General features: G+C 73.5%; 49 protein-coding genes, 1 pseudogene and 1 riboswitch. Of the genes and pseudogenes, 29 read left to right on the plus strand and 21 right to left on the minus strand.

Annotated elements, in window-relative coordinates; all coding sequences use genetic code 11:
• Positions 1–8 precede the first annotated feature (8 nt).
• Entirely contained in the window at positions 9–290 is a 282-nt protein-coding gene (locus V9U70_RS02335; protein WP_003969641.1) for an Lrp/AsnC family transcriptional regulator, read from the minus strand.
• Positions 287–1,077, minus strand: a pseudogene (locus tag V9U70_RS02340) (rhomboid family intramembrane serine protease). Before V9U70_RS02340 ends, V9U70_RS02335 begins: the two are co-directional and overlap by 4 nt.
• Positions 1,078–1,270: 193 nt before the next feature.
• Between V9U70_RS02340 and V9U70_RS02345 the strand changes: the two are divergent.
• From V9U70_RS02345 to V9U70_RS02365, 5 genes are all read left to right on the plus strand, one after another.
• Complete coding sequence (locus V9U70_RS02345) at positions 1,271–1,513, plus strand: hypothetical protein (RefSeq protein ID WP_336672724.1); 243 nt, start codon at positions 1,271–1,273, stop codon at positions 1,511–1,513.
• A 39-nt stretch (positions 1,514–1,552) separates the two neighbouring features.
• Positions 1,553–2,914, plus strand: coding sequence for an NYN domain-containing protein (locus tag V9U70_RS02350; protein ID WP_336672725.1), 1,362 nt, complete (start codon positions 1,553–1,555; stop codon positions 2,912–2,914).
• Positions 2,915–3,193: 279 nt separating this feature from the next.
• Entirely contained in the window at positions 3,194–4,222 is a 1,029-nt protein-coding gene (locus tag V9U70_RS02355) for a C40 family peptidase (protein WP_336672726.1), read from the plus strand.
• Between the two features lie 247 nt (positions 4,223–4,469).
• Positions 4,470–5,495 (plus strand): C40 family peptidase, encoded by a 1,026-nt coding sequence (locus tag V9U70_RS02360; protein ID WP_336672727.1) that lies wholly within the window; start codon positions 4,470–4,472, stop codon positions 5,493–5,495.
• Between the two features lie 58 nt (positions 5,496–5,553).
• Complete coding sequence (locus V9U70_RS02365) at positions 5,554–6,768, plus strand: hypothetical protein (protein ID WP_336672728.1); 1,215 nt, start codon at positions 5,554–5,556, stop codon at positions 6,766–6,768.
• Here the strand turns inward: V9U70_RS02365 and V9U70_RS02370 are convergent.
• Complete coding sequence (locus V9U70_RS02370; protein WP_336672729.1) at positions 6,744–8,009, minus strand: glycosyltransferase 87 family protein; 1,266 nt, start codon at positions 8,007–8,009, stop codon at positions 6,744–6,746. The genes V9U70_RS02365 and V9U70_RS02370 overlap by 25 nt on opposite strands.
• 104 nt (positions 8,010–8,113) lie before the next feature.
• Between V9U70_RS02370 and V9U70_RS02375 the strand changes: the two genes are divergently transcribed.
• Positions 8,114–9,256 carry a glycosyltransferase family 4 protein gene (locus V9U70_RS02375; RefSeq protein ID WP_336672730.1) on the plus strand — a complete coding sequence of 381 codons (1,143 nt, stop codon included), beginning with the start codon at positions 8,114–8,116 and terminating at the stop codon, positions 9,254–9,256.
• Positions 9,257–9,323: 67 nt separating this feature from the next.
• Here V9U70_RS02375 and V9U70_RS02380 read toward each other — a convergent pair whose 3' ends face one another.
• Positions 9,324–11,120 (minus strand): AMP-dependent synthetase/ligase, encoded by a 1,797-nt coding sequence (locus tag V9U70_RS02380; RefSeq protein ID WP_336672731.1) that lies wholly within the window; start codon positions 11,118–11,120, stop codon positions 9,324–9,326.
• Positions 11,121–11,398: 278 nt separating this feature from the next.
• Between V9U70_RS02380 and V9U70_RS02385 the strand changes: the two genes are divergently transcribed.
• From V9U70_RS02385 to V9U70_RS02410, 6 genes are all read left to right on the plus strand, one after another.
• Complete coding sequence (locus V9U70_RS02385; protein ID WP_336672732.1) at positions 11,399–12,208, plus strand: metallophosphoesterase family protein; 810 nt, start codon at positions 11,399–11,401, stop codon at positions 12,206–12,208.
• A gap of 87 nt (positions 12,209–12,295) precedes the next feature.
• Complete coding sequence (locus V9U70_RS02390; RefSeq protein ID WP_336672733.1) at positions 12,296–12,745, plus strand: SRPBCC family protein; 450 nt, start codon at positions 12,296–12,298, stop codon at positions 12,743–12,745.
• A 5-nt stretch (positions 12,746–12,750) separates the two neighbouring features.
• Positions 12,751–13,950, plus strand: a complete 1,200-nt coding sequence (locus V9U70_RS02395) for an ArsA family ATPase (RefSeq protein WP_336672734.1) — start codon at positions 12,751–12,753, stop codon at positions 13,948–13,950.
• Positions 13,951–14,036: 86 nt separating this feature from the next.
• Positions 14,037–14,510 (plus strand): DUF5304 domain-containing protein, encoded by a 474-nt coding sequence (locus V9U70_RS02400; RefSeq protein ID WP_336672735.1) that lies wholly within the window; start codon positions 14,037–14,039, stop codon positions 14,508–14,510.
• Between the two features lie 75 nt (positions 14,511–14,585).
• The gene (locus V9U70_RS02405) at positions 14,586–15,527 is read left to right on the plus strand and encodes an ROK family glucokinase (RefSeq protein WP_336672736.1); all 942 of its coding nucleotides are present in this window, start codon (positions 14,586–14,588) and stop codon (positions 15,525–15,527) included.
• Positions 15,528–15,608: 81 nt separating this feature from the next.
• Positions 15,609–16,367, plus strand: a complete 759-nt coding sequence (locus tag V9U70_RS02410; RefSeq protein ID WP_336672737.1) for an endonuclease/exonuclease/phosphatase family protein — start codon at positions 15,609–15,611, stop codon at positions 16,365–16,367.
• 9 nt (positions 16,368–16,376) lie between these two features.
• Here the strand turns inward: V9U70_RS02410 and V9U70_RS02415 are convergent, their stop codons facing one another.
• Both V9U70_RS02415 and V9U70_RS02420 read right to left on the minus strand, forming a co-directional pair.
• Positions 16,377–17,096 (minus strand): hypothetical protein, encoded by a 720-nt coding sequence (locus V9U70_RS02415; protein WP_336672738.1) that lies wholly within the window; start codon positions 17,094–17,096, stop codon positions 16,377–16,379.
• Positions 17,089–17,868, minus strand: a complete 780-nt coding sequence (locus V9U70_RS02420; RefSeq protein WP_336672739.1) for an alpha/beta hydrolase — start codon at positions 17,866–17,868, stop codon at positions 17,089–17,091. Before V9U70_RS02420 ends, V9U70_RS02415 begins: the two co-directional genes overlap by 8 nt.
• A 234-nt stretch (positions 17,869–18,102) precedes the next feature.
• Between V9U70_RS02420 and V9U70_RS02425 the strand changes: the two genes are divergently transcribed.
• From V9U70_RS02425 to V9U70_RS02440, 4 genes are all read left to right on the plus strand, one after another.
• The gene (locus tag V9U70_RS02425) at positions 18,103–18,870 is read left to right on the plus strand and encodes a lysophospholipid acyltransferase family protein (RefSeq protein ID WP_336672740.1); all 768 of its coding nucleotides are present in this window, start codon (positions 18,103–18,105) and stop codon (positions 18,868–18,870) included.
• A gap of 34 nt (positions 18,871–18,904) precedes the next feature.
• On the plus strand, positions 18,905–20,143 hold the full coding sequence (gene macS, locus V9U70_RS02430; RefSeq protein WP_336672741.1) for a MacS family sensor histidine kinase: 1,239 nt from the start codon (positions 18,905–18,907) through the stop codon (positions 20,141–20,143).
• Positions 20,140–20,877 carry a response regulator gene (locus V9U70_RS02435; protein WP_419723920.1) on the plus strand — a complete coding sequence of 246 codons (738 nt, stop codon included), beginning with the start codon at positions 20,140–20,142 and terminating at the stop codon, positions 20,875–20,877. The genes macS and V9U70_RS02435 overlap by 4 nt, the downstream gene beginning before the upstream one ends.
• A gap of 130 nt (positions 20,878–21,007) precedes the next feature.
• Positions 21,008–22,012, plus strand: coding sequence for a 2-hydroxyacid dehydrogenase (locus V9U70_RS02440; protein WP_336672742.1), 1,005 nt, complete (start codon positions 21,008–21,010; stop codon positions 22,010–22,012).
• Between the two features lie 48 nt (positions 22,013–22,060).
• Here the strand turns inward: V9U70_RS02440 and V9U70_RS02445 are convergent, their stop codons facing one another.
• Positions 22,061–23,998, minus strand: coding sequence for an anthranilate synthase family protein (locus tag V9U70_RS02445; protein ID WP_336672743.1), 1,938 nt, complete (start codon positions 23,996–23,998; stop codon positions 22,061–22,063).
• Between the two features lie 267 nt (positions 23,999–24,265).
• Between V9U70_RS02445 and V9U70_RS02450 the strand changes: the two genes are divergently transcribed.
• Both V9U70_RS02450 and V9U70_RS02455 read left to right on the plus strand, forming a co-directional pair.
• Complete coding sequence (locus V9U70_RS02450; RefSeq protein WP_336672901.1) at positions 24,266–25,612, plus strand: class II 3-deoxy-7-phosphoheptulonate synthase; 1,347 nt, start codon at positions 24,266–24,268, stop codon at positions 25,610–25,612.
• Between the two features lie 163 nt (positions 25,613–25,775).
• Entirely contained in the window at positions 25,776–26,081 is a 306-nt protein-coding gene (locus tag V9U70_RS02455) for a (2Fe-2S)-binding protein (protein ID WP_336672744.1), read from the plus strand.
• A gap of 62 nt (positions 26,082–26,143) precedes the next feature.
• Here the strand turns inward: V9U70_RS02455 and bfr are convergent, their stop codons facing one another.
• Positions 26,144–26,623, minus strand: coding sequence for a bacterioferritin (gene bfr / locus V9U70_RS02460; protein ID WP_336672745.1), 480 nt, complete (start codon positions 26,621–26,623; stop codon positions 26,144–26,146).
• 150 nt (positions 26,624–26,773) lie between these two features.
• Between bfr and V9U70_RS02465 the strand changes: the two genes are divergently transcribed.
• Complete coding sequence (locus V9U70_RS02465; RefSeq protein ID WP_336672746.1) at positions 26,774–27,406, plus strand: sulfite oxidase-like oxidoreductase; 633 nt, start codon at positions 26,774–26,776, stop codon at positions 27,404–27,406.
• A gap of 33 nt (positions 27,407–27,439) precedes the next feature.
• On the opposite strand, the gene V9U70_RS02470 is transcribed toward V9U70_RS02465, so the two are convergent.
• The 5 genes from V9U70_RS02470 to thiO form a co-directional block, all read right to left on the minus strand.
• On the minus strand, positions 27,440–28,303 hold the full coding sequence (locus V9U70_RS02470; RefSeq protein WP_336672747.1) for a deoxyribonuclease IV: 864 nt from the start codon (positions 28,301–28,303) through the stop codon (positions 27,440–27,442).
• Between the two features lie 4 nt (positions 28,304–28,307).
• Positions 28,308–30,236, minus strand: a complete 1,929-nt coding sequence (gene pknB / locus V9U70_RS02475) for a Stk1 family PASTA domain-containing Ser/Thr kinase (RefSeq protein WP_336672748.1) — start codon at positions 30,234–30,236, stop codon at positions 28,308–28,310.
• A gap of 119 nt (positions 30,237–30,355) precedes the next feature.
• Positions 30,356–31,150: a thiazole synthase gene (locus V9U70_RS02480; RefSeq protein ID WP_336672749.1), complete on the minus strand. Its 795-nt coding sequence runs from the start codon at positions 31,148–31,150 to the stop codon at positions 30,356–30,358.
• A 3-nt stretch (positions 31,151–31,153) separates the two neighbouring features.
• Positions 31,154–31,414 (minus strand): sulfur carrier protein ThiS, encoded by a 261-nt coding sequence (gene thiS / locus V9U70_RS02485; protein ID WP_336672750.1) that lies wholly within the window; start codon positions 31,412–31,414, stop codon positions 31,154–31,156.
• Positions 31,411–32,598, minus strand: a complete 1,188-nt coding sequence (gene thiO / locus V9U70_RS02490; RefSeq protein ID WP_336672751.1) for a glycine oxidase ThiO — start codon at positions 32,596–32,598, stop codon at positions 31,411–31,413. Before thiO ends, thiS begins: the two co-directional genes overlap by 4 nt.
• A riboswitch (TPP riboswitch) is annotated at positions 32,596–32,708 on the minus strand. It overlaps the preceding gene by 3 nt.
• A 52-nt stretch (positions 32,709–32,760) precedes the next feature.
• On the opposite strand from thiO, the gene V9U70_RS02495 reads away from it, so the two are divergent.
• From V9U70_RS02495 to V9U70_RS02520, 6 genes are all read left to right on the plus strand, one after another.
• Complete coding sequence (locus tag V9U70_RS02495; RefSeq protein ID WP_336672752.1) at positions 32,761–33,102, plus strand: avidin-fold protein; 342 nt, start codon at positions 32,761–32,763, stop codon at positions 33,100–33,102.
• 28 nt (positions 33,103–33,130) lie between these two features.
• Positions 33,131–34,360, plus strand: a complete 1,230-nt coding sequence (locus tag V9U70_RS02500) for an NAD(P)/FAD-dependent oxidoreductase (protein ID WP_336672753.1) — start codon at positions 33,131–33,133, stop codon at positions 34,358–34,360.
• A gap of 70 nt (positions 34,361–34,430) precedes the next feature.
• Positions 34,431–34,796: an Rv2175c family DNA-binding protein gene (locus V9U70_RS02505; protein ID WP_336672754.1), complete on the plus strand. Its 366-nt coding sequence runs from the start codon at positions 34,431–34,433 to the stop codon at positions 34,794–34,796.
• Positions 34,797–34,873: 77 nt separating this feature from the next.
• Complete coding sequence (gene thiE, locus V9U70_RS02510; RefSeq protein ID WP_336672755.1) at positions 34,874–35,524, plus strand: thiamine phosphate synthase; 651 nt, start codon at positions 34,874–34,876, stop codon at positions 35,522–35,524.
• A gap of 122 nt (positions 35,525–35,646) precedes the next feature.
• Positions 35,647–36,564, plus strand: coding sequence for a methylenetetrahydrofolate reductase [NAD(P)H] (metF, locus tag V9U70_RS02515; protein WP_336672756.1), 918 nt, complete (start codon positions 35,647–35,649; stop codon positions 36,562–36,564).
• A gap of 49 nt (positions 36,565–36,613) precedes the next feature.
• Positions 36,614–37,492: a hypothetical protein gene (locus tag V9U70_RS02520; protein WP_336672757.1), complete on the plus strand. Its 879-nt coding sequence runs from the start codon at positions 36,614–36,616 to the stop codon at positions 37,490–37,492.
• Positions 37,493–37,614: 122 nt separating this feature from the next.
• Here V9U70_RS02520 and V9U70_RS02525 read toward each other — a convergent pair whose 3' ends face one another.
• The 5 genes from V9U70_RS02525 to V9U70_RS02545 all read right to left on the minus strand — a co-directional run bounded on the left by V9U70_RS02525 (position 37,615) and on the right by V9U70_RS02545 (position 43,567).
• A complete protein-coding gene (locus tag V9U70_RS02525; protein WP_336672758.1) occupies positions 37,615–39,105 on the minus strand; it encodes a phytoene desaturase family protein in 1,491 nt (496 codons plus the stop codon).
• 10 nt (positions 39,106–39,115) lie between these two features.
• Positions 39,116–39,754 (minus strand): DUF4126 domain-containing protein, encoded by a 639-nt coding sequence (locus V9U70_RS02530; protein ID WP_336672759.1) that lies wholly within the window; start codon positions 39,752–39,754, stop codon positions 39,116–39,118.
• A gap of 369 nt (positions 39,755–40,123) precedes the next feature.
• Positions 40,124–40,735 carry a TetR/AcrR family transcriptional regulator gene (locus V9U70_RS02535; protein WP_336672760.1) on the minus strand — a complete coding sequence of 204 codons (612 nt, stop codon included), beginning with the start codon at positions 40,733–40,735 and terminating at the stop codon, positions 40,124–40,126.
• 29 nt (positions 40,736–40,764) lie between these two features.
• On the minus strand, positions 40,765–42,852 hold the full coding sequence (locus V9U70_RS02540) for a YhgE/Pip domain-containing protein (RefSeq protein ID WP_336672761.1): 2,088 nt from the start codon (positions 42,850–42,852) through the stop codon (positions 40,765–40,767).
• Positions 42,839–43,567: an ATP-binding cassette domain-containing protein gene (locus V9U70_RS02545; RefSeq protein ID WP_336672762.1), complete on the minus strand. Its 729-nt coding sequence runs from the start codon at positions 43,565–43,567 to the stop codon at positions 42,839–42,841. Before V9U70_RS02545 ends, V9U70_RS02540 begins: the two co-directional genes overlap by 14 nt.
• 206 nt (positions 43,568–43,773) lie before the next feature.
• Here V9U70_RS02545 and V9U70_RS02550 point away from each other — a divergent pair, with 206 nt between their 5' ends.
• The 4 genes from V9U70_RS02550 (at position 43,774) to V9U70_RS02565 (ending at position 46,404) form a co-directional block, all read left to right on the plus strand.
• Positions 43,774–44,322, plus strand: coding sequence for an SAV_6107 family HEPN domain-containing protein (locus V9U70_RS02550; protein ID WP_336672763.1), 549 nt, complete (start codon positions 43,774–43,776; stop codon positions 44,320–44,322).
• Between the two features lie 105 nt (positions 44,323–44,427).
• Positions 44,428–45,186, plus strand: coding sequence for a class I SAM-dependent methyltransferase (locus V9U70_RS02555; RefSeq protein WP_336672764.1), 759 nt, complete (start codon positions 44,428–44,430; stop codon positions 45,184–45,186).
• Between the two features lie 303 nt (positions 45,187–45,489).
• Entirely contained in the window at positions 45,490–45,894 is a 405-nt protein-coding gene (locus tag V9U70_RS02560) for a DUF3040 domain-containing protein (RefSeq protein WP_336672765.1), read from the plus strand.
• A gap of 285 nt (positions 45,895–46,179) precedes the next feature.
• A complete protein-coding gene (locus V9U70_RS02565) occupies positions 46,180–46,404 on the plus strand; it encodes a DUF6480 family protein (RefSeq protein ID WP_336672766.1) in 225 nt (74 codons plus the stop codon).
• Positions 46,405–46,951: 547 nt separating this feature from the next.
• Here the strand turns inward: V9U70_RS02565 and V9U70_RS02570 are convergent.
• Genes V9U70_RS02570 through V9U70_RS02580 form a run of 3 tightly spaced genes read right to left on the minus strand, consistent with a single transcriptional unit; the run spans position 46,952 to position 51,782 of the window.
• The gene (locus V9U70_RS02570; RefSeq protein ID WP_336672767.1) at positions 46,952–49,369 is read right to left on the minus strand and encodes a transglutaminase TgpA family protein; all 2,418 of its coding nucleotides are present in this window, start codon (positions 49,367–49,369) and stop codon (positions 46,952–46,954) included.
• A complete protein-coding gene (locus V9U70_RS02575; protein ID WP_336672768.1) occupies positions 49,366–50,733 on the minus strand; it encodes a DUF58 domain-containing protein in 1,368 nt (455 codons plus the stop codon). The genes V9U70_RS02570 and V9U70_RS02575 overlap by 4 nt, the downstream gene beginning before the upstream one ends.
• The gene (locus V9U70_RS02580; protein ID WP_336672769.1) at positions 50,733–51,782 is read right to left on the minus strand and encodes an AAA family ATPase; all 1,050 of its coding nucleotides are present in this window, start codon (positions 51,780–51,782) and stop codon (positions 50,733–50,735) included. The genes V9U70_RS02575 and V9U70_RS02580 overlap by 1 nt, the downstream gene beginning before the upstream one ends.
• Positions 51,783–51,965: the final 183 nt, after the last annotated feature.

Genomic DNA, 51,965 nt, shown 5'->3' on the forward strand with positions numbered 1-51,965 from the left:
CCGACCCGCTAGGCGTCGAGGCCGATGGCGAAGGCGGCTTCCAGGTCGTGCTGGGAGTACGTACGGAACGCCACGTGGGTGTCAGTGCCCTCCACGCCCGGGATCTTGCTGATCCGGCCGGGGATGACATCGGCGAGGTCGTCGTGGCGGGCGACCCGGACCATGGCGATCAGGTCGTAGGTGCCGGTGACGGAGAAGACCTCGCTGACGCTGTCCAGCGCGGCGATGGCCTCAGCGATCTCCGGAATCCGGTCCACGCTGGTCTTGATGAGCACGATCGCGGTGATCACGGCTGGCTTTCTCCCTCGGTGGCCGTGGCTGGAACCCTCACTCTAGAGCCTTCCCTTCGGGGTGCGCCGGGCGAAGGCCCCTGCCCCCGCGCCCGTACCGCGCCCAGGCGCAGAGGAACCCGGCGGCGAATCCGGCGACATGCGCCAGGTAGGCCACCCCCGGACCGCTGCCCGCCCCCTGCGCTGCCGCCCACTGGAGGGCGAACCAGAAGACCAGCACCATCCAGGCGGGGAAGCGCAGCGGCAGGAAGAACAGGAACGGGAACAGGCTGGTCACCCGGGCCTTGGGGAAGAGGTACAGGAACGCCCCGAGCACCGCGGAGATCGCCCCGGAAGCGCCGACCAGCGTCTGCTCGGAGTCCGCGTGCGCCGCCGCGTAGCAGACGAGGGCGACGTACCCGCAGCCCACGTAGAGGCAGAGGAACCGCACCCGGCCCATGCGCTCCTCCGCCATCGCGCCGAAGACGTGGAGGAAGAGCAGGTTCCCCAGCAGGTGCAGCCAGCTGCCGTGCACGAACAGCGCGGTGAACGGCGTGATCAGCGCGTGCGTGGAGCCGTCCCACAGCTCGGCCGGGACGACCCCCCACCGCTCGAAGTACCGGGCCTGCGCGGCGAGCAGCACGTCCTGGCTCCCGTGCGCGGCGCCGGCCCCGGAGAGCGGGCTGACGAGGAAGATCGCGCAGCACAGGGCGATCAGTCCGTACGTGACCGGGGCGCCGTTCGCCGCGGCCGTGCCCCTGATCCTTCCGGCCGTGGTCCGCCAGTCGATCTGCCGCCAGTCGATCATGTACAGAGCATGACGTACCGGTCGAGAACGGGACGGAGCGCCTCGCCGTGCCGGCGCCCGTATGCGAGGCCGTAGGGTTACGCCAGGAATTCCGCAGTTCGACGGCGCACCGCGAGATCCTTGACGTAGGACAGGAAGAGACGCGCCGGGGCGCCCGGCGTGCTCTTCCGCGACGACGAAAGAGGACGCAACGATGACGACGGTTCCCCTGCCGACGGACGGGACCCGCTGGCGCTGCACGCTGTGCGGCAACCTCACGCGCTTCGACGTGACCCGCTCCTCCAAGGTCGTGGAGTACGTCCATCTCGACCTGGCCGGTGAGCCGAGTGTCGAGGAGCGGGACGTGGTCAGTGAGACCATCGAGTCGGTCCGCTGTCGGTGGTGCAACGCGGTGGACCAGATCGAACTGGTGGACAGGCCGGGTGCCGCTTCCTGAGGGAGTGCGCCCACGGACAGATCTATGGGGTGACGGACGGTGGATCAGCCGACCAGCGGCGCCGGACCGGCCGAGGGGGCCGACGGCGCCGCGGAGGTGCTCGGCCGTCCGCTGCCCGAGGGGGTGCGACGACGGGTCGTCGCCCTGGTCTCGGACGCCTTCGGAGGGCTGACCGTCACCGAACTCCCCGCCCAGCTGCGGCAGTATGCCCGTTTCACCCCGTCCCGGCGGGCCAAGTTCGCCGGGAACGCGATGGCCGCCGCCCTGGAGAGCGACGCCCTCTTCCGGCGGCGGATCGGTGAACGGCTGGGCCAGTCCCAGCCGGAGCTGGCCGACGCGTTGAAGGCGGGCGCGCCGCCCGCCGCCGCCGACCCCGTCGATGTGGCAGCCGCCGCGTACGTGCTGCGCCCGGCCGGCTGGGTCAAGCTCGTCGAGGCGGCCGGCGAGGAGGTCCAGCGAGCCGACGCGGAACGGGCGGACGAGGAGAGCCGCCGCGAACTGGAGCGGCTGCGCGAGGAGCTGGAGCGGTCGCGCGCCCAGGCCCGCGGCGAGACCGAGCGGCTGCGCGCCGAGCTGGACGCGGCCCGCAAGGAGGCCGAGTCGCTCCACCGCAAGCTGCGCAGTGCCCTGAGCGAGGTCAAGCGAGGCGAGGCCGCCCTGCGGCGCGGCATCGCCGAAAGCGACGCCGTACGGGCGGAGGCGGCCGCCCGGGTCTCCGCCGCCGAGAGCGAGTCGCGTCGGCTCAAGGGGCGGCTGGGGGAGGCCGAAGCCGCGCTGGAGGCGAGCCGCCGGGCCGCCCGCGAGGGCCGCTCCGTGGAGGACATGCGGCTGCGGCTGCTGCTGGACACGGTGTTGGACGCCGCCTCCGGGCTGCGGCGCGAACTGGCCCTGCCGCCGCTGACCAGCCGCCCGGCCGACAGCGTGGACGCCGTGGAACCGGGTCGGATGTCCCCCAAGGACATCGCCGCCAGGGCTCTTTCCGAGACCGACCCGGCGCTGCTCGACCAGCTGCTGGCGCTGCCGCAGGCACACCTCATCGTGGACGGTTACAACGTCACGAAGACCGGGTATCCCCAGATGCCGCTGGAGAAGCAGCGGTTGCGGCTGCTGGGCGGTCTCTCGGTGCTCGCCGCGCAGACCGGCGCGGAGATGACGTGCGTCTTCGACGGCGCGGAGCTGGCCGCGCCGGTGCTGCTGGCCCCGCCGCGCGGGGTGCGGGTGCTGTTCAGCAAGGCCGGGGTCACGGCGGACGAGCTGATCCGTCAACTGGCCCGCGCGGAACCGCCGGGGCGGCCCGTGGTGGTCGTGTCCACCGACCGGGAGGTGGCGGACGGCGTGGCGAAGGCCGGGGCCAGGCCGGTGGCGTCCGTCTTGCTCCTGAAGCGCCTTTCACGCGTCTAGAGACAGATGTGTGGCATGCCGGATTTCTGGGAACGTACCGTCAAGTCGCTGCTACACGCGGTGCGGCGAGAGTAAAGAAGTGCCAGGTGTGACGAGAAAATTCCTGTGAGGATTTGAACTGATCACAAGTTGGTCACTAGGGTCAGGCCTCGAACCTTCGCACGGTTGACCGTCCATCCGGGGCGGCAGCGAAGGAACCGCCGAGTCCGTGAGTGCACGGAGCCGGGGATCTTCTCCCCACAGCCCGGTAGGCGGCTCAGGAAGAAGGAGCTCGCCTCCGTGGCGTCCCACCGTCGTCCCAAGCAGCCGAGCCGCACTCGCGTGACCGTGATCACCGCGACGGCCGCTGCGGCCGTGGCCCTGACCTCTCAGGCCGCCCAAGCCGACCCCAAGCCGAGCAAGAGCGAAGTCAAGGCGAAGGTCGACAAGCTCTACCACGAGTCCGAGGCCGCCACCGAGAAGTACAACGGCGCCAAGGAGCAGCAGGAGAAGCTCGAAGAGCAGGTCGACGCGCTCCAGGACAAGGTCGCCCGCGGTCAGGACGAGCTCAACACCCTGCGAGGCGAGCTGGGTTCGATCGCCACCGCGCAGTACCGCTCCGGCGGCGTCGACCCCTCGGTCGCCCTCTTCCTCGCCTCTGACCCGGACAGCTTCCTCGACCAGGCCTCCGCGCTCGACCAGCTGACGGTCCAGCAGACGGAGTCGTTGCAGAAGATCCAGGCCAAGCAGCGCACCCTCGCCCAGCAGCGCAAGGAGGCCCAGGACAAGCTCGGCGACCTCGCCGACGTCCGCAAGGCGCTCGGCGAGAACAAGAAGAAGTACCAGGGCAAGCTGGCAGAGGCGCAGCGACTGCTCAACAGCCTGACCGAGGCCGAGCGCGAGAAGATCAAGCAGGAGGAGAACCGCGCCAGCCGCGACTCCACCAAGCGGGTCGAGCTCGGCAACGAGGTCCCCGCCTCGCAGCTCGGCTCCGCCGCCCTCAGCGCCGCGGCCACCCAGGTCGGCAAGCCGTACTACCCCGGCGGCACCGGCCCCGGCTCCTACGACTGCTCCGGGCTGACCCAGTGGGCCTACCGCCAGGCCGGTGTGGACATCACCCGGACCACGTACACCCAGCAGAACGACGGCACGAAGATCGGCCGCAGCCAGCTCAAGCCGGGCGACCTGGTCTTCTTCAACGGCCTGTCGCACGTCGGCTTCTACGCCGGCAACAACCAGATCCTGCACGCCCCGAAGCCGGGCACCGTGGTCCGCTACGAGTCGATGGACTACATGGGCACCTTCCAGTTCGGCGTCCGCATCGGCTGACGCCGCGCGGCGCGCCCGAACGAGGGAATCGCCGCACCGCACACTGACGCCCCGCCCCGCCGGAGACCCGAGGTCACCGGCGGGGCGGCGTCGTCATACCGCCCTCCCGACCCCGGCGCGGTCCTTGGCCTCCGCGTAGTCGGCCGATTACTGTCTGTCTGCTGCGCAGCTCCCGGTCGTCGGTCCGCCCGCCCCGGGCGGCAGGGGCTGCGCTGGACCGCGTCAGCGGAAGGGAGTGCGGCCAACTGTGGTGTCCCATCGCCGTTCCACACCGTCGGGCCTCCAACGGGGCGCCCGCCTCACGGTCGTCACGGCGGCCGCCGCCACCGCGGCGGCGACGCTGACCGGGGCGCCGGCGAGCGCCGACCCACAGGCCGCGAGGGAGAGCGCGCGGGCCGCCGTCGACCGGCTCCGCGGGGAGGCAGAGCAGGCCACCGAGCGGTACAACGAGGCCACGGAGCGGGCGGACCGGCTGCGCGGCGAGGCGGACCGCGCCCAGGACGCCACGGCCCGCGGCCAGGAGCGCGTCAACCGGATGCGGGACGCGCTCGGCGCGATGGCGGGCGCGCAGTACCGCTCCGCAGGGGTCGACCCGGCGCTCGCGCTGCTCCTGTCCGCCGACCCCGACACCTATCTGGAGCGGGCCGCCGCCCTCGACCGGATCGGCGCCCGCCGGGCGACGGCCCTGGACAAGCTCCTGCACGCCCAGCGCAAGGTCGCCCAGACCCGCGCCGAGGCCATCCGGGCCCTGGCAGAGCTGGAGCGCAACCGGGTCGTCGTCACCCGCTACAAGCGCACCGTCGAGTCCAAGCTCCGCCGGGCCCGGGAGCTGCTCGACTCGCTGCCGGCCCGGGAGCGCGCCACCGTCGACCGGGCCTCGCGCTCGGGAGGCGGCCTGCCCGACCTCTCCGGCACGGCCCCCGGCTCGCCCCGCGCGATGGCCGCCGTGGCCGCCGCCCACCGGGCGCTCGGCGCACCGTACGTGTGGGGCGCGGAGGGCCCGTCGGGGTTCGACTGCTCCGGGCTGATGCAGTGGGCCTACGCCCAGGCCGGGGTGAGTCTGCCCCGCACCTCGCAGGCCCAGCGGTACGCGGGCCGCATGGTGCCGCTCTCCCAGGCACTCCCCGGCGACCTGGTCGCCTACCGGTCCGACGCCAGCCACATCGGCATGTACGTGGGGAACGGCCAGGTCATCCACGCCCCCTACCCGGGGGCCGCCGTCCGCTACGACCCGGTCGGCATGATGCCCGTCTCCTCGGTCACCCGGATCTGACCGTACGATCGGCAGGGTGGCCGTACGAAGACGTGACGCGCGGCGGGGAGGCCCCCGCGTGCGGCGGCGTGCGGCGGGGGCGGTCCTCGCCGCCCTGCTGACCGCGTCCGCCTGCACGGCCCCCGCCGACCCGGCCGCCACCCCCACCGCACGGGAGATCGCCGCCGTCCTGGAGGACCGGGCCGCCGCCGTCCTGGAGCACGACGCGGCCGGCTACCTCGCCGCTCTCGACCCCGGCGCGACAGAGCTGCGGACCGCCCAGCGCGGCGAGCTGGCCAACCTCGCCGACGTCCCGCTGAAGTCCTGGACGTACGAGCTCAAGGGCGTCACCGAGAGGGACGGGGGACGGGCCACCGCCGACGTGGAGCTGCGCTACCGCATCGCGGGCTACGACACCGCCCCGGCCGCCGCCCGCCGGACCCTGGAGCTGACCCGGGACGGCGGGCGCTGGCACATCACCGCGGACCGGGCCGCGGAGGGCGCCGCCGGGCAGCTGTGGCAGCAGGGGGACGTCGAGGTGGTCGAGGGCGCCCACAGCATCGTGCTGGGCGTCGAACGGCCCGCGGGGGAGCTGCGCCAGGTGGCCGATGCCGTGGACCTCGCCGTGCCCGCCGTCTCGGACGCCTGGCCCCGGCCCTGGACGCGCCGGGTGGTGGTGCTCGTCCCGGGCTCCGTGCGGGACATGGCGGCCCTGCTGGGCGCGCCGGAGGCCGGCTACCGGGGCATAGCCGCCGTCACCACCGGCGAGGTCGGCGGCACCGGCAGGCGCCCGGCCCTCGCCGACCGGGTCATCGTCAACCCGCAGGCATACGCCGACCTCGGCGGTTTCGGGCAGCGCGTCGTCCTGACCCACGAGACGACCCATGTCGCCACCCGGACCAGCACGTCGACGGCCACCCCCGTCTGGCTGTCGGAGGGCTTCGCCGACTGGGCCGCCTACCGGGGCGAGGACCGTTCCGCCGCGTCGATCGCCCCCGAACTCGCCGCCGCGCTCCGCACCGGCGAAGTCCCCGCCGAGCTCCCCGGCGACCGGGACTTCGGCTTCGACGGCGACCCCGCGAAGCTCGGCCGCGCCTACGAGGGCGGCTGGCTGGCCTGCGCGCTGATCGCGGAACGATGGGGCCGGGAGAAGCTCGTCGCCTTCTACGAGTCCGTCGGCGCGCACCCCCGCCGCGAGGGGGCGGTGGAGCAGGCGATGGACGCGGTGCTCGGCACCACCCTGGAACAGTTCACCGCCGACTGGCGCGACTACCTCGGCGCCCGGCTCGGCTGACCGCCGCGGGCCGGGCGCACCCCGTCCGCCGGCACCGCCGCGCCCCCGCCGCGCGTCCTCGGCGCCGTCGCACGCCACAGCCGCCGGGCGGCGACCAGCGAGGCGGCCGCCAGCAGGCCGTTGCGGACGACCAGCAGCGTCACCCCCCACGCGTCGCTCGCCACCACATGGCCGAAGCCGACCGGGAACTCCAGCAGCGTCACCCCGGCCGCCACCAGGACCAGCACGGCGGGCAGCGTCATCGAGGTGGCCCGGAAGGCCAGGCACACGGCCGCCAGGCCCACCGCCCACACCACGTACTGCGGGCTGATCACCCGGCTGGTGACGGTGAACAGCAGCACCGCGGTGAAGGCCGCGTCGGCCGGCGTGTGCGCCGCGAACGTACGGGCCCGCAGCCGCCACACGACCAGCCATCCCATCGCCGCCACGGCGAGCCCCAGGGCCAGGGTGGAGACCAGCTCCACATACGGGCCGATGAACTCCATCGAGCCGTAGCGCAGCTCCACCCGCCCCTGCCAGCCGAACTGCCGCGCGATGTGGAGGACCAGCGCCCCCAGCGACTCGATCTCGGTGCCCCGGTCCCGCTGGAAGGCCAGGAACGCGAACGCCCCCGGCATCCACAGGGCGAACCCGGCCGCGAGGGCGGCCGCCGTCAGCGCCGCCGACGTCCAGGCCCGCCGCGCGGCACGCCCGGGCCGCACCCCCACGAGCAGCAGCGCGGGCCACCCCTTCAGCAGGGCCCCGAAGGCGGCCAGCGCCCCCAGCACCCCAGGCCGCCGCGCCCCGGCCAGCAGCGCCGCCACCGCGACCGCCGTCACCATCAGGTCGTAGCGGGCGTAACCGGTCGGCCCCACCAGCGGCACCCCCGCGATCCACACCCAGGCGCCCGCCCGCCGCATCCCCGGCCGCCGTCCCGCGTACAGCAGCAGCCCCAGCACCAGCGCGTCGCACAGCAGCACCAGGACGAAGAACGCGCTCGCGTACTCCCAGAACGGCAGCAGCGCCGGGGACAGGACCGCCAGGGCCGCGGCGGGCGGGTACTGCCAGGTGACGTCGTCCAGCGGATACGTCCCGGAGAGCAGCACCTCGTACCAGCCCCGGTAGATCACCGACACGTCCACCGTGACGTCGGGGCCGGGCACCGTGACCACCTTGAACACGCACAGCAGCAGCCACGCCCGGGACACCGCCCACACCGCGTACGGCAGCGGTGCGGCCTTCATGGGTGCTCGCTCTGTCATCGCCGCCCTCATCGTGGTCCTCTGCCCGGGGGCCGGGCGGCCCATGATGCCGGGGCCGGAGGCGGGGAGCGGTGAAGCGCGGCCGTTGGGTACTGTCGGCGACGATGGACAAGACCTTGATCGTGACCAACGACTTCCCGCCGCGCCCGGGCGGCATCCAGGCGTTCCTGCACAACATGGCGCTCCGCCTGGACCCCGGCAGGATCGTCGTCTACGCCTCCACCTGGAAGCGGAGCGCCGAGGGCGCGGAGGCCACCGCGGCCTTCGACGCCGAGCAGCCGTTCCCCGTCGTGCGCGACCGGACGACGATGCTGCTGCCGACCCCGCGCGTCACCCGGCGCGCCGCCGGACTGCTGCGCGAACACGGCTGCACCTCGGTCTGGTTCGGCGCGGCCGCTCCGCTGGGCCTGATGGCCCCGGCCCTGCGGCGTGCGGGCGCGCGGCGGCTGGTCGCCACGACCCACGGGCACGAGGCGGGATGGGCCCAGCTGCCCGCCTCCCGGCGACTGCTGCGCCGGATCGGGGAGGGCACGGACACGGTCACCTATCTCGGCGAGTACACCCGTTCCCGGATCGCCGCCGCCCTCACCCCGGACGCGGCCGCCCGCATGGTGCAGCTGCCGCCCGGCGTCGACGAGAAGACCTTCCACCCGGCGTCCGGCGGCGACCGGGTCCGCGCCCGCCTCGGCCTGTCGGACCGCCCGGTCGTCGTGTGCGTCTCGCGCCTGGTGCCCCGCAAGGGCCAGGACACGCTGATCCTGGCCATGCCCGCGATCCTCGCGCAGGTCCCGGACGCGGTCTTGCTGATCGTCGGCGGCGGCCCGTACGCCGAGGACCTCGCCCGCCTCGCGGCGCAGACCGGGGTGGGGGACTCGGTGCGCTTCACCGGGCCGGTCCCGTGGGCCGAACTGCCCGCGCACTACGGGGCCGGGGACGTCTTCGCGATGCCCTGCCGGACCCGGCGCGGGGGCCTCGACGTGGAGGGCCTCGGCATCGTCTACCTGGAGGCGTCCGCGACCGGGCTGCCCGTGGTGGCCGGCGACTCGGGAGGCGCTCCGGACGCGGTGCTCGACGGCGAGAGCGGCTGGGTGGTGCGCGGCGGCAGCGCGGAGGAGTCGGCGGAGCGGATCGTGACGCTGCTCGGCGACGCGGAGCTGCGGCGGCGGATGGGGGAGCGGGGCCGGGCCTGGGTCGAGGAGAAGTGGCGCTGGGACCTGCTCGCGGAGAAGCTCAGGACGTTGCTGTGAACGACGCGAGGGGCCCGCGCCGGACGGCGCGGGCCCCTCGCGTGCGCGCACGCGGGCGTGCGGCGGATCAGCTGCGGTAGAGCGACTCCACCTCGTCCGCGAAGTCCTTGGCCACCACGTTGCGCTTCAGCTTCAGCGACGGCGTGATGTGCCCGGCCTCCTCGGTGAACTGCGCGGGCAGGACACGGAACCTGCGCACGGACTCGGCCTTGGAGACCGCCGCGTTGCCGTCGTCCACGGCCCGCTGCACCTCGGCCAGCAGCTCGGCGTCCTCGCGTAGCGAGAGCGCCGTCGAACCGGCCGGCTTGCCGTGCTCCTGAGCCCAGCGGCTGAGGAAGTCCTCGTCCAGGGTGACCAGCGCGCCGACGAACGGGCGCCCGTCGCCGACGACCATGCACTCCGCGATCAGGGCGTGCGAGCGGATGCGGTCCTCGATCACGGCCGGCGCGACGTTCTTGCCGCCCGCCGTGACGATGATCTCCTTCTTGCGGCCGGTGATCGAGAGGTAGCCGTCCTCGTCCAGCGTGCCGAGGTCCCCGGTGTGGAACCAGCCGTCGGCCAGCGCCTCGACGGACGCCGTCTCGTTGTTCCAGTAACCGGTGAACAGGTGCTCGCCGTGCAGCAGCACCTCGCCGTCGTCCGCGATGCGCACCACGGAACCGGGCAGCGGCTGGCCGACCGTGCCGATCTTCTGCCGGTCCCACGGGTTGAACGCGGTCGCCGCACAGCTCTCGGTCAGGCCGTAGCCCTCCAGGACCGTGAAGCCGATGCCCCGGAAGAAGTGGCCCAGCCGCTCGCCCAGCGGAGCGCCGCCGGAGATCGCGTGCTCGCCCCGGCCGCCGAGCACCGCGCGCAGCTTGGAGAAGACCAGCTTGTCGAAGATCCTGTGCTTGAGCCGCAGCCCCAGCGAGGGGCCCTGCGGGGTGCTCAGCGCCCGGCTGTAGGCGATCGCCGTGTCGGCCGCCCGGTCGAAGATCTTGCCCTTGCCGTCCGCCTGCGCCTTGGCGCGGGCACCGTTGTAGACCTTCTCGAAGACCCGCGGCACGCCCAGGACCAGCGTGGGGCGGTACGCCGCCAGCTCGTCGGTGAGGTTCTTGATGTCCGGCAGGCAGCCGAGCTTGATCGGGGCCATCACCGACGCCACCTCGACCAGTCGGCCGAAGACGTGGGCGGCGGGCAGGAACAGCAGGATCGCGCAGTCGTCCGTGCGGAAGAGGGGCTTCAGCCGCTCCACCACGTTGCCGCACTCCGCGAAGAAGCTGCGGTGGGTCAGCACGCACCCCTTGGGGCGTCCCGTGGTGCCCGAGGTGTAGACGATGGTCGCGGGGTCGTCCGCCTTGGCGCTGACCATCCGCCGGTCCATCGTCTCGTCCGGGACCTCGGAGCCCGCCTCGCCCAGGGCCTCGACCGCGCCCGCGTCGATCTGCCAGACCCGGGTCAGGTCCGGCAGGGCCCCCCGCACGGACTCCACGGTCGCCGCGTGGGCGTCGGTCTCCACGAAGACCGCCACCGCGCCGGAGTCGCCGAGAATCCACTGCGTCTGCTCGGCGGAGCTGGTCTCGTACACGGGTACGGTCACCGCGCCCGCGCTCCAGATCGCGAAGTCCAGCAGCACCCACTCGTAACGGGTGCGGGACATCAGGGCGATCCGCTCGCCCGGCTGCACCCCCGAGGCGATCAGGCCCTTGGCGACGGCCCTGACCTCGGCCAGGAACCGGACGGCGCTGACGTCCGTCCAGACGCCCTCCACTTTGCGGCTCATCACCGCCAGATCGGGATGCTGAGCGGCATTGCGGCGGATGAGATCCGTCAGGTTGCCGTCCGTCGGGACCTCGTACAGGGCCGGAAGGCTGAACTCGCGCAAGACTGCTGCTCCTCATCGGGCTCCGGTGCCACGGCTCTGTGTGACGCACCGGCTGCGGTCCAAGAGTGGCGGGTGCTCAGCGGGGGTGAGCACGACTGGACTGCCCGGACGTTACCCACCAGTACTCGGTTCCCGATAGGGGGTTCCGGCCAGATGTCTTATGCATCACACATAGGGGTGGCCCTTCGCGCACAGTAGCCCACCCCTTCGGCCACTCGGAAGTAACCGCAGGTCCGGCCGACCTGTTCCGCACCAGGCGCCCCCTCTAGGGTGATCGCATGCGAGGCAGCGAACCGGACAGCAGGAACCCAGCCGCACGGCACTCCACCCGGGTCCACGTGGTCAGCGACGTGCACGGCAACACCGAGGCCCTGGCCCGCGCCGGGGACGGCGCCGACGCCCTGATCTGCCTCGGTGACCTGGTGCTCTTCCTCGACTACGCCGACCACTCGCGCGGCATCTTCCCCGACCTGTTCGGCGCGGAGAACGCCGGCCGCATCGTCGCGCTGCGCACCGCCCGCCGCTTCGAGGAGGCCCGCGCCTTCGGCCGTGCGCTGTGGGCCGGCCGCGACCGCGACACCGAGATCATCGGCGCGGTGCGCAGACAGTACGCCGAACTCTTCGCGGCCTTCCCCACTCCGACGTACGCCACCTACGGCAATGTCGACGTTCCGCGTCTATGGCCCGAGTACGCCCGTCCCGGCACCACCGTGCTCGACGGCGAGCGGGTGGAGATCGGCGGCCGCGTCTTCGGCTTCGTCGGCGGCGGACTGCGGACCCCGATGCACACCCCGTACGAGATCAGCGACGAGGAGTACGCCGCCAAGGTCGCCGCGCTCGGCCCGGTCGACGTGCTCTGCTCGCACATCCCGCCCGACGTGCCCGAGCTGACGTACGACACCGTCGCCCGCCGCTTCGAGCGCGGCAGCCGCGCCCTGCTGGAGGCGATCCGCACCACCCGTCCCCGGTACGCGCTTTTCGGCCATGTTCACCAGCCGTTGGTCCGCCGGATGCGGATCGGGGCCACCGAGTGCGTCAACGTCGGCCACTTCGCCTCCACCGGCAGGCCCTGGGCACTGAGCTGGTGACCGGGCCAGCCGGAGCACGCGATAGCCTGCACGACGGCAGGACTCTGCCGAACGCGACCGGTTACACCGCACTGGAGGGCCACGGCGATGGCTGAACACACCAGCTCGAGCATCACGATCGAGGCGGCGCCGGCCGACGTCATGGGCGTCATCGCCGACTTCGCCCGCTACCCGCAGTGGACCGGCGAGGTCAAGGAGGCCGAGGTCCTCTCCACCGACGACCGGGGCCGCGCCGAGCAGGTCCGCCTCGTCCTGGACGCCGGAGCGATCAAGGACGACCACGTCCTGGCGTACACCTGGACCGGCGAGCGGGAGGTCAGCTGGACCCTCGTCAAGTCCCAGATGCTCCGCTCCCTGGACGGCACGTACGCGCTCACCCCGCTCGGCGGCGGAGAGCGCACAGAGGTCACCTACCGGCTCGCCGTCGACGTCAAGATCCCGCTGCTCGGCATGATCAAGCGCAAGGCGGAGAAGGTCATCATCGACCGGGCCCTCGCCGGGCTGAAGAAGCGCGTCGAATCCGTACCGCAGGGCTGAGAGCCGTGCGTACGGTCCTGGTCACCGGCCCCGGCGGCGCGGGCCGCACCACCGTCGCCGCGGCCACGGCACTGGCCGCCGCCGCGAGCGGCGAGCGCACCCTCCTGGTCTCCGCGACGGCCCCGCCCGGCTTCCCCTCCGGCACGGAGCCCACCGAGGTCACCGACCGTCTCGACCACGCCCGCGTCGACTCCGGCGCGCACTTCCGCGCCGAACTCACCGAGCTCCAGGAGCGCGCCTCCGGCGTCCTGGACCTGCTCGGCGCGGGACGGCTCGACGGCGAGGAGCTGACCGAACTCCCCGGCGCCCCCCAGCTGGCGCTCCTGCACACGCTGCGCCGCGCCGCCGAGGGCGACTGGTCGGCGAACGGCGGCTACGACGTCCTCGTCGTCGACCTCCCGCCGACGGCCGAAGCCATCGCCCTGCTCGCCCTGCCCGGTCAGCTGCGCCGCTACCTGCGCCGGCTGCTGCCCGCGGAACGCCAGGCCGCCCGCGCCCTGCGCCCCGTCCTCGCCCAGCTCGCCGGGGTCCCCATGCCCGCGCAGTGGCTGTACGAGGCCGCCGCCCGCAAGGACGCCGAGCTGGCCGCCGTCCAGGCCCTGATCGAGGACGGCGCCACCACGCTCCGCCTGGTCGCGGAGCCGGGCCCCGCCGCCGCCGACGCCCTGCGCACCGCCCGCACCGGCCTCGCTCTGCACGGGCTGAGCGCCGATCTGCTGGTCGCCTCCCGCGTGCTGCCCCGGCACTCCGGCGACCCGTGGTTCGCCGCGCTCGCCGCCCAGCAGGAGAAGTGCCTCGGCCACTGGCACGCCCAGTGGGCCCCCGGCGTGCCCGTGCACGAGGCCGCCCACCTGGGCCACGACCCCCGCACCCCGCAGGAGCTGGCCGCGCTCAAGGTCCCCGCACCGGACGCGCGGACGCCCGGCAGGGCCGCCGACCCCTGGTGGATCGAGGAGGAGGCGCCGGGCGCGGAGGACGGCCCCGCGGCCCTCGCCTGGTGCCTGCCGCTGCCCGGCGCGGCCAAGGAGGAACTGCGTCTGGTCCGCCGGGGCGACGAACTGCTCCTGACCGTCGGCCCGTTCCACCGCGTCGTGCGGCTCGCCTCCGCGCTGCGCCGCTGCACCGTCTCCGGCGCGGCCCTCGCCGACGGGGTGCTGCGCGTCCGGTTCACCCCGGACCCGGGGCTGTGGCCCCGCACCGACTGAACCGCCCGCGGCCGTTCGGGTAACGTCGGTAGTACGTGTCCCCGCACGGCCGTGAACCGGCCGCCCCGCGCCGCAGGAGCCCCGCCATGAGTGAAGCCACCGACCGTCCCGCAGACGGCGACGCGTGGGCCGACGCCTGCGCAGAGGACCTCGCGGCGGAGAAGGCCCGCCGCCGCGCCCAGTACGGACCGCAGCCCGGATCGGCCGCGGAAGAGCTGCGCAGGCTGGTCGACGCGGTCGCCGACAAGGTCTCCTCGCTCCAGACGCCCCTGCTCGGCGTCGCCGCCCAGGGCGCGGTGCAGCAGGTCATCTCGCAGGCGAAGTCCGCCGTCGAGCCGGTCATCGAGCGCAACCCGCAGTTCTTCGACCACCTCGCCGCCGCGGGCGGTGAGCTGCTGGCCGCCTACCGCTCCGCCGTCGAAGGCCAGGAGAGCCGCTGGACCCGCACCACGGAGGGCGCTTCCGGCGGCGGCGCCGGCCCCGCTGAGAAGGCGGCGGAGAACCCGGCCGGCCCGCGGGACGAAGGCCCCCCCGGCACCGAGCGCATCGACCTGGACTGACCGGTCCCGGCCGGTGCCGCGCCCGGCCTCGGGTACGGTTGGCCCCAGCGGGGCTCGACCGAAACTGAGGGATTCATGGGACTCACCATCGGCGTCGACATCGGCGGCACGAAGATCGCGGCTGGAGTGGTCGACGAAGAGGGCCGTATCCTCTCGACGTTCAAGGTGGCGACCCCGCCGACGGCCGAAGGCATCGTCGACGCGATCTCCGCGGCGGTCGCCGGGGCGAGCGAGGGGCACGACGTGGAGGCCGTCGGCATCGGCGCCGCGGGATACGTCGACGACAAGCGCGCCACCGTCCTGTTCGCACCGAACATCGACTGGCGTCACGAGCCGCTCAAGGACAAGGTCGAGCAGCGCGTCGGCCTCCCCGTCGTCGTGGAGAACGACGCCAACGCGGCGGCCTGGGGCGAATACCGCTTCGGCGCGGGCCAAGGCCACGACGACGTCATCTGCATCACGCTCGGCACCGGCCTCGGCGGCGGCATCATCATCGGCAACAAGCTGCGCCGTGGACGCTTCGGGGTGGCCGCGGAGTTCGGCCACATCAGGGTCGTCCCGGACGGCCTGCTGTGCGGCTGCGGCAGCCAGGGCTGCTGGGAGCAGTACGCCTCCGGCCGCGCCCTCGTCCGGTACGCCAGGCAGCGCGCCAACGCCACCCCCGAGAACGCCGCCATACTGCTCGGCCTCGGCGACGGCACGGTGGAGGGCGTCCAGGGCAAGCACATCAGCGAGGCCGCCCGGCTGGGCGACCCGGTGGCCGTCGACTCGTTCCGCGAGCTGGCCCGCTGGGCCGGCGCCGGACTGGCCGACCTGGCCTCCCTGTTCGACCCCTCCGCGTTCATCGTCGGCGGCGGCGTGTCGGACGAGGGCGAACTGGTCCTCGGCCCGATCCGCAAGTCGTTCCGGCGCTGGCTGATCGGCGGCGAGTGGCGTCCGCACGCCCAGGTGCTCGCCGCCCAACTCGGCGGCAAGGCGGGGCTCGTGGGCGCGGCGGACCTGGCCCGTCAGGGCTGACCGGCCGGCCCCCGTACGACGCACGGACGCCCGCCGCCGCCCTCCGGGGCGACGGCGGGCGTCCGCCGTATCGTGACCGGCATGGTCCTGCCGCCGCTGCCCGACTCCCGTGCCGAGCCGGACGGTTCAGCCGTCATCAGAGTGCTGAGCTACAACGTCCGCTCGCTGCACGACGACACCGCGGCCCTCGCCCGGGTCGTGGGCGCCTGCGCGCCCGACCTCCTCCTCGTCCAGGAGGCCCCGCGCTTCTTCGGCTGGCGTGCGGCGGCGGCCCGGCTCGCCCGGAACAGCGGTCTCGTGGTGCTCGGCGGCGGGGCGGGCGCGGCCGGCCCGCTGCTGCTGTGCTCGCCGCGGGTGATCGTGGAGAGCGCGAAGGACGTGCTGCTGCCGCTCACCCCGGGACTGCACCGCCGGGGCTTCGCCACCGCCGTGGTCACGATCGCCGGGGCGCGGCTGGGCGTGCTGAGCTGCCATCTGAGCCTGCGGCGCGACGAACGCCTCGCCCAGGCGGACCTGTTGCTGGAGCGGCTGGACGCGATGGACGTGGCGCACGCCGTGGCGGGCGGCGACATCAACGACGTACCGACCGGGGAGGCGTTCGCGCGGCTGGCCGGACGGCTCCAGGACTGCCGGGCGGTCGCCCCCTGGGGCGGCGGGCCGACCTTCACCCCGAAGGACCCGCGCCGCCGCATCGACGCGGTGTTCGCGACGCCGGGCATCGAGGTGCTCGGCTGCGGCGTCCCGGACGGGGCGGCCGGTGTGAGCGCCGCGGACCTGAGAGCGGCCACCGACCATCTGCCGGTGCTGGCCGCCCTCAGAGTCCCCGCCGCCACGCCCTGACGGCGGGGCTCACACCACCGCGCCGCGTCCCGGGTCTCCGTGCGGGTCCTCATCGTCGTCGTGCGGCATCCGGGCCACCAGGGTCGCGAAGCCGCCGAGGAAGCCGCCGATGCACAGGGTGGTGAGCCACCACGTCATCTCCCACCGGAGCATCACCGCGAGCAGCATCAGGACCGGCCCGCCGATCACCGAGAGCCACGCGAACTTGGCCGTGACGTCGGCCTCCGGCAGCGGAGGCGGCTCCGGAGGCACGAAGTGGCCCTCGCCGTCCTCGTCCGGCTCGCCGAGGCCGTCGTCCTTGGGCTCGGGCAGCTCGTAGTCACGGGGGCCTGCGACACCGGGCGCGAAGACCACGGAGCTGCCGAGCGTCTTCTTCTCCGGCGGCTTCGGGGGTTTCTTGCCGGACCCCTTGTCCGCGGGGTCGCCGGCGGAGCCGTCCGCCGGGCCCACCACATTGCGCTGGTCGTCCTCCAGCAGGGCCAGGTCCTCGACTGACTTGAACGGCTTGGCGCCCGGCGGGTCCGGCGGCTCCTCCCCGTACCCCTCGACGATCGCGGCCCACGCCGCCTCCTCGTCGATCACCCGCTCCGGTTCCGTCCCCTCCGGGGCGGCGGGCTCTGTCCCCTCCGGGCCCGCCGGCTTCGTCCCCTCCGGGACGGCCGCGGGCTCCGTGGGCCGCGGATCACGCTCCTCTTCGCCGCCTGGGCGTTGTGCATCGTGCTCAGCCACCGGACGTGCTCCCCTTCTTCCCGACGCTCGGTGCGAGACGGCCGATGAACCGGTAGCTCTCATCGAAGATCCGCTCCGCATCGTGGTCCAACGTCGCCACGTGGTAGCTCTGTTCCAGCAGGATCTCCGTGACGTCCGTGGAGGAGACCCGGCTCAGGATGCGGGCGCTGTCCGCGGGCGGCACGACATGGTCCTGCGGGCTGCGCAGCACGAGGAGCGGCTGGGTCACCTGCGGCAGCTCGCCGTCGACCAGCCGGAAGAACTGCCGCAGGGAGTGCGCGGCGTGCAGCGGCACCCGGTCGTAGCCGACCTCGTGCGCGCCCGCGAGCGCGATGTCGTCGGCCACGCCCGCGGTCGTCCGGACCAGGTGGCGGGCGACCGGCAGCGCGTACGCGGACAGTCCGTGCACCTTGTTCGCCGGGTTGACCAGCACCAGACCGCTGACCGCGTCGCCGTGTCTGGCCGCCAGCCGCAGACTCAGGGCGCCGCCCATGGACAGTCCGAAGACGAAGACCCGCTCGCACCTCTCGCCGAGGGCGCGCAGCTCCCGGTCCACCTCCGCGTACCAGTCCTGCCAGCCGGTGACCGCCATGTCCTCCCAGCGGGTGCCGTGGCCGGGCAGCAGCGGCAGCGAGACGGTCAGCCCGCGCTCGGCGAGGTGGTCGGCCCACGGGCGCAGCGACTGCGGCGATCCGGTGAAGCCATGACAGAGGAGCACGCCGACCTCTCCGCCCTCGTGGCGGAACGGCTCGGCTCCGGGGAGGAGCGGCACCAGGATCTCCTGTTCGTGGGACGGCCTGGGGGCTGGGGCGCACCCGGGGGAGCGCTTGACGGATGACTTCACCGTACGCGACCGGACCGACACCGACCAGGGCCGTCACCGCCCCGCCCGGCCCGGCCGCCGCTCCCCGTGCCGGGTGTCCGCCGCCGCTCCTCCCCAGCCGGGCAGAGGCCGCGGCGACCTCACGGGTTAAGGTCTGACGACAGCACACAGGAGGCACCAGAGTTGATCTACGGCGCAATGAAGTTCTCCATCGGCGGGCCCCTGAAGCTCGCCTTCCGGCCGTGGGTGGAGGGCCTGGAGAACATCCCCGAGCGGGGGCCGGCGATCCTCGCGAGCAACCACCTGTCCTTCTCCGACTCGTTCTTCCTCCCGGCCGTGCTGGAACGCAAGGTCACCTTCATCGCCAAGGCCGAGTACTTCACCGCGCCCGGCGTGAAGGGCAGGCTCACCGCCGCCTTCTTCAAGGGCGTCGGCCAGCTCCCCGTCGACCGCTCCGGAGCCCGCGGCGCGGGCGAGGCGGCGATCCGGGCGGGCATCCGGGTCATCGAGAGCGGCGGTCTCTTCGGCATCTACCCCGAGGGCACCCGATCGCCCGACGGCCGCCTCTACCGGGGCAAGCCCGGCGGCCTCGCCCGGGTGGCCCTGGCCACCGGCGCCCCCGTCATCCCGGTCGCGATGATCGACACCGAGAAGATCCAGCCCCCCGGCCAGGTGGTGCCCAAGCTGCTGCGGCCCGGCATCAGGATCGGCAGGCCGCTGGACTTCAGCCGCTACCAGGGCATGGACGGCGACCGCTTCATCCTGCGCTCGGTGACCGACCAGGTCATGTACGAGATCATGAAGCTCTCCGGCCAGGAGTACGTGGACGTCTACGCCACCGCCGCCAAGCGGCAGATCGCCGACGCCGCGAAGGCCGAGGCCCAGGAGTCCAAGCGCGCGCAGCGGCGGGCGGCGGGAGACGAGAACGAGACGGAACGGTCCGGCGCGTAGCCGCGTCGTTCACCGTCCCGGGGGGGTGGGGGCCATGGCCAGGCGTGAACGGGTCGTACGGATGTCGGTCGAGCAGCCGCTGTGGCGGGCGCTGACCGGGTACCGCGTCCTGACCATGCTCTACGCGGTGCTGCTCACCGCGTTCGGGCGCGACGAGTTCGAGCGGCTCTGGGTGGCCGCCGCGTTCCTGGCGTTCCTCTTCGTGTGGACGCTGGCCACCCTGCCCAAGGTCCGCTCGGCGGCGAGCTGCACCAAGCGGTTCCTCGGCGCGGACCTCACCGTCGCGCTGAGCGGGATTCTGCTCACCCCGCTCGCCGACCTCGACTCCCAGACGTTCGACGGCCCGACACTGCCCTCGATCTGGACGGCCGGCTCGGTCCTCGCCTTCGCCCTCAAGGGCGGCTGGCGCTGGGCCGCCTTCGCCTCCACGTTGGTCGCCGCCGCCAACATCATCCAGCGCGGCGACCCCAGCCGGGACACCTTCCACAACGTCCTGCTGGTGTGGGTCGCCGCCATCGCCATCGGATACGTCGTCGAGGTCGCCCGCGCCAGTGAGCGCACCCTGGCCCGCGCCCTGGAGATCGAGGCGGCGACCCGCGAACGCGAACGCCTGGCGCGCGACATCCACGACAGCGTGCTCCAGGTCCTCGCGATGGTGCAGCGCCGCGGCACGGCGATCGGCGGCGAGGCGGCCGAGCTGGGCCGGCTGGCCGGCGAGCAGGAGGTCGCCCTGCGCACCCTGGTCTCCAGCGGCCTGGTGCCGCCCACCCGGGTCTCGGAGGACGCCGCCGACGGAGCGGTCGTCCGCACGGTCGAGGTGGACGAGGAGCACGGCCCCGACGGCGGGGGCACGTGCGATCTGCGGGCCCTGCTCGCCCCGCACGCGGGGGCCCGGACGAGCTTCGCGGAGCCGGGGGCCCCGGTGCCGCTCCCCGCGGCGGTGGCCCGCGAGCTGGCCGCCGCCGTCAGCGCCGCCCTGGACAACGTCCGGGTGCACGCGGGCCCCGGGGCCCGGGCGTGGATTCTGGTCGAGGACGAGCCCGGCGAGGTGATCGTCACCGTCCGGGACGACGGGCCCGGCATCCCGGAGGGGCGGCTCGCCCAGGCGGAGGGGGAGGGGCGGCTCGGCGTCGCGCTGTCCATCCGCGGCCGGCTGAGCGAACTGGGCGGCACGGCAGAGCTGATCTCGGTCCCCGGCCAGGGCACCGAAGTCGAGTTGAAGGTTCCCAAAGCACCGAAGGTTTCCCGGGGGAAGGCAGGATCGGCCCGATGACCACGCACAACGCACCGCAGGACGCACCGCGCACCGCACAGCCGAGCGAGCGGCAGGGGGCGGAGACCGCCGACCGGCCCATCCGGGTCATGGTCGTCGACGACCACCCCATGTGGCGCGACGCGGTCGCCCGCGATCTCGCCGAGTCCGGTTTCGACGTCGTCGCGACCGCCGGGGACGGCCCGCAGGCGGTCCGCCGGGCCAGGGCCGCCGTCCCGGACGTCCTGGTCCTGGACCTGAACCTGCCCGGCATGCCCGGTGTCCAGGTCTGCAAGGAGCTGGTCGGCTCGCACCCGGCGCTGCGCGTGCTGGTCCTCTCCGCGAGCGGGGAGCACGCCGACGTGCTGGAGGCGGTGAAGTCCGGGGCCACCGGCTACCTGCTGAAGTCCGCCAGCACCCAGCAGCTGACCGACGCCGTCCGCTCCACCGCGGCCGGCGACCCGGTGTTCACCCCCGGCCTGGCCGGACTGGTCCTCGGCGAGTACCGCAGGCTCGCCTCCGACCCCGCCCCGGAGGCCCCCGACGACCCCAAGGTCCCCCACCTCACCGACCGGGAGACCGAGGTGCTGCGGCTGGTCGCCAAGGGGCTCTCGTACAAGCAGATCGCCGAGCGCCTGGTCATCTCGCACCGCACGGTGCAGAACCATGTGCAGAACACCCTGGGCAAGCTCCAGCTGCACAACCGGGTGGAGCTGGTGCGGTACGCCATCGAGCGCGGTCTCGACGACGCCTGATCCGGCCCTCCCGTCCCGTCGCCCGGGATGGCGGGACGGCGGGACGGCGGGCGGGGCCGTATATTCGCGCTGTCCGGCGAGGCCGCGCCGCAGGGCGCCGCCCCTGCCTCGCGTAGAGATCGGAGAACCCGTGGAGATCCTGGCCTTCGGTGTGCAGTCCGATGAGAAGCCCCTGATCGAGAAGGCCTTCGCGCCACTGCACGAGGTCCGCTGCCTGGACGTCTTCCTGAACCGGGACACCGCCCCCATCGCGGCCGGATACGAGATCATCTCCACCAGCGTCAACGCCGACCTCGGCGGCAGGGTGCTCCAGACGCTCGCCGCCGGCGGCACGCAGATGATCGCCCAGCGCTCCACCGGCTTCAACAACATCGACCTGGGGGTCGCAGAGCGCCTCGCCCTGCACGTCGCCCGGGTCTCGTCCTACTCGCCGTACTCGGTCGCCGAATTCGCCTGGACCCTGGCCATGGCCGTGAACCGGCGCGTCATCCGCGCCGCGAGCCGCACCCGGGACTTCGACTTCCGCCTCGACGGGCTCCTCGGCCGGGACATGCACGGCCGGACCGTCGGGGTGCTCGGCACCGGCAAGATCGGGGAGGCGTTCACCCGGATCGCCCACGGCTTCGGGATGAAGCTGCTCGGCTGGGACGTGGTGGAGAACCCGGCCTGCGTCGGGCTGGGCATGGAGTACGTGGCCAAGGAGCGGCTGTTCGCCGAGGCCGACCTGGTCAGCCTGCACGTCCCGCTGCTGCCCACCACCCGGCACATCGTCGACGAGTCCGCGCTCAGGGCGATGAAGGACGACGCGATCCTCGTCAACTCCAGCAGGGGCGGCCTCATCGACACCACCGCGCTGGTCACCGAGCTGCGCGCCGGACGCTTCGCGGGCGTCGGACTCGACGTGTACGAGGCGGAGGCCGGGCTGTTCTTCATGGACAAGTCCCTGGAGGGCATCGACGACGACACCCTGGCCCGGCTGGTGACCTTTCCGCACGTCATCGTCACCTCCCACCAGGCCTATTACACGCGGGACGCGGTGGGCCAGATCATCGACGCGACCGTCGGGAACGTCGCCGACTACCTGGCTCACCGCCACAGCGAGAACGTCCTCGTCCCGCCGCCGCCCAGCCCCTAGGAGGTGTCCGGCCCCGACCCGCCGGACGCCTCCCCGCCCGTCATCCCGTCATCCCGCCACCGGCAGCCCCGCCAGCAGCTCCGTCACGATCACCGAGCCCCGCACGGTCAGCACGGACTCCGGGTGGAACTGCACCGAGGCGAACCCCGGCCCGCGCAGCGCGTGCAGCTCCCCGCCGTCCTCGTCACGGCTCGCCTCGATCCCGTGGGCGGCCAGCTCCGCGGCGGCCGGACCGTCGCACCTGGCGGTGAAGCTGTTGTAGAAGCCCACCGTCTCCGGCCGCCCGAAGAACTCGATCCGGGTCTGCGCCCCCTGGTACGGCACGGCCTTGCGCACGATCTCCAGGCCCAGCTCCGCCGCGATCAGCTCGTGCCCGAGGCAGACCCCCAGCAGCCCGTGCCGGTGGTCGCGCACCAGCTCGGCGGTGAGGCCGCGCAGCAGCCGCATCTTCGGGTCGGTCAGATCGCCCGGGTTCCCCGGACCGGGGCCCAGCACCACGGGCCCCCGGTGCGCGCGCACCGCCTCGGCCAGCCCCGGCTCGTCGTACCTGCGCACCGACACCTCCAGGCCCAAGGCGCGCAGCAGATGGGCCAGCATCGCGGTGAACGTGTCCTCGCCGTCGACCATCAGCGCGTGGCCCGTGAGGTCCTGGACGCGCTCCTGCATCCGCAGCCAGAACGGGGCCAGGGAACCGCGCCGGTCGGCCAGCGCCGCCTGCACCCGGGGATCGGCCGCCAGCCGCGGGCGGGTCGCCTCCTCGCCGGGCGCGGCCGGCCGCACGCCCAGCGCGGCCAGCACCCCGGCCGCCTTGGCGTGCGTCTCCGCGACCTCGCTCTCCGGGTCGGAATGGCGTACGAGCGTCGCTCCGACGGGCACGGCGAGGCTGCCGTCAGGGGCGATGTCGGCGGTACGGATGAGGATCGGCGAGTCCAGGGTCTGCGCCCCGTTCTCGTCGATTCCCAGCAGCGCCAGCGCCCCGGCGTAGTAGCCGCGGCCGCCGGACTCGTACCGCTCGATGACCCGGCAGGCGTTCTGCACCGGGGAGCCGGTGACGGTCGCCGCGAACATGGTCTCGCGCAGCACCTCCCGCACGTCCAGCGAGGACCGGCCGCGCAGCTCGTACTCGGTGTGCGCCAGGTGCGCCATCTCCTTGAGCCGGGGGCCGACCACCACCCCGCCCATGTCGCCCACCGTGCACATCATCTTCAGTTCCTCGTCGACCACCATGGACAGCTCCTCGGTCTCCTTGCGGTCTCCGAGGAACGCCAGCAGGCTCTCGGGGGTCGGCCCCCCGGCCGGGTAGCGGTACGTCCCGCTGATCGGGTTCATCACGACCGTCCCGCCGGACATCCGCACATGGACCTCCGGGCTCGCCCCGACCAGCGTCCGCGTCCGGACCCCCTCGGTCCCGCTGCCCCCGATGTGCACCACGAACGTCCAGTACGCCCCCCGCTCGCCCGTCAGCAGCCGCCGGAACAGCGCCAGCGCGTCAGCCCTCCCGAAGCCGGCGATCTCGCCCCGGAACGTCCGCCGGATCACGAAGTTCGCGCCCTCGCCCTGCCCGATCTCGTCCTGGATCACCCGCCGGACGATGTCCGCGTACGCCGCGTCCGGCACGTCGAAGCCCCGGTCCTGGACCCGCACGTCATGGGCGGGCAGCGCCTCCCGCAGCTCCGCGAGGTCCAGCTCGTGCGTCTCGTCGGCGACCAGCGCGCTCAGCGGGGTCCCGTCGTCGCGCACGTCGAACCCGCGCTCGGCGATCTGCCGGAACGGCACCAGGGCGAGCACCGGGCGCTCGCCCACGGGCAGCTCCGCCAGCCGGTCCACCTCCCGCACGCCGCCGACCAGCACCTCGACGCGGTCGTGGTCGCGGCCGGGCGTACGGCGGAGCAGCAGGGCGAACGGCGGGGCGTCGTCCGCGAGCAGCCGCTCCACGAGGGCGTGGGCGCTGCCGGGCGGGCGGGGGGCGGCGGTGGGACGGGGCATGGCGGGGGTTCCTTCCGAAGCGGGGGAGGAACGGCTCCGCAACGCGGAAAGGCCGCCCCTCGGGCGGCCTTCGCGAGAAATGTCAGCGCGATGAGTCAGCGGGCCGCCCGTGGAGCGGTCCACCACCAGTTCCGGATCGAGATACGGTTTTGTCGCGTCGACATGCGCCGAACTCTAGCGGACGTCACGGCGTGTGAGGTTCCCGTCTCATTTACTGAGCGTTCGAATGGCCGAACCGCGCGACCCCGTAATGTTGTGTACGTGACCGTGAACGCCAATACCTCCGTCGCCGGTGGCAACACCTGGCGAGACCTTCCCGCGGCGCAGCAGCCCGAGTACCCCGACTCCGAGGCCCTGCGCGATGTACTCGCGGACCTCGCGTCGTATCCTCCGCTCGTCTTCGCCGGCGAGTGCGACCAGCTGCGCGCCCGCATGGGAGCCGTCGCCAAGGGCGAGGCGTTCCTGCTGCAGGGCGGCGACTGCGCCGAGGCCTTCGACGCGGTGTCGGCCGAGCACATCCGGGCCAAGCTGAAGACGCTGCTCCAGATGAGCGCCGTCCTGACCTACGCGGCCTCCGTGCCCGTCGTGAAGGTCGGCCGGATCGCCGGACAGTACTCGAAGCCGCGCTCCAAGCCCACCGAGACCCGTGACGGCGTGACCCTGCCGACCTACCGCGGCGACTCCGTCAACGGCTTCCCCTTCACAGAGGAAGCCCGCATCCCGGACCCGCAGCGGCTGAAGCAGATGTACCACGCGTCCGCCTCCACGCTGAACCTGGTCCGCGCCTTCACCACCGGCGGCTACGCCGACCTGCGCCAGGTCCACGCCTGGAACCAGGACTTCGTGAAGTCGTCCCCCGCCGGCCAGCGCTACGAGGCCCTCGCCCGCGAGATCGACAACGCGCTGAACTTCATGAAGGCCTGCGGCACCGACCCGGCCGAGTTCAAGGCGGTCGAGTTCTTCTCCTCGCACGAGGGGCTGCTGCTGGACTACGAGTCCGCGCTGACCCGTACGGACTCGCGCACCGGCGAGCTGTACGACACCTCCGGCCACATGGTCTGGATCGGTGAGCGCACCCGGCAGATGGACGGCGCGCACATCGAGTTCGCCTCGAAGATCCGCAACCCCATCGGCATCAAGCTCGGCCCGACGACCACCGTCGACGAGGCGCTCGGCTACGTCGACCGCCTCGACCCCGAGCGCGAGCCGGGCCGGCTGACCTTCATCGTCCGGATGGGCGCGGACAAGGTCCGCGACAAGCTCCCCGAGCTGGTGGAGAAGGTCACCGCCTCCGGGGCCACCGTGGCGTGGGTGACCGACCCGATGCACGGCAACACCTTCGAGGCCGCGTCCGGCCACAAGACGCGCCGCTTCGACGACGTCCTGGACGAGGTCAAGGGCTTCTTCGAGGTCCACAAGGAGCTGGGCACCCACCCGGGCGGCATCCACGTGGAGCTGACCGGCGACGACGTCACCGAGTGCGTGGGCGGCGGCCACGAGATCTTCGTGGACGACCTGCACCAGCGCTACGAGACGGCCTGCGACCCGCGGCTCAACCGCAGCCAGTCCCTCGACCTGGCCTTCCTCGTCGCCGAGATGTACCGCGCCCAGTAGGACGTCTGGGCGCTTGAACCTGTGGGGCACGGATCTGTGTGATCCGTGCCCCACAGGCCGTTCCGGGACTTTCCCGCGGCTTGAGCGACGGGTAAGGTTAGGTTAGCCTCACCGACGAAGACGGGGACGGCGCCAGCGACCGACCCGCAGGGAGGTGAGCCGCATGTACGTCTGCTCCTGTTTCGGCGTCACGGAACAGCAGGTCAAGCGGCACGCTGAGGCCGGTGCCTGCACGCCTCGCCAGATTGCGTCCGCCTGCAAGGCCGGAACCGACTGCGGCGGTTGTGTGCGCCGTATCCAGGCACTGCTCGGGCGGGGCGACTGCTCGCGCCGCGAACTGCTCGACCAGCGGCAGGAGCCCGCGGCCGCCTCCCTGGCGCGCCCGGCCGCCCGGTCCGCCGTGAGCCCGACGGCGGCAGCGGCCTCCGCCGGGACGGCAGCCGTCGCCCGCCTCTCCGACGCGGCCTGACCCCGGCCCCCGGGTGCGCGCGGACCGGGGCATCCGGAGGCCGGTCCTCCGGGGGCGCCGGATCAGCTCTCGGGCTGCTCGATCAGCTGGGCGATGTAGAGCGGCTCACCGAGCTTCTCGACCAGCTCCAGCTGCGTGTCGAGGTAGTCGATGTGGTGCTCCTCGTCCTCCAGGATCGACTCGAAGATGTTCGCGGAGGTGATGTCGCCCTTGGCGCGCATCACCTCGATGCCGCGCTTGAGGCGGTCGATCGCCTCCACCTCGACCTGGCGGTCCGCCTGGAACATCTCCGTGACCGTCTGGCCCACCCGCACATGGAAGAGCCGCTGGTAGTTCGGCAGCCCGTCGAGGAACAGAATCCGGTCCGTGAGGACCTCGGCGTGCTTCATCTCGTCGAAGGACTCGGCCCGGGTGTACTTGGCGAGCTTGGTCCAGCCGAAGTTCTCCTGCATCTTGGCGTGCAGGAAGTACTGGTTGATGGCGGTCAGTTCGGCGGTCAGCTGTTCGTTGAGGAACTCAAGGACCTCGGGGTCGCCCTGCATCGCTGAGGCTCCTTCCAGGCGTGATCGGCAAGTGGCCGCATCCTCGCACCGCGGTCAGCGGCCGTCCAGTAAGTGCATGCTTAGTGCGAGTTGCCCCGGATGGCTCTGCCCTGGTCCCGACCACCCCTGGCTGTCTGTCACCATGGAGGCATGGGTCAGCCGGAAAGCCGGGAATACCGCGAATCAGGGCAGTCCGAGCTTCCGCCGGGTCAGCGACTGCAGCGCGGCTGGCCGGTCACCCACTACGGGCCCGTACCCAAGTTCAAACCCGACCGCTGGGAGTTCCGGGTCTTCGGGGCCACCGCCGACGGCGACAAGCACTGCTGGAACCACCAGGACTTCTCGGCCCTGCCGTTCTCCTCCGTCGTCGCCGACCTGCACTGCGTGACGAAGTTCAGCATGCTCGGCGCCGAGTGGGGCGGGGTCCTCGCCCGTACGGTCCTGGACCTGGCGCCGCCCGCGCCCGACGTCACCCACGTGATGGTGTGGGCCGAATACGGCTTCTCCTCCAACCTGCGCCTGGAGGACTTCGCCTCGGAGCGCACCGTCTTCGCCACCCACAAGGACGGCGAGCTGCTGACCGCCGAGCACGGCTTCCCGCTTCGCCTCGTCGTCCCGCACCGGTACGCCTGGAAGGGCCCGAAGTGGGTCAGGGGCGTCGAGTACATGAGGGCCGACCGGCGCGGGTTCTGGGAGGAGCGGGGCTACCACAACATCGGCGACCCGTGGCGCGAGCAGCGCTACTCCTACCAGGAGGAGCCGGGGGACGGCCCCGAACTCTGAGCACGTCGTGCTCGGCAGGCGGGCGGGCCGCCCTCAGCCGGCGGGCGAGTCGCGCAGCCCCTTCAGCCGGGCCACGTCCGCCGCGTGCCCCTCCTTGCCGCCGGGGGTCTCGATGACCAGCGGCACGCCCTCGGTCGCCGGATGGGCGAACAGCTCCCGGAACGGCTCCGCCCCGATGTGGCCGGCGCCGATGTTCTCGTGGCGGTCCTTGTGGGCGCCCACGACGTCCTTGGAGTCGTTGGCGTGGATCAGCTTGATCCGGCCCTCACCGACCGTGTCCACCAGCAGGTCCAGCGTCTGCCGCATCCCCGAGGGGCCCGCGAGATCGTGCCCCGCCGCGTAGACATGGCAGGTGTCCAGGCACACCCCCAGCTTCGGGTGGCAGTCCAGCGCCTCGAAGTACGGCCCGAAGTCCCAGGTCCGCGAGCAGAGGGAGGAGCCCTGGCCGGCGGTCGACTCCAGGAGCAGATCCGGGTCGTCGTCGTGGGTCAGCTCGTCCAGCAGCGGCCGCAGACACGTCCGCACCTGCGCCAGCGCCTCGGCGCGCGGCCGCCCGCCGGTGGCCGAGCCGGTGTGCACCACCACACCCAGCGCACCGATCTCCCGAGCCCGGCGCAGCGAGTGGCGCAGGGAGTCCACCGACTTCTCGACCGTCGCCCCGGTGTGCGAGCCGAAGTTGATCAGATACGGCGCGTGGACGTACGCCGGGATCGACGCCGCCGCGCACCCGGCGCGGAACAGCTCGTCCTGCGCCGGGTTCCCCGCAGGCGTCGCCCAGCCGCGGGGGTTGGCCACGAAGACCTGCACGGCCTCCGCCGCCAGCTCACGGGCGTACTCCAGGCCGACCTTGGCGAGGCCGCCGGCCACCGGGACATGGCCGCCCACCGGATTGCGCATATGGCTACAGTCCCTTGGTCTCGATGGTGATGGTGGAGCCCTCGGGGGCCCGCTCGCCGCCCTCCACGGACTGGCTCGCGATCGTGTCGCTGAAGGAGAGGAACGGCCGGTCGACCTTCACCTCGAAGCCCGCCTCCTCCAGCGTCTGTCTCGCCTCGTCGACGTCCCGGCCGGTGACGTCCGGGACGTCCAGCATGCGGGGGCCCTTGGAGACGGTCAGCTGGACGGTGTCGCCCTCCGCGGCCTCCGCGCCCTCGCCCGGGGACTGCTCCGCGACGTCCCCGGCCGCCTCGGAGGAGTTGATCCGGCCGGGCAGCACCTCGGCCTTGAGCCCCTCGCCCTCCAGCTCCGCGGTGGCGTCCCGCACCGAGAGCCCGGTGACGTCCGGGACGTCGACCGGGCTGCCCTTGCTGACGACCAGCGCGACGGCGGTGTCGGGACGGCGGTCCCTCCCGGCGCCGGGGTCCGTGCGGATCACCTTCCCGCGGGCGACGTCCTCGCTGAACTCCCGGGTGGTCATGCCGGGCAGCAGGCCCACCTTCTTCAGCGCGCGCCGGGCGTCCGCGAGGGAGCTGCCCGCCACCTCGGGCACCCGCACGATCTCCGGGCCGCGCGACACGACGAGCTTCACCGAGCCGTTGCCGCGAATCCGCTCTCCGGAGGCCGGGTCGCTGTCGACCACCAGCCCCCGCTCGACCGTGTCGCTGAAGACCCGGTCCACGCCCTTCAGCCCGAGCCCGCTGTCCGAGAGTCGCTGCTCCGCGGTCTTCTGGGTCTGCCCGAGCAGCGAGGGGACCTGGGTGAACTGCCCGGTGTTGACGTACCAGACGCCCGCTCCGACGCCCAGCGTCAGCAGGACGGCTGCGAGGACGGCGAGCAGCCCGCGGTGCGGCCCGCCGAACGGTCCGCGCCGGCCTGGAAGGCGCTGCGGCGCCGCGCCGGCCTCCGGCGGCGTCTCCAGGCGGCTGGTGCGGTGCACGGCAGCGCCGTCGCCGTCCGACACGGCCCGCGGGATCACGCTCGTACGGTCGTGAGAGCCGTCGTGCGCGTCGGACAGCGCCTGCGGCGGTACGGCGTCCAGCTCCGCGTCGGTCAGCGCGGCGCGGGCATCACGGGCCGCGGCGAGCAGCAGGACCGCGTCGTGCGGGCGCGCCTCGGGGTCGCGGGCGGCGGCGTCGGCCACCAGGCCGTCCAGCGCGGCCGACAGCCCCGGCACGGCCGCGGACGGGGCCGGAACGTCCTCGTTGAGGTGCTGGTAGATGACCTGGGCGGCGGTGTCGCCGGTGTGCGGCTTGGAGCCGGTCAGCATCTCGTACAGCACGACGCCGCAGGCGTACACGTCGCTGCGGGTGTCCGCCGTGCCGTCCTCGATCTGCTCGGGCGCCAGATACGACACCGTGCCCAGCAGGGAGCCGGTGGTGTCGGTGGCCGTGCCGACCGCGCGGACCAGGCCGAAGTCGGCGACCTTGACCCGGCCGTCGTCCCCGATCAGGACGTTCTCCGGCTTCATGTCCCGGTGCACGAACCCGGCGCGGTGTGCGGCGCCGAGGGCGGCGAGCACCGGCTCCAGGATGTCCAGGGCCGCCCGGGGCTGGAGGGCCCCGCGCTCGCGCAGCACGTCGCGCAGGGTGCATCCCGCCACGTACTCCATCGCGAGGTAGACGTACGCGCCCTGGGCGCCCTGGTCGAAGACCGCGACGACGTTGGGGTGCGCGAGCCGGGCCACCGACTTCGCCTCACGGATGAAGCGCTCGACGAACGAGGCGTCGGAGGCCAGCGCCGGGTGCATCACCTTGAGGGCGAGCACCCGGTCCAGGCGGGTGTCCACGGCCCGGTAGACCGTGGCCATCCCGCCGACGGCGATGCGCGCCTCAATGCGATACCGGCCGTCGAGCAGCTGCCCGACGAGAGGGTCCTGGAGGGTCGTGTCCACCCGGAGAGTCTACGAGCCGCCGCCGACGACCCGGACGGGCCGGACCGCTCCGGGGCCGTTCTCCAGCCGATCCGTGACCGGAGCCCGCCCCGAGCGGCCGACGGCGGCGCGGCGCCCCTTCAGAACGCCGGGCGCTCCGGATCGAGCGCCGCCCGCCCCGCCACCGGGGACGAGGCCTCGGCGAAGTGGCGGCGCGGAATGCGTCCCGCCCGGTACGCGAGCCGCCCGCCCTCCACCGCATGGCGCATCGCGGCGGCCATCAGCTCCGGCTCCTGCGCGCGGGTCACCGCTGAGGCGAGCATCACAGCGGCGCACCCCAGCTCCATCGCCTGCGCCGCGTCCGAGGCCGTGCCGGCGCCGGCGTCCAGGATGACCGGAACGCCCGCCCGCTCGACGATCAACTCGAAGTTGTGCGGGTTGCGGATGCCGAGCCCGGAGCCGATGGGCGAGCCGAGCGGCATGATCGCCGCGCACCCCACGTCCTCCAGCTTCCGGGCGAGGACCGGATCGTCGTTGGTGTAGGGCAGCACGGTGAACCCGTCGTCGACCAGGACCTCCGCCGCGTCGAGCAGCTCGATCGGGTCCGGCAGCAGGGTCCGCTCGTCGGCCACCACCTCCAGCTTGACCCAGTCGGTGCCGAGCGCCTCGCGGGCCAGCCGGGCGGTGAGCACCGCCTCGCCCGCGGTGAAGCAGCCAGCGGTGTTCGGCAGCACCTGGATGGCGAGCCGCTCCAGCACCGAGAGCACAGAACCCTGCACGGTCGGGTCGAGCCGGCGCATCGCGACCGTGGTCAGCTCGGTCCCGGAGGCGATCAGCGAGCGCTCCAGCACCTCCAGGCTGGGCGCCCCGCCGGTGCCCATGATGAGCCGGGAGCCGAAGGCCGCGGGCCCGAGGGCGAAGAGGTCGTCCGACATGGTTCAGCCTCCCTGCACGGCGGTGAGCACCTCGACGCGGTCGCCCTCGCGCAGCGGGGTGGACGCCCACCGGCCGCGCGGGACGACGCTCTCGTTGACGGCGGCGGCGACCCCGGAGGAGGCCGGGGTCAGCGTGGCGACGAGGGCGTCCAGGGCCGTCCCGGCGGGGACGGAGCGGACCTCTCCGTTCACGGAGAGGGACACCGGCGGGGAGGGCGGCGCGGCGGCGGTCGCGGGCGGCGGGGTCGCGGGCTGCTGGGTCATACGGGCTGCTCCTGGGGTGCGCGGGCGGCGGAGACGGGCGCGAAACGGCCCGGGTGGAACGGGCGGGCCACGTCGGGCAGCTCGCCGGTGGTCAGGGCCTCGGCCATCGCGTCGCCGGTGAGGGGGGTCAGCAGGACGCCGTTGCGGTGGTGACCGGTGGCGAGCAGGAGGCCGGGCAGGGCGGTGGGGCCGAGCAGTGGCGCGTTGTCGGGGGAGGCGGGGCGCAGACCGGCCCGGGTCTCGGTGAGGGGCAGTTCCGTGATGCCGGGCACCAGCTCGTGGGCGTCGCGCAGCAGCTCGTAGACCCCGCCCGCGGTGACCGTGGTGTCCCAGCCCATCTCCTCGCTGGTCGCGCCCACGACCAGCTCGCCGTTCTCGCGCGGCACGAGATAGAGGTGGCCGCCCCGGACCACGGCGCGCACGGTGCGGCTGAGGAAGGGGGCGTACGCCGGGGGAACCGTCAGCCGGAGCACCTGGCCCTTGACCGGGCGGACGGGCGGCACGACCTGGGGCGGCAGCCCCGCGAGCCGCCCGCTGAGGCTGCCCCCGGCGAGCACCACCTGATCCGCCCGGAACCGAGAGCCGTCGCCGAGCAGCGCCCCGGCCGCCCGGCCGCCGGTGACGGTGAGCCGCTCGGCCGTCGTCCGGCGCACCTCGACGCCGGCCCGCCCGCAGGCCTCCCGCAGCGCCGCGGCGAGGCGGCGCGGGTCCACCTGGTGGTCGCCGTCGACCCGCAGGCCGCCCCGGACGCCCGGAGCCAGCATCGGCTCCAGGCGGCGGCACTCGCGGCCGCTGAGCCAGGTCGACTCCAGGCCCGAGCGCTCCTGGAGGGCGTGCAGCTCCCGAAGGTGGGCGCGGTCGTCGGAGTCCAGCGCGACGGCGAGCGTGCCGCAGGCGCGAAAGCCCGTCCCGCGGCCGCTCGCCTCCTCCAGCTCGGCCACGAACGCCGGGTAGCGGGCGGCGGAGGCGAGGTTGAGCCCGAGCAGCGTCTCCTCGCCGTAGTGCAGCTCGGTGACGGCGGCCAGCATGCCCGCCGCGACCTGCGCGGCGCCGCCGCCCGGATCGGGGTCCGCGACGGTGACGCGCAGCCCTCTCTGGGCGGCCCGCCACGCGACGACCAGGCCGATGATGCCGCCCCCGATGACGAGGACGTCGGATGCGGAGGTTCTCCCCGGGACGCGCATGGGTGTCCAGCCCCTCCCTTCGCCGGCATGACCCGGATCAGGTTCGTACGGTCGGAGGCCGTCCAGCCTCCCTCTCAGCCCGGTGCGTCCGGGCTCCCGCGAGTGTTCTACCGTGGGCCAGCCTAAACCCACTCGCCCGCCGCGGATAAGGGAGCGCCCGCCATGGCCCGTTCGCTCGACGGACTCGTCCTCGCGCCGGTCGCCGACCAGGCCCCCGGCCAGGTCGGCACCCGCACCCGCTTCACGTACCACGAGCGCGAGGGCCGGGTCTGGGCCGAGTACACGGGCGGCGACGTGGTGCACGGCCGGCTCGTCGGCACCCGGGACGGGGACGCGCTCGACTTCCGCTACGTGCAGCTCAAGCAGGACGGGACGACCTCGTCCGGGCACTGCCTCTCCACCGTCGTCGAGCTGGCGGACGGCCGGTTGCGGCTGGAGGAACGGTGGGAGTGGGAGTCCCAGGAGGGCAGCGGGACGAGCGTGGTGGAGGAACCGCGCACCTGACGGCCGATCAGATGATTATGGTGGGCGGATGAGCGAGCAGAGGGAGCAGCGGCCGCGGCACGTCGTGGTCGTCGGCGCGGGCCTGGCGGGCGTGCAGAGCGCCGTGGCCCTGCGGGAAGCCGGATTCACCGGTCCCGTCACGGTGATCGGCGGCGAGCGCCACCAGCCCTACGACCGCCCGCCCCTGTCCAAGGCGGTCCTCCTCGGCAGCGCCGAGCACCCGGCCTTCGACGTCGACTTCGAGGCGCTGGACATCACCCTGCGCCTCGGCCTGGACGCCACCGGCCTGCGCACCGCCGACCACGCCCTGGACACGGCCGACGGGCCGGTGCGCTACGACGTCCTCGTCCTGGCGACCGGCGCCGAGCCCGTCACCCTGCCCGGCAGCGAGTCGACGCCCGGCGTCCACCTGCTGCGCACCCTCGACGACGCCGCCCGGCTGCGGCCCGTCCTGGACCGGCAGTGCGACGTGGTCGTCGTCGGCGCGGGCTGGATCGGCGCGGAGTTCGCCACCGCCGCCCGCGCCGCCGGATGCGCGGTCACCGTCGTCGAGGCCGCCGCCCGCCCGCTCGCGGGGACCCTGCCCGCGGAGGTGGCCGCCCCGATGGCCGACTGGTACGCCGGGAGCGGCGCCGAACTCCTCACCGGGGCCCGGGTCGAGAGCATCGAGGAGGGGGCCGTGCTCCTCGCGGACGGCCGCACCCTGCCGTCCGGGGCCGTGGTCGTCGGGATCGGCGCCCGCCCCGCCACCGAGTGGCTCGCCGGCTCCGGCATCACGCTCGGCCCCGACGGCTCGGTCACCGCCGACAGCGCCCTGCGCACCTCCCTGCCGGACGTGTACGCGGTCGGGGACTGCGCCTCCTTTCCCTCCGCCCGCTACGGGACACGCCTGCTGGTCCACCACTGGGACAACGCCCTCCAGGGCCCCCGCACCGTGGCCGCCGCCATCATGGCCGCGGAGAAGCGGGAGCAGCCGCCCGTCTACGACCCCGTCCCGTACTTCTGGTCCGAGCAGTTCGGCCGCTTCGTGCAGTACGCAGGCCACCACGCGCACGCCGACACCCTGCTGTGGCGCGGCGACGGCGCGGACGCCGCCTGGTCGGTGTGCTGGCTGCGCGACGGGGCGCTGGTGGCCGTGCTCGCCGTGGACCGCCCGCGCGACCTCGCCCAGGGCCGCAAGCTCATCGGCTCGGGGGCCGCCCTCGACCCGGAGCGGGTGGCCGACCCCGCCCTGCCGCTGAAGTCCGCCGCCCTGTGAGGACCGGCTCCGGCCCCCGTACGGTCGGCCCGGCTACCGGCTGTCGGTCCCAGATGGCACGCTTGTCCTCGTGACCGAGATTGACGCAAAGACCGATGCTCTCGTCCCCGCCTGGCTCCACCTTCCCGACATCGCGGAAATGCTCGATGTCGAGGTGACGCGTGTACGGCAGCTGGTCAAGGATGGCCAGCTCATCGCCGTACGCCGTGGTGAGAACCGGACGCTTCAGGTGCCTGCCGCTTTCATCGACGGCGACAAGGTGGTCAAGGGCCTCTCCGGCACCCTGACCCTCCTGAGGGACGACGGCTACTCCGACGAAGAGATGCTGGAGTGGCTCTTCACCCCCGACCCGACCCTGCCCGGCACCCCCGCGCAGGCGCTGAGTGAGAATCGCGGTACGGAGGTGAAGCGCCGGGCCCAGGCGCTCGCCGTCTGACCGACACGATCAGGAAACGGTGCGCGGGCCGCCCGGAGCGGCCCGCGNCACCGCCACGACCCCGGGGGAGCGCCACCATGTCCACGCCTCGCGAGCAGCTGTCCGACGCCCGGCTCTATCTGTGCACGGACGCCCGTAAGCGGCAGGGCGACCTCCCCGCGTTCCTGGACGCCGTGCTCGCCGCCGGGGTGGACATCGTCCAGCTCCGGGACAAGGGCATGGAGGCCGCCGAGGAGCTCGAACACCTCGCGGTCTTCGCCGACGCCTGCCGTCGGCACGGCCGGCTGCTCGCGGTGAACGACCGCGCGGACGTGGCCCACGCCATCGGCGCCGACGTCCTGCACCTGGGCCAGGGCGACCTGCCGGTCCCCGCCGCCCGCGCCCTCATCGGCCGGGACCGGCTGATCGGCCGCTCCACGCACGCCGCGTCGGAGGTCGACGCCGCCGCTGCCCAGGAGGGGGTGGACTACTTCTGCACCGGCCCCTGCTGGCCGACCCCGACCAAGCCGGGACGCCACGCCCCCGGCCTCGACCTGGTGCGCCACGCCGCGTCCCTGGACCAGCCGCGCCCCTGGTTCGCCATCGGCGGGATCGACGCGGCCAACCTGGACGAGGTGCTGGACGCCGGGGCCCGCCGGATCGTCGTCGTCCGGGCGATCACAGAGGCGGACGACCCGGCCGCGGCCACCGCTGATCTGGCGGGGCGCGTGCGGGCGTACGCGGGTTGAAGCCCTCCGGGCCCGGGAGGCCGTCCGGGCCGTTGTCCGAAGGGTGGACAACAGTCCGGCAAAACCAGACAAATTCCACTGCTCTGGTTGGGGGAGCGTCGAGCCCTGGATAACCTCCCCCTATGGCCCTTGGCACACCATCCACCAGGACGGATCACGCGCGTACCGTGCGTGACCTGCTTGCGACCGGCAAGACCTCGTACTCCTTCGAGTTCTGGGCGCCCAAGACGGAGAAGGGCGAGCGGAACCTCTGGAACGCCCTGCGCCGGGTCGAGGCGGTCCGCCCGAGCTTCGTCTCGGTGACGTACGGCGCCGGCGGCTCCACGCGCGCCGGCACGGTCAGAGCCACCCAGCAGATCGCCGCGGACTCCACCCTCACCCCGGTCGCCCATCTCACCGCCGTGAACCACTCGGTGGCCGAGCTGCGCAACATGATCGGGCAGTATGCCGACGCCGGGATCAGGAACATCCTCGCGGTCCGCGGCGACCCGCCCGGCGACCCCATGGGCGAGTGGGTCGAGCACCCCCGCGGCGTGAAGTACGCCGCCGACCTGGTGCGTCTCATCAAGGAGTCGGGCGACTTCTGCGTCGGCGTCGCCGCATTCCCCGAAATGCACCCGCGCTCGACCGACTGGGAGACGGACGTCGGCCATTTCGTGGCCAAGTGCCGGGCCGGTGCGGATTATGCGATCACCCAGATGTTCTTCCGGCCGGAGGACTATCTCCGTATGCGTGACCGAGTGGTCGCTGCGGGTTGTGAAACTCCCGTGATCCCCGAGGTCATGCCGCTGACGAGTGTGAAACAACTGGAAAAGTTTCCGCAGCTGAGCAACGCGACCGTGCCCGCGTCGTTGAAAGAGCGCATCCTCGCGGCCAAGGACGATCCGGCCGCTGTACGCTCCATTGGCATCGAGTTCGCAACGGAGTTCTGCGCGAAGTTGCTGTCCGAAGGTGTGCCCGGACTGCACTTCATCACGCTCAACAACTCGACGGCTACGCTCGAGATCTACGAAAGACTCGGACTGCACCAGCAGTCGTGACCGGCCCTACCCGCCCCCAGTGCGGCTATGGCCGCAGGAGGGGGCGGACGTGGGCTGGACGGTCCTCTACATCGCATTCGGCCTGGTGGCCCTGTGGCTGCTGGGCGAAGTGCTGTTGCAGTACAAGGCGCGGCTGCGCTGGCGGCTCCTCGCCTTCGCCGGCTTCCTCGGCGTGGTCGTCGGGGTCCTGCTCTCCTCGCAGGCGGTCATCGTCCTCGGGACGCTCACCTTCGCCACCGGCCAGACCTTCGTGACGCTCTCCTTCCGGCGCGGCTTCTCCACCGGCTGGGCCATCGGCGGCAGCCCCGGCGAGAGCCGCCGCCGCAAGCGCGGCCGGAGCGCCGCGGTCAAGGAGCCCACGCTGGAGGTCTCGGACCTGGAGATCGCCGACCACGAGCACGGCGGCCCCGCGACCGGCCGCCCCGCGGAGCCCGGCCACGAGCCGGGGCCGCAGCACGAGGAATCCGGCCAGTACGGCCTCGCCGGCCAGGCCGCCGGGGAGGAAGCGGAGGAGGGCCAACGCCTCGAACCGCACTACGCCGCGTACGACTCCTCCGCCGGCTTCGGCCAGCAGGCGGCCCAGGACGCGTACGCGGGCGCCTACGACTACGGCACGGAACCGCAGAGCTACGCCGCCTACTCCGACCCCTACATCGGCACCACCAACGGGACCCCCGCCTACGGCGGTTACGACGGCTACGCAGAGACGTACGACAACCAGGACGGCGGCCGGCAGCACGTCGACCTCTACGCCCAGAGCTACGGCACGGAGGCGTACAGCACCGACACCCCGCCGGGGGGCGTCTGGGTCCCGCTCCAGCGCGACTTCGAGAACTACCCCCCGCCGATGCCGCCGATGCCGCCGGAACAGCCCGCCCCCTACGGCAACGGCCACGACACCGGGCCGAACGAGCAGTACCGCTACTGACGGCCGGGGGTACGGACACCGCTGCGGCGGCCGGTCCCGGGACGCGGCCGCCGTACGCGATCAGGCACGGAGCTTCGCCGTGACCCCGCGGGCAGGCCCGGCCGGGCGTCGGCGCCCCCGGCTCAGCGGGAGCCGCGGAAGTCGTCGCCCTCCACGACGAGCCCGGCCACCAGTGCCCCCGACATCCCCGCGTGCGCGAGCCCGCCGCCCGGGTGCGCCCAGCCGCCCGCCAGATAGAGCCCCGGCAGGCCGGTGAGATTGCCGGGGCGCAGATACGCGCCCCCCGCGCCGGCCAACGCGGGCGGCGGCACCGCACCGCCCGCGGCCCCCGTCTCCGCCTCGGTCTCCGCGGGCGTGCGGACCTCGGTGCGCAGGATGCGCTCCCGCAGCCCGGGCACGGCCGCGGCAGCCCGCTCCACCAGAGCGTCGGCGAACCGCTGCCGCACCCCCGCGTCGGTCCAGTCCACCGGCCCCTGCGGGGCCACCGTCGCCGTGAGGGTCACCGCTTCGTGCGCCGCGTCCGGGCGGGTCGCCGGGTCGTCGGGGCGCAGCACCGTCACCGTGGGGTGCCCGGCGACCCGGCCCCCGAACACCGCGGCCTGCTCCGCCGCCCCGTCGGCGCTGTGCACCACGGTCCGGTGCGCCGCCCCCTCCTCGCGGCCCCCGCGCAGGGACAGCAGCACCGTGAACCGCCCAGACGCCTCCGCCGCCCCGTCGCCGTCCGCCCGCTGACCGGGCGCCAGCCCGGGGCGCGGCCGGACCCCGAGCACCACCCGGTCGGCCTCGGCCACCTCGCCGCCGGCCAGCTCCACGCCCGCCGCGCGGCCGTCCTTCTCGACGACCCGGACCGCCTCCGCCCCGAAGACGAACCGCACCCGCCGGGCCAGACACCGCTCGTACACCGCCCGAGCCAGTTCCCGCAGCCCGCCCATCACATACCAACTGCCGAAGGTCTGCTCCATGTAGGGCAGCAGCGCCGCGCTCGCGGGAGCGCTGCGCGGGTCGAGTCCGTACGCCAGAGCACAGCCGTCGAGCAGGGCCGCGAGGCGCGGGTCCGCCAGCTCCCAGGCGCCGATCTCCGCCACCGTGCCGGCCTGCCGGGGACCGCGCAGCAGCCGCCGCCGGCGCAGGGCCGGATAGGGGTCGCGCCCGAGGGCCTGGCGGTCGGCGCGCAGCGGCTCCTCCAGCAGCGGCCGCCGCGAACGGTCCCAGGCGTCCCGCGCCCGGTCCATGAAACCGCTCCAGCGCGCCCCGGCCCCGGAGCCGAGCGCGTCGTCCAGGGCGGCGGCCACCCCGGCACGGGAGGCGTTGGGCAGGGACACCGCCGTGCCGTCCGCGAACAGGTGCCGGCTGGCCGGGTCGACCTGGGTCAGGGTGACCGACTGCTCCAACGACTCCTTGCCGGTCTTCACGAAGAGGTCGCGCTGGACTGCGGGCAGGTGCAGCACACCGGGGCCGGTGTCGAAGACGAACCCCTCGTGCGCGTGCCGGCCGAGCGAGCCGCCGTAGGAGGCCGACCGCTCGTACACCGTCACCTTGTCGCCCGCCACGGCCAGCCGGGCGGCCGCCGCCATCGCGCCGGTCCCGGCGCCGATCACCGCAATACGTGCCATGCCGCCGACCTTATCGACCGGTGCCGGCGCCCCGCCCGGGAGGCCGGGGCTCTCTTGCCGCCGCCGGGCGGCCGTCCCGACGGCGCTGGGCCCTGCGGCGCAGGAAGCGGCGGATGCGGGAGGCGAGGAAGAGCACCGCCACGATCCCGAGCACCAGCAGCACCGCGGCGGTCACGGCGGCCGCCACCGGGTTGAACAGGGCGAGGGTGACGACTCCGGCGACGCCTAGGTCCTCCACGACGCTCACGGCGACGTTGCTGAAGGGCTCCGGGGAGGTGTTGACAGCCATCCGCGTGCCCGCCTTCACCAGATGGCTCATCAGCGCGGTGGACCCGCCGATCGCCCCCGCCGCCAGCTCCGGCAGCGAACCGCTCTCCCCGGCCAGCAGCGCGGCCACCACCGCCCCGGCCACCGGCCGGACCACGGTGTGCGCCGTGTCCCAGACCGAGTCCGCATACGGGATCTTGTCCGCCACCGCCTCACAGAGGAACAGCACTCCGGCCACGATCAGGACGTCGGTGCGCTGGAGCGCGGCGGGCACTGCGTCGGAGACCCCGGTCGCACCGAAGAGGCCGAGCAGGAGGACCACCGCATAGGCGTTGATCCCGCTCGCCCAGCCGCTGGTGAACACCAAGGGGATGACAGACACGCAGATGATCGTATCGACCCGGCGCGGCGGGGGAGCGGGGTTCGGAGCACGCTCCTGAGTACCCCTACTCAGGAGCACAGATGAGTAGCTGAGCGGATGGGCCCCGGCCCGCGCGGACGGGAGAGTGGGGGCCACGGAAGGGGCGCCCGGCCCGGACCGCCGGCACGGGGCGGCGGAACGGCCAGGGCTCCCCCGACGCGACGGGGGCGCACGACGGAGACCCAGGGGCCGCGGGGGACGACGGGGCCACGGGGGACGGGTCTCCGGCAGCACGCAAGACGCCGGTTGGGTGGGTTCGCGGGGGATGCGGACTCCACCGGCCGGCGTCTTCGGCTCTCCCCGTACGGCGCCGCGGGCCGCCGACGCGCGTCAGTGCCCGCTGACCCGCCCGTGCAGCAGCAGGGACAGCGCCGAGTGGACCTCGTCGATCGAACGCTCCGGCTGGAACGCCTGCCAGTCCAGGGCGGCCACCAGCACCATCCCCACCAGCGCGGCGGCCGTCAGGGGGATGTCGATCTCCTCGCTCAGCTCGCCTGTGCGCACCGCCTCCCGCAGGACGTCCTCGACGACCGCGACGGCCTCCTGACGCACTACCAGCAGCGTGGACTGCCAGGCGCGGTTGGTGCGCCACAGCTCGGCGACGTACAGCTGGGTGAAGGCCGGGTAGCGGTCGATGAAGGCGAGCCCGGCGCGGATCATCGCGTCCAGCGCCTCGACCCTGGTGCCGCCGCGCTCCCCGGACTCCTCGGCAGCCGACCTCAGCGAGGCGGTGAGCAGTCCGACGCCGTGCCGGAGCAGCTCCTCGAACAGCTCGGTCTTGCTCTTGAAGTTGTAATAGACCGTGCCCTTGGCGACCCCCGCCCGCTCGGCGATCTCGTCGACGGTGGTCGCGGAGAAGCCCTTCTCGGCGATGAGGGTCACCGCCGCCTCGTAGAGCTTCTGCCGGGTGGCCTGGCGGCGCGTGGTGCCACTGCTTTCCATGGGGCTGATTCTCCCAGGTCCCGCCGTGCTCACAGGCTCAGCTCCGGGTGCAGCCTGCTCAGGCTCCACACCTGCTTGCGGCGCGCGGTGAACGCGGTGAGGGCGAGGGCGCCGGCGGTGAAGGCCGCCAGCACCGCGCAGCCCAGCCAGACCTGGCCGAGAGGGCCGCCGGTGATCAGTCTGCGCAGCCCCTCGACGACGTAGGTCATCGGGAGGTACGGGTGGATCGCGCCGAAGAAGCCGGGGCTGGTCTGTACGGGGTACGTGCCCCCGGCCGACGTCAGCTGGAGCATCAGTACGACCAGCACCAAGATCCGGCCGGCTGCCCCGAAACAGGCGTTCAGCCACTGCACGATCGCGGCGAAACAGCAGGTCACCAGGGCCAGGAAGCCGATGGTTCCGGCTGCTCGTTCCATCTGGAGACCGAGGCCCCAGTGCAGCACGGCCATCAGCGCGCCGACCTGGAGGGCTCCGACGGCGGCGACCGGAAGCCATCCGGCGAGGGCGATCCGCCAGGCGGACGCTCCGGCGGCCAGCGCACGCCGGTTGAGCGGCTGGATCAGCATGTACGCCACCATCGCGCCGACCCACAGGGACAGCGGGATGAAGTACGGGGCGAAGCCGGTGCCGTAGTTGGGGGCGGCGTGCAGCGACTTGGATGCCAGCTGCACCGGATCGGCCATGACGTCGGTCCGCGCGTCCCGGTCCTTCTTGTCGTAGTCCGGGATCTGGTCCACGCCGTCGTTGAGGCCCTCGGCGAGCGAGGCGGAACCGTCGCCGAGCCGGAAGAGCCCGCCGTCCAGGTTCTCCGCGCCGGTCTTCAGCTTGCCGACCCCGGTGTCCAGGTCGCTGGAGCCGGTCTGGGCGTTGCCGAGTCCGGTGTGCAGCGCCTGTGCGCCCTTGGCGACCTTCTGGGCGCCGGTGTTGAGCTGGTTGACCTTGCTGACGGCCGCCTTCAGGTCGTCGTCCAGCGTCGGCGCGTTCTCGGCGAGCGCCCCGGCCTGCTTCTCGAAAGCGGCGAGCCGGCTGCTCAGCTTCTTCAGTTCGCCGTTCTGGTTCGTGACCAGGGTGTTCACGTCGGCGGCGACCTTCGAGACGTCGGCGGCCGTGACCTTGGCGCGCTCCAGCGCCGGACAGACCGCGGTGTCGGGCTCCTGGGCCTCCTCGCACCGGGTGCGGTGGATCTCGGTCAGCTCGTCGGCGGCCTTCTCGGCGTCGGTGGCCGCGGTGGGGGCGCTCTGCACGAGCAGATCGAGGTTGTGCCGCACCCCCTGCGAGGCGTCGGCGGCCAGTCGGGCCGTGTCGCCGATGGTCTTTGCGTTGTCCTTGAGGAACGGGCGCAGATCGCCGGAGACCCTGTTGACCTCGTCTGCCAGCGTCCGGGTCCCGTCGGCGACCTGGGCGGAGCCCGTCGCGAGGTCGCGCGAGCCCCGGTTCAGCTTGGCGATCCCGTCGGAGAGCCGCTCACTGCCCGCCTTGGAGTCCTTGAGCCCGTCCGCGAGGTCCTTGGACCCCTGCTTGGCCTTGGAGATGCCGCCCTTGAGCTCGTCGGCGCCCTTGGCCGCGTCTGCGGTCTTGTCGTGCAGATCGGAGAAGTCGACGAAGATGCGGTCGAGGAAGCCGCGGGAGGCGTTGGTGGAGGCGGCGTCGCGCACCTCGCCGAAGACCGTCTTGGCGATCTGCCCGACGATGTAGTTGTTGGCGTCGTTCGTCCGGACCTGGAGCGCGCCCGTCTCGGGTGAGTCCCCGCCGCTGGACGCGATCTTCTCGCTGAAGTCGGACGGCATCGTCAGCGAGAGGTAGTACGTCCCGTCCTCGAGGCCCTCGTGGGCCTCGGCGGCGCTCACCTCGTGCCAGGCGAAGACCTCGGAGTCGAGCAGCCTGTCGCTGATCTCGTCCCCGGCGGCGATGCGTTCTCCGTCGCCGGCAGCCCCCTCGTCCTCGTTGACCAGGGCGACGGGCAGCTTGTCGAGATTCCCGTACGGGTCCCAGAAGGAGCACAGATACAAGGCGCCGTAGAGCAGCGGCAGGAGCAGCAGGGCGACCAGCGCGGCGGCCGGCAGCTTCCCCCGGCCGAACCGCTTCAGTTCGAGCGCGGCGAGTTCAGGAACGCGCATCGGCCGTCTCCTCATCGGTGGTGGGTGCGGTGCGCACGACGTGGGCGTTCTCGGGGGCCTCGCTGCACACGGCGAGCACGGTGGTGCCGGCGTCGGCCACGGAGCGCAGCAGCGCCCAGGCCTCGACGCGCTCGGTGTCGGAGAGCTTGAGGTCGGTGTCGTCGACGGCCAGCAGGCGGGGCCGGCCGATCAGCGCCAGGGCGACGGACAGCCGCAGCGCCTCCAGCCGTTTCAGATCGCGCACGGAGGTCCGCCCGGACTTGGGCAGGGCGGCCGGGTCCAGGCCCGCGGCCGCCAGGGCCTCGTCCACCCGGGCCTTTGCGGCGGCCCGGCGCTCGGCGCGCGGGCGCAGCAGGCTGCGCAGCGGAGCTCCGTAGCGTCCCTGGAGCAGGGCGCGCTCGGAGAGGTGCTCGGCCACGGTGAAGGCGGGGTCCAGCTCGCTCACGGCCGGGACCGGGCCCAGCGAGGCGATCCGGCGCACGGCGGCGGCCTGCTGGGGCAGCCGCAGCCCGCCGACCTCCGCGTGGCCCTCCGTGGTGCGCATGCGGCCGGTCAGGGCGAGCAACAGGCAGGTGCGGCCCGAACCCGAGGCGCCCTCGACCGCCACCAGCGTGCCTGGTTCGGCGCTGAACCCCACGTGCCGAAAGGCCCAGCCGCGCGGCCCCTTGAGTCCGAAGTCCTCGGCGCGTACCGCTGCGCCGTGCGGGCTCTCCACAGACCCTCCCCTTGATCTCGTCCGGTGCTCGTCCGCGGTCGCTCCGCGCACACCTTTGAACTGACCGGTCAGTACAAAAAATAGTCCGAACGCGCACTCGACGCAAAACGGCAGGTCAGGCAGGGTCCGGGTCCGATTGTCAGTGGCGGCCGCCACCATGGACACAGACGGCCACGGAGCCGTCACACGACGACAGGAGGTTCGTCATGGCCAGCTCGTCCGCGGCCGCCGCCCCGCGGCGCCGCGCAGGCAGCCCTGCCCCCTCACTGACCGGCCCGGCCCGGGGGCGCCCGGCGCCCCCGGACGACGTCCACCCCGTTCCGCGCCGCTCCACGGCGCCGCCCGCCGCTCTCGACCTGCTCGCCAAGGCCCGCTCGGGCCTGGACGAGGCCGCCGTCCTCCACGACCCCAACGAGCGGTATGCCACCGCCCACCTCGCCGCCCTGCGCACGGCGGCGGCCGTGCTGGCCGCCCGCGGCCGTCCCGAGACGGGCAAGCGCCGCCGGGAGCGCATCCGCAGCGCCTGGGAGGTCCTTCCGGAGGCGGCCCCCGAGCTGACCGAGTGGAGCGGCCTCTTCGCCTCCGGGGCCGCACGCCGGGCACGGGCGGAGGCGGGTGTGCCCGGCGCGGCCGACAGCCGCGACGCCGACGACCTGCTGCGCGACGCGGCCGTGTTCCTGCGCCTGGTCGAGCGGCTGCTCGCGCTCCAGCCGGTGCTTCCGCGCCCCGGGCCGCGGCGGCCGGGCGGCGGGTGACCTGGACGGCGGCGCGAGGCAATAAGGTGGTGACCGCTCACATCACCACCAGCACTGTTCACACTCCGCCGTCCCCGGCGGTGCCGTGCCGAGGAGTCATCTGCCGTGTCGGACCAGCTGCGCCCCCGCGCCTCCCTTCGTACCGCCGTGGTCTGGGAGGTCCTCAAGGCCGCTCTGGACCGTCAGGTCGGGGCGACGGGCAGGGACGCCCTGGACGTACTGGACACCGGCGGCGGCACCGGTAACTTCGCCGTGCCCGCGGCCCGGCTCGGCCACCGCGTCACCGTCGTCGACCCCAGCCCCAACGCGCTCTTCGCGCTGGAGCGGCGCGCCGCGGAGGCCGGGGTCGCCGACCGTGTGCAGGGGGTGCAGGGCGACATCCTCGGACTGTTCGACGTCGTGGAGCGCGGTGGCTTCGACGCGGTGCTCTGCCACGGCGTCCTGGAGTACGTCGACGAGCCCGCGGAGGGTGTCCGCAACGCGGCCGAGGCGCTGCGCCCCTCCGGTGCGCTCAGCCTGCTCGCCGCCGGTATGGGCGGAGCCGTCCTGTCCCGCGCGCTCGCCGGCCACTTCACCGAGGCCCGCCAAGCGCTCGCCGACCCGGCGGGCCGCTGGGGGGAGGGCGACCCGGTGCCCCGCCGGTTCACCGCGGAGCAGCTCTCCGGTCTGGTCTCCGGGGCGGGCCTGGAGGTCGGGGCGGTGCACGGCGTCCGGGTCTTCGCCGACCTCGTGCCGGGTGCGCTGGTGGACACCGAGCCCGGCGCGATGGAGGCGCTCCTCAAGCTGGAGGCGGCCGCCGCCGAGCAGCCCGCGTTCCACTCCGTCGCCACCCAGCTGCACGTCCTGGGCGCGAAGCTGCGCTGACCGGGCGGCCCGGGCACGCGCCGCGCGGCGCCGCAGGACCTGCGGAGCGGTGCTGATCAGCAACGCAGCTCCGGACGCAGTCGGACTCAGGACCCCCGCACCGGGCGTACGCCCCGTATGATCGGGTGACACCATCCGGCATGGCGGGTCGGCCGTCGGGGAATCTACGCCTCAACAGCCGAGCCGACACAGCGGTCCGGACTGGCTGAACGCTAGAGGGCGGGTTTCACGGGGGCGAATCCCTGCCTATCCTGGAAGGGCCGCATACCGGTCGCCCCCGCGGCCGACGACGAGGAGGATACCGTGCCGCTCTCGGAGCACGAGCAGCGCATGCTCGAGCAGATGGAGCGAGCGCTGTACGCCGAAGATCCCAAGTTCGCGACAGCGCTCGAGGGAAGCGGGCTGCGTACGCACACCCGACGAAGGGTCTACCAGGCGGTCGCCGGCTTCCTGGTGGGTATTGCGCTCCTCATGTCCGGAATGGTCGCCCAGCAGATCTGGATCAGCGTGGTGGGGTTTCTCGTCATGCTGGGCTGTGCCGTGCTCGCGGTCACCGGATGGCGCAAAGCGCCCAAGCCCGGTGAGCAACAGCCGACCGCCGCGGACGGCGGGGACAGCGGTGCACGCCGCCGACCGAGACAGCGCCGGACGATGATGGGCCGCATCGAGCAACGGTGGCAGCGCCGCCGCGACGAGCAGGGCCAGTAACACGGTTCACGGCCCTGCTTCCGGCACCGGGCTGTGCCGACAGTACGACGTATGACACTGATGGGTGAGGGGCGGTCGCGTTTCTGCGCCCGCCCCTCACTTCTGCCGCACCCCAGGCCCCACAGCACCCACCAGCGGCGGACTCATGGAGTGAGCGTCCTCCCGCGCCAGGCGGGGCCTGGGCGGGGAGTGTGGTTCCGGCGGTGGGTGACCAGATCGTCCGGCGGCGCGGTCTGGGAGGCGTTCCCTTCGGTGTGTCGTCGCCCTACTGGGTACTCGGGGGGCATGAGCATCGGAAACCCTGACCCTGATCCGCGCGACACTCCTGGTCTGGAGCCCGGAGGCGGCGCCCCTGCCGGGGAGACGCCCCCGGCCGAGGGCAGCACCTCGGAGGCAGGACCCCGCCACGCACCGCCCAGAGGGTGGGCCAAAGGCCCACTGATCGCCATCCTCACCGTCGCGGCACTGGTAGCCGCCTTCTTCCTCGTCTACGCGCTGCTGCTCATCTGACAGCCCCGGCCGCTCGCCGCCCCTGAGGATGAAGAGGCGCCGAGACTTGCGCGAGTCGCAGGCGCGAGCGGGAGGAGTACAGGCGCCTGCACCGGGCAGGCCCCGTCGCGCCGCGATCCGTCGTCCACCCGGCGAGGGTGGTTCCGGCGGCGGTGACCAGGTCGTCCGCTGTGGCGAGCACCCGCTGGCGTGCTGTGGAAGCGCGGTCGGTGCCGCGCCTCGGTCGCGCGCACACGAGCCGTGTGTGCCCGTCGAGCCGGGTGCGCCGAGCGGTGCTCCGGGTGGCGGGCGGGCGGAGACGAGGAACGGCCCGGGGCCGCGCCGGCCCCGGGCCGCCGTGTGCTCCCTGCCCGGTCGCGCGTTTCGGCCCCCAATGTCCTGGCCGCGTCGAGTCACGCAACCGTGCCGCCCACCGGCAGCCGCGCCGCCGTCCAGGCGAAGCCCCCGGGCCGGTAGCGGCGAGCGCCCCCGGCGCGGGGCCTCGTCAGGCCGGGCCGAGGGTACTCGGCGTGTGCTCGGCCGCCGTGTGCCCGGTCAGGGACGGCGGTCAGCCCGGCTGGCGCGCGAGACGGCGAAGCCGGGCCGTCCAGCGACCGCGACCCGGGCGGTCCGCCCACCGCTCCGCGAGCGCCGCCCGGCGGTCCGCGACGGCCCACATCACCCGAACGGATGAACGGGGCAGCAGCGAAGCCCGCAGGCGTGCGCCTCGGCCGGCCGCCGCCCGCAGGCCCGCTTCCACTCTCAGCGCGTCCTTCGCCAGGCCGACGGCGGGGCGCGGCTCCGGGGCGTACAGCACCTGCTCCACCGAGCCCGCGATCCGGTGCACGGCCTCGGCCGCGGCCGCGTCGAGCCGGCCCAGCCGTACGATGCGGGCCGCCGCCTTCCGGGGCGTCAGCGACCCGTCCGGCGCGACGCCGTGGTCCCAGGCCGCGTCGGTGGTCTCCTGCCAGACCGCCAGTGTCCGGCCGACGGCGTCCGCGGGCGTCCGGCCGCCGGAACCCAGCCGCCGCCTCCTCGCCCGGGCCCGCCAGAGCAGCGGCGCCAGCGGCAGCACCAGGAGCAGGGCCCCGGCGAGCACCATCAGCACCACCAGACCGGCCGGGGTCCCCCGGTCGGACGGCAGCGCCGCCCCCGGCTCCTGCGAGGCGCCGCACTCGCCCTGCCGGCGCATCTGCGGCGGGCAGTCGTCCTCTGCGGACGGCATGGCGGACGGCTCCTCCGGGGCCTCGGCCGAGGGTTCCGCCGGGTCGCTCGTGTCGTCCGCCGGGGCCTCGGCCCGGGTGTACGCCGGCGTGCTGCCCCGGCTCGGCGTGGGCTCGAACCGGGTCCAGCCCACCCCCTCGAAGTACAGCTCGGGCCAGGCGTGCGCGTCACGCAGCCCCACGGAGGTCGCGCCGTCCGCCTTGACCGTGCCCGGGGTGAAACCCACCGCGACCCGGGCCGGGATGCCCAGAGTCCGGGCCATCGCGGCCATCGAGAACGAGAAGTGGACGCAGAAGCCCTCCTTGTCGCGGAGGAACCGGGCGATGGCGGACGAGCCCGTCCCCGAGGTGACGGTCGTGTCGTAGGTGAAGCCGCCCTCCGAGGCGAACCAGTCCTGAAGCTTCACGGCCCGCTCGTAGGCGTTGACCGCACCCCGGGTGATCTCCACGGCGGTCTCGGCGACCACGTCAGGCAGCGAGCCGGGGACCCGGGTGTATTCGCGCGCCAGGGCCTGCGGCGGCGGCCCGGCGGCCGCCAGCTGCTCCGGCGTCGGCTCGACGACCAGGCTCCCGACCTCGTACCGCGCGCCGCGCGTGGTCTGCCGGCCGTCGCCGACGAGGGTGCGGCCCTCGGGCTCGTACCGCCAGCGGCCGTCGATGCGGACCTCGCTCGCCGGGTAGGGGAGCGGCAGATAGGTCTGCTGGTAAGAACCCGAGGCGGAGATGTTCGTCCTGACCTCCGTCACGGAGACGTCCCCGCTCAGTCCCGGCGGCTGCGGCAGCCGGTCGGGAACGTCCGTCAGCCGGCGGGTGGAGGAACGCCACTCGCTGCCGTTGAACTCGTCCAGCGCCAGAATCCGGAGATACAGGCTCTGCGGGTCCTCGATATTGCTGCGGTACGTCATCACCTCCCGGTTCTCCGGCTGGTTGAGGTTGTTCTGCAACGACACGAGAGGATTGACCGCCGAGATGGTGCCGCCCCCGCTGCCCTTGCCGCTCCCCGGGCCGCCGCCGCCCAGCAGGCCGCTGTCCAGGGTGGGCAGGGCCAGCGGGACGACCAGGGCGACGCCGAGCGCCAGCACGCCGATCCGCCGCCCGGTGCGCACCGGGGAGCTCCGGCCGCTCGAACCGGCCAGCCCGTCCGCCAGACCGCCGGAGGAGCGCGACTCCCCGCTGAAGACGCGGCCCCACTGGGAGAGCCGGTCGCGGCCCTCTGCCAGCAGGAGCAGCAGGTAGCCCGAGGCGGCGCACAGGAACCACACCCAGCTCGTACCGCCGTCGGAGAGACCGGCCGCGACCGAGTAGAGGGCGAGCAGCGGCAGCCCGGCCGGGGCCGCGCTGCGGAAGGTCACCGCCAGGGCGTCGACCGCGAGCCCGATCAGCAGCACCCCGCCGATCACCAGCAGCTGGATGCCGTCCGTCAGCGGCGCCGGGGTGGTGTACGTGCCGACGTCGTCCCCGCCCGCCACCAGCAGTTCGCCGAGCCGCATCACGGCCTGCGGTCCGGGCAGGACCCCGATCAGGGCGTGGTCCCGGGCGAACACGAGAGTCAGCAGCAGCAGGGTGACCAGGAATTGGCAGGCCACGGTCAGCGACCGCGCCGCCGGGACCCGGCGCACGAGCGCCCCCACCCCGCTCTGGGCGCCGAGCAGCACCGCCGCCTGCACCAGCCAGCCCACGCCGTCCAGCAGCGGGATCAGCGCCCCCGCGGACAGCAACGTCGCCGCATAGGCGCACAGCGTCGGTCGGGCCTGCCCGCTCATGACCATCCCCCCGCGAAGCCTGTGGAACCGCCGCCCCCGGCGGACTGGGTGTCCGCGCCCATCCGGCCCGCCGACTGCCACAGCGCGTCCAGCTCGGCCCCCGGCGGCACCGGCACGGTGACCCAGCCGGACTCCCGCAGCCGCCGCAACCGCTCCTCGGCGTACTCCGCTCCGGGCGGCCCGCCGGCCCAGGCGGCTCCGTCCAGGACGAAGGCGACCGCCGCACCGGCGCGCTGCCGCATCCGGGCGGCGACCGCGGTCTGTTCCTCGTCGAGATCGCCGAAGAAGGCGACGAGCAGGCCTTCGCTGCCGCCGCGCAGCACGTCATGGGCGCGGGAGAGGCCCCCGCCCTCGGAGTGGCCGACGACCGCGAGGGTGTCGAGCATCAGTCCCGCCGAGTCCGCGGACTCCTGGGTCGAGCCGGCGAACCCGCCGGCGCCCTCGCCGGGCACCGCGTCGCCGTCGTCGGTGAGCAGCCGTACGGCGAAGCCGCGCTCCAGCATGTGCACGAGCGCGGAGGCCGCCCCGGACACCGCCCACTCGAAGGCCGAGTCCGGGCCGGCCCCGTCGTAGCCGATCCGCCGGGTGTCCAGCAGGACCGTGCACCGGGCACGCTGCGGCTGTTCCTCACGGCGCACCATCAGCTCGCCGTGGCGTGCCGTGGAGCGCCAGTGGACCCGGCGCAGATCGTCGCCGTGCCGGTAGCCGCGCGGAATGATGTCGTCCTCGCCGGCGAGTGCGAGCGAGCGCTGCCGTCCGTCGCCGTAGCCGGAGGCCTCGCCCGCCAGCCGCAGGACGGGCAGCGGCACCGTGCGCGGGATGACCACGAGGGTGTCGAACGCGCTGAACGAGCGGGTCAGCTCGCACATGCCGAACGGGTCGCTGAGCCGCAGCTGCAAGGGGCCCAGCGGATAGCGGCCGCGCAGATCGGAGCGGACCCGGTAGGACACCTCACGACGGCCGCCCGCCTCCACCCGGTCCAGCACGAAGCGGGGGCGCGGCCCCAGCACGTACGGCACACGGTCCTGGAGCATCAGCAGACCGGTGGGGAGCCGGGACACGTTCTCCATGCGCAGGTGCACCCGGGCCTCCGTGCCCGCCGGCACCCGCGAAGGTGACAGACGCCGGGTCCCGGTGACCCGGTAGCGGGTGCGGTAGAGCACGGTCACGCAGATCAGGGGCAGCACGGCCAGCAGCAGCCCGACGCGGAGCAGGTCGGCCTGGCCCAGGACGTAGGCGCAGACGGCGGCGGCCACCCCGGCGGCCAGGAACGAGCGCCCCCGGGTGGTGAGCCCGCCCAGAGCCGCCCGCAGACCGCCCCTCCTGTCGCCGTCCTCCACGGCGCCGGGCTCGCCGGCGGCCATCACAGCCGCCGTGCCCCGGGCTGCTGGTGGTAGAGCGGGCGGCCCGGCTCGTGCCCGCCCGGAGCAGGGGGCACGGCGCCTCCGGCCGAGGCGGGGACCGGGGTGCGCTGGATGATCTCCAGCACCACCTGCTCCGCCGTACGGCGGTTCAACTGGGCCTGAGCGGTGGGCAGCAGCCGGTGCGCGAGGACCGGGGCGGCCAGTGACTGGACGTCGTCCGGGAGGGCGTACTCCCGTCCGGCGAGAGCCGCCGCGGCCTTCGCGGCGCGCAGCAGGTGCAGGGTGGCGCGCGGCGAGGCCCCGAGCCGCAGGTCGGGATGGCTGCGGGTGGCTCCGACCAGCTCCACGGCGTACCGCCGCACGGCGTCGGCGACGTGCACCGTGCGGACGGCGTCGATCAGCTTCACGATGTCGTGGGCGTGGGCCACCGGCTGGAGATCGTCCAGCGGCGAGAGCCCGCCGTGCACGTCGAGCATCTGGAGCTCGGCCTGCGGGCTCGGGTAACCGATGGACACGCGGGCCATGAAGCGGTCGCGCTGGGCCTCGGGCAGGGGGTAGGTGCCCTCCATCTCGACCGGGTTCTGCGTGGCCACGACCATGAACGGGTCGGGCAGCGCGTAGGTGTGCCCGTCGATGGTGACCTGCCGCTCCTCCATCGACTCCAGCAGCGCTGACTGCGTCTTCGGCGAGGCGCGGTTGATCTCGTCGCCGATCACGATCTGCGCGAAGATCGCGCCCGGCTTGAACTCGAACTCGCGCCGCTGCTGGTCGTAGATCGACACGCCGGTGATGTCCGAGGGCAGCAGGTCCGGGGTGAACTGAATCCGCCGTACCGAACAGTCGATGGACCGGGCCAGCGCCTTGGCCAGCATGGTCTTGCCGACCCCGGGGACGTCCTCGATCAGGAGATGCCCCTCCGCGAGCAGCACGGTCAGCGAAAGCCGTACGACCTCGGGCTTGCCCTCGATCACACCCTCGACCGACCTGCGCACCCGCTCCGCTGTGGTCGTCAGATCTGTGAGGCTCGCTCGATCGTCATAGGTCGTCACCCGGCCCTCCTCGGCCCTTCGCACAAGAGGCCGACCCGCGTCTCTCGCGCGGCCCGCCCCGGTATTCGTGACGCTCCTCCGGAAGACCCGGGGAGGTCGCCCCCGCATTCTCGTCGTCCTTGCCGCTTCGTGTCACTCGCCTGTGGATAAACGGGTGTGAAAAGTCAGCCTCTGTCGTGTCTC

It is taken from the genome of Streptomyces pratensis, from assembly GCF_037137275.1.
GTDB lineage: Bacteria > Actinomycetota > Actinomycetes > Streptomycetales > Streptomycetaceae > Streptomyces > Streptomyces pratensis_B.

What these genes read in the sequence shown, in the direction of transcription:
- V9U70_RS02470 (WP_336672747.1), bottom strand. Translation starts at nt 28,303, where the DNA reads ATGCGCAATCCGGTGGGCGGCCATGTCCCGGTGGCCGGCGGCCTCGCC.
- V9U70_RS02345 (WP_336672724.1), top strand. Translation starts at nt 1,271, where the DNA reads ATGACGACGGTTCCCCTGCCGACGGACGGGACCCGCTGGCGCTGCACG.
- V9U70_RS02575 (WP_336672768.1), bottom strand. Translation starts at nt 50,733, where the DNA reads ATGGCCGCCGGCGAGCCCGGCGCCGTGGAGGACGGCGACAGGAGGGGC.
- metF (WP_336672756.1), top strand. Translation starts at nt 35,647, where the DNA reads ATGGCCCTTGGCACACCATCCACCAGGACGGATCACGCGCGTACCGTG.
- thiO (WP_336672751.1), bottom strand. Translation starts at nt 32,598, where the DNA reads ATGCGCGTCCCGGGGAGAACCTCCGCATCCGACGTCCTCGTCATCGGG.
- thiE (WP_336672755.1), top strand. Translation starts at nt 34,874, where the DNA reads ATGTCCACGCCTCGCGAGCAGCTGTCCGACGCCCGGCTCTATCTGTGC.
- V9U70_RS02550 (WP_336672763.1), top strand. Translation starts at nt 43,774, where the DNA reads ATGGCCAGCTCGTCCGCGGCCGCCGCCCCGCGGCGCCGCGCAGGCAGC.
- V9U70_RS02390 (WP_336672733.1), top strand. Translation starts at nt 12,296, where the DNA reads ATGGCTGAACACACCAGCTCGAGCATCACGATCGAGGCGGCGCCGGCC.
- V9U70_RS02435 (WP_419723920.1), top strand. Translation starts at nt 20,140, where the DNA reads ATGACCACGCACAACGCACCGCAGGACGCACCGCGCACCGCACAGCCG.
- V9U70_RS02480 (WP_336672749.1), bottom strand. Translation starts at nt 31,150, where the DNA reads ATGTCGGACGACCTCTTCGCCCTCGGGCCCGCGGCCTTCGGCTCCCGG.
- V9U70_RS02500 (WP_336672753.1), top strand. Translation starts at nt 33,131, where the DNA reads ATGAGCGAGCAGAGGGAGCAGCGGCCGCGGCACGTCGTGGTCGTCGGC.
- V9U70_RS02540 (WP_336672761.1), bottom strand. Translation starts at nt 42,852, where the DNA reads ATGCGCGTTCCTGAACTCGCCGCGCTCGAACTGAAGCGGTTCGGCCGG.
- V9U70_RS02455 (WP_336672744.1), top strand. Translation starts at nt 25,776, where the DNA reads ATGTACGTCTGCTCCTGTTTCGGCGTCACGGAACAGCAGGTCAAGCGG.
- V9U70_RS02565 (WP_336672766.1), top strand. Translation starts at nt 46,180, where the DNA reads ATGAGCATCGGAAACCCTGACCCTGATCCGCGCGACACTCCTGGTCTG.
- V9U70_RS02445 (WP_336672743.1), bottom strand. Translation starts at nt 23,998, where the DNA reads ATGCCCCGTCCCACCGCCGCCCCCCGCCCGCCCGGCAGCGCCCACGCC.
- V9U70_RS02405 (WP_336672736.1), top strand. Translation starts at nt 14,586, where the DNA reads ATGGGACTCACCATCGGCGTCGACATCGGCGGCACGAAGATCGCGGCT.
- V9U70_RS02495 (WP_336672752.1), top strand. Translation starts at nt 32,761, where the DNA reads ATGGCCCGTTCGCTCGACGGACTCGTCCTCGCGCCGGTCGCCGACCAG.
- thiS (WP_336672750.1), bottom strand. Translation starts at nt 31,414, where the DNA reads ATGACCCAGCAGCCCGCGACCCCGCCGCCCGCGACCGCCGCCGCGCCG.
- V9U70_RS02535 (WP_336672760.1), bottom strand. Translation starts at nt 40,735, where the DNA reads ATGGAAAGCAGTGGCACCACGCGCCGCCAGGCCACCCGGCAGAAGCTC.
- V9U70_RS02525 (WP_336672758.1), bottom strand. Translation starts at nt 39,105, where the DNA reads ATGGCACGTATTGCGGTGATCGGCGCCGGGACCGGCGCGATGGCGGCG.
- V9U70_RS02465 (WP_336672746.1), top strand. Translation starts at nt 26,774, where the DNA reads ATGGGTCAGCCGGAAAGCCGGGAATACCGCGAATCAGGGCAGTCCGAG.
- V9U70_RS02400 (WP_336672735.1), top strand. Translation starts at nt 14,037, where the DNA reads ATGAGTGAAGCCACCGACCGTCCCGCAGACGGCGACGCGTGGGCCGAC.
- V9U70_RS02375 (WP_336672730.1), top strand. Translation starts at nt 8,114, where the DNA reads ATGGACAAGACCTTGATCGTGACCAACGACTTCCCGCCGCGCCCGGGC.
- V9U70_RS02570 (WP_336672767.1), bottom strand. Translation starts at nt 49,369, where the DNA reads ATGAGCGGGCAGGCCCGACCGACGCTGTGCGCCTATGCGGCGACGTTG.
- V9U70_RS02410 (WP_336672737.1), top strand. Translation starts at nt 15,609, where the DNA reads ATGGTCCTGCCGCCGCTGCCCGACTCCCGTGCCGAGCCGGACGGTTCA.
- bfr (WP_336672745.1), bottom strand. Translation starts at nt 26,623, where the DNA reads ATGCAGGGCGACCCCGAGGTCCTTGAGTTCCTCAACGAACAGCTGACC.
- V9U70_RS02370 (WP_336672729.1), bottom strand. Translation starts at nt 8,009, where the DNA reads ATGACAGAGCGAGCACCCATGAAGGCCGCACCGCTGCCGTACGCGGTG.
- macS (WP_336672741.1), top strand. Translation starts at nt 18,905, where the DNA reads ATGGCCAGGCGTGAACGGGTCGTACGGATGTCGGTCGAGCAGCCGCTG.
- V9U70_RS02385 (WP_336672732.1), top strand. Translation starts at nt 11,399, where the DNA reads ATGCGAGGCAGCGAACCGGACAGCAGGAACCCAGCCGCACGGCACTCC.